Source organism: Limnobacter sp. (assembly GCF_036846585.1).
Taxonomy (GTDB): Bacteria; Pseudomonadota; Gammaproteobacteria; order Burkholderiales; family Burkholderiaceae_B; genus Limnobacter.
The window spans coordinates 56,490-105,888 of the sequence record NZ_DAIUBR010000008.1 but is presented as its reverse complement, the minus strand read 5'-3'; the positions used below and the strand labels follow the sequence as shown (position 1 = coordinate 105,888).

The window sequence follows — 49,399 nt, the reverse complement described above, 5'->3', positions numbered from 1 at the left end:
ATTTGCCGACGAAGCAGTGTTTCATCCAGCGCGGTGCACCACACCCGGCCACGGGGTCGGCAGCGGTACAGGTTTTGTTCACCCGTGGGCCCTGGCAATATTTCACACTGTAATTTCGTAACCTGGGCAAGACGCATCAAGGTGGGCACGTAATGCGGACCACCTGCTTTGGGTCCGGTTCCGGATTTGCCATGCCCGCCAAATGGCTGGCTGCCCACCACCGCGCCCACCATGTTTCTGTTCACATACACATTGCCGGCTTCGATGGTGTGGCAGGCCAAATCGATGGTGGATTGAATGCGGCTGTGAATGCCAAACGTCAGGGCGTAACCGGTGGCATTCAATTCATGAAGCAAGGCAGGCAAGTGGTTGGCATTGAAACGCAACACGTGAAGCACCGGACCAAACACTTCGTGTTGCAATTCATTTAACTGCCGCAGTTCGATCAGCGTTGGCGCAATGAAGTGTCCCTGTGTGGAGGGGTCAACACGTTCAGCCTGAAACACCGGCAAACCGTTCGCTTTCATGCCTTCAATGTGGGCGTGCACAGCCTGCCATGCGTCTTGATCAATCAATGGGCCCAGGTCGGTCGAAAAACTTGCCGGGTCACCCACTTGAAGTTCTTGCATGGCGACTTTCAGCAAGGCGAGTAGCCTGTCTGCTATGTCGTCCTGCACGCACAACACGCGCAGGGCAGAGCAACGCTGCCCTGCACTGCCAAAAGCCGATTCAAGTGCGTCGCCCACCACCTGCTCCAGCAATGCGGATGAATCAACCACCATGGCGTTTTGTCCACCTGTTTCTGCAATCAGCAAGGCAGGCATTTGTGCGTTGCCACGGTTGAGCAAACTGGTTTGAATGTGTTTTGCAGCGGCGTTGGAACCGGTGAACAACACGGTGTCGACCGCCGGGAAACGGGTCAACCAGGAACCCACTTCCCCGTCGCCATACACCAGCTGCAGCACGGCAGCAGGCACACCTGCTTCATGCAACAGCCGCGTTGCATAAGATGCGATTTGCGGCGTTTGTTCGGCGGGCTTGGCCACCACGCCATGCCCGCTGACCAAAGCCCCCACAACCTGACCCATGAAAATGGCCAGCGGAAAATTCCAGGGACTGATGCACACCGCCAGGCGAGTTGTTGATTGTAGTTGTTGCGGTGGCGATGTGGAAACCTGGGCCGAATAGTAGCGGCAAAAATCAATCGCCTCGCGCACTTCCATGTGCGCATCTGGAATGGTTTTCCTGGCCTCGTGCACCAGCAAGCCAATCAACTGAAGTTGATGTGCCTCAAGCAGTTCCGCTGCCTGTAACAGGCAAAAGGCCCTGTGTTCCGGCCCTTTTGCAAACCAGTCGCAACCACTGGCTTGCAGTTGCACAACTGCAGTCAATGCATCGTGCACATGTATTTGTGTACTGTAAGGCAAGGGGGTCGAAGCAGACAAGGGGCTGCTATCCACGGCCTGTTGCAACTGCTGTACAGTGCGTTTGCAGTACAGATCGAGGCCCTTTGAATTCAGGCGTTGTGCGCCAAACAAACATGGCGCGGGTACACAGGCCGGGTTGGCTTGAATGCCGCGCTTGCGCAAGGTGACAACCGGGTGTTCTACCAAATCATTGAGATCCACATTCGGATCCACGATCTGGTTGACGAACGAGGTGTTCGCACCATTTTCCAGCAAACGGCGCACCAGGTAAGGAAGCAGTGTTTGATGGGTCCCCACGGGAGCATAAATTCTGCATTGCGGGTAAAGGCCTTCGCCCATGCCATGCAAGCACTGCATTTCGAAACTGTGCACATTCAGTTGCGTAGCCATGTGTTGAACGGCTGCATAGGTGTGGGCATTGTGGGTGGCAAACTGGGGGTAAATGTAGCTGCTGTTGCGCAACATCAATTCCGCACAACACAGGTAAGAAAGATCGGTGTGCGCCTTCTGTGTAAACACCGGGAAGTGCGCCAAACCCTGTATTTGGCAACGCTTGATTTCACTGTCCCAATACGCACCTTTTACCAATCGAACCTGAATGACGCGTTCACTGGCGCGTGCCAGTGCGGCAACAAATTCGACCACTGCCGTGGCGCGGGTTTGGTAAGCCTGTACCGCCAAACCCAGGCCATGCCAGCGCTTCAATTCGGGCTCATAAGCCAGCCGCGTGAACAGGTCAAGCGACAAATCCAGGCGCTCGCTCTCTTCGGCATCCACATTGAAAGCCATGTTGTACTGTTTGGCAGATAGCGCCAGCCTGTAAAGCCGTGGATACAGTTCAGCATGCACGCGCTTTTCTTGCCACAGCATGTAGCGCGGGTGCAGGGCCGACAGTTTCACCGAAATACCATGGCCTTCAGTGACACCCTTGGCGTTGTTTTGCCCTATCACGTCAATCGCGTGGGCATAGCTGTTGAAGTAGGCTTGCGCATCGGCTTGACACACTGCGGCCTCGCCCAGCATGTCAAATGAAAATGTATGGCCCTGTGCTGCGGTTGCGCGGCTGTTGCGCAAGGCCTCCTCGATGGTTTGGGCAGCAACAAACTGTTGCCCCATGAATTTCACAGCCAGCTCAACCGCGGCGCGAACAAGGCCTTCGCTGCTGCGCGCAATCAAACGCTGCAGACTGGAATACAGGCTGTCGTCGCCCGGCATTTGAACCCAGTGCCCGGCGATGAACAAACCCCATGTGCTGGCATTCACGAACAGTGACGAACTGTGACCCAGGTGCACTGCCCAATTGGCATGGCTTAATTTGTCGCGAATCAATTCATCGCGGGTTTGGGAATCCGGAATTCGCAGCAAGGCCTCAGCGAGACACATCAGCGCCACGCCTTCCTGGGTGGACAGGCGATATTCCCCCATCAACTGGTTAATGCCTGCGCTGTGCTTTTGAACTTTGCGCAAACGCTCCACATGCCCGCGTGCGGCATGTTTTACGGCATCAAGCCCGGTTTCAAGCCAGGTGCCTTGTTCAAGTAGAACACGCACTCTTTGCGTTTCGTCCACCCGTGTCAGTGAATCAATTTCTGCGCGCAAACGGTCCAGCTCAGCCTGCATGTTCAGCCCAATCAAATGGGCGCTGAACATGCCTTTCCCAATCCGGATTCAAAAGCACGGTCAACAATTCCACAGCACGTTCAGCGCTTTCACCCGTGGGGTCGGCCAAAGGATTCAACTCAACCAGGTCCACGGAAGCAACACAACCGGTTTGCGCAATCCGAGCCATGCAGTAACGCAAGGCATCCAGCTGCAAGCCACCTTCTTCCGGTGTGCTTACGCCGGGCAGCACCAACGGATCAATACAGTCCACGTCGAAACTGACATGCACATGCATACCCGGATCTATGTCGCTCAATGCTGCATTCATGACCGGCACAATTCCGCGCCCATGAATATGCCGCATGGTCACCATGGGCAAGGCCGCACGGCGCAACGCCCGCTGCTCTTCGGGGTCAACGGCACGCACGCCCAACAAGCGAATTTGAGAAGATTGCAAGGCCGGGGAAAACCCACCGAGTTGTGTCAATTCAGGCGGCCCCTGCCCGCACAGCGCGGTCAACGGCATGCCGTGCATATTGCCTGTGATTGACGTACTGGCGGTGTTGAAATCGGCATGTGCATCAAGCCACACCACGCGCAACGCCTTGTGTTCCCGACGGCAGTGCGCCGACACCGCGCTGATCGAGCCCATGGCCAGGGAATGATCGCCCCCCAGCAACACGGGAACATTCCCTTCTTTCAAGGCGTTGGCCACTGCCGAATGCACTGCGCGATTCCATGCCAGCACTTCATGAAAATTCCGATACCCTTGCACCGAGACATCCTGTTGAGGTGCCGCAATTTGAAGATCGCCCAAGTCCGCTACTTTGCAGCCCAGCTTCTGCAAACCGTACTGAATACCCGCACGCCTTAATGCATCAGGACCCAATGCGGATCCTGCCGTGTTCGCACCGGCATCGCATGGCGCACCGATCAGCACGATCATGCAGCCTCCAGTTGCGTGAGCAGACCATACAGGTTTTTTGGATCAGGCAACTCGGGAATCAAGGACAGGTATTCAAGCTCCCCGTGATCTTGCGCCAATTGATGCATGTAGCGCAAAGCTGAAAAATCTTCCAGTGCGAAACCCACGGAATCGAATACCGTAATTTGATCCGCATCGGTGCGCCCCAGCGCAAAACCTGTGAGCACTTCCCACAGCTGGATCACCGGAAAATCAGAGGGCATTTGCTGAATTTCGCCTTCAATGCGCGTTTGCGGTTCGTATTCAACGCACACACGGGCATTGCGCAACACGTCGGGATGAAGTTCTGTTTTGCCGGGGCAGTCACCACCAATCGCATTGATGTGAACACCGGGCCTCAGCATGTCCATGGTCAACACGTTGGCGCGTGTTTTTGATGCAGTGCCCGTGGTAATGACATCTGCCCGTGCAACCGCTTGGGCAACGCTTTTGCACCGTGTGACATGAAACCCGAGTTCATTCAAATGACGGGTCAATCTTTCAGTGGCAGAAAGATCGGTGTCATACAGGTAAAACCTGTCAATGCCCAAGGCCTCGTGAAAAGCCACTGCCTGAAATTCACTTTGCGCACCGTTGCCAATCAGGGCCATGCTGCGCGATCCAGGCTTGACAAGGTGGCTGGCCGCCAGCACGGAGGTGGCCGCTGTGCGCAAAGCCGTAACCAGTGTCAGCTCGCTGATGAACACCGGCAAACCCGTTTTTACATCCGCCAGTACGCCAAACGCCATCACGGTGGGCAATTCATGGCGGTGATTGTTCGGGTGACCATTCACATACTTGAAGCCGTAGGTTTGCCGGTCGCTGATGGGCATGATCTCGATCACACCCTGCGCGGAATGGGACGCCAGGCGGGCCGATTTTTCAAACTGCTCCCAGCGTTTGAAATCATGCGCAATTGCATGGCGCATGCCACGCAGGCAATGACCCAGGCCCTGCTGTGAAATCAACGCGGCTGCGCTGTGTGCGCTTAGAAATGGTGTATTCATCTTGGCCCCTCCCGTGAAAGGTCATTGCCAGATGAACCCATTGTGCACTCTCTTGCGCTTAAACAAAAGAGCGGGTCTGTTTACAAATCAGGGCCTTGCCACACCAAACTGCATGGCTTGCACGCTTCGCTCCTGTTGCAGGCAGGCCGCCAGCGCCAAGGCCAACACCTGCCGGGTATCGCGGGGATCGATCACGCCGTCGTCAAGCAGCAGCCCGCTGGTGTACAAGGCACTGGTCTGCGATTCAAATGTGTCAACAATCTGCTTTTTCATGTTGTCCAGCATGAATTCCGGCACTTCCATGCCCTTGCGTGCCGCGCTGGCCTGCATCACGGTGGCCATGGTGCCAGCGGCTTGCTCGGCGCCCATCACTGCCGTTTTACTATTGGGCCAGGCAAACACAAAACGGGGTCCAAAAGACCTGCCGCACATGCCGTAATTGCCTGCACCAAAACTGGCACCACACAACACGGTAATTTGCGGCACGGTGGCGTTGCTCACGGCCTGAATCATTTTCGATCCGTGCTTGATGATTCCACCTTGTTCTGCTTCTTTGCCCACCATGTAGCCAGTGGTGTTTTGCAGGTAGATGATGGGGGTTTTGGTTTGGCAGCAACTTTGAATGAAGTGCGTGGCTTTGGTTGCGCCTGCCGTGTCGATCGGCCCAAGGTTGCTGATGATGCCAATGCTGAGGCCCATCAGCTTGGCGTAGCCACACAGGGTGGCTGAACCATAATTGGATTTGAACTCCAGAAAATCGGAATCGTCCACAATGCGCGCAATGACCTCGCGCATGTCCACCGGGGTTTTGATGTCGGCTGGCATCACACCCATCAATTCGTCTACTGAATACCTGGGTGCGGGCGCATCCGCATTCAATGCAGGCAAGGTGTTTCGGTTGCTGGCATTCCAGTCGGTTTTGCCCATCACGTCGCGAGCCAGCGCAATGGCGTGGCGGTCGTCGTCGGCAATGTAATCGCCCAAGCCTGAAATGGAACAGTGCATGTCTGCGCCGCCCAGTTCTTCGTCACTGGCAATCTCGCCAGTGGCTGCTTTCAACAGGGGCGGCCCGGCCAGAAATGCACGCGCGCGCTCACGCACCATGATCACCACGTCACTTAATCCGGGAATGTATGCACCACCTGCGGTGGATGAACCATGCAACACATTCACCACGGGCAAACCAGCTGCGCTCAACTTGGCAAGTCGATAGAAATTGCCGCCACCCAAGATGAAATGCTCCACTTTGTACTTCAATAAATTGGCGCCAGCCGATTCACCCAGGTTGATGAATGGCAGTTTGTTTTCCAATGCAATGTCTTGGGCGCGCTGCATTTTTTCGATTCCCATGGCTTGCAAGGCACCTGCTTCAATGCCTGAATCGCTGGCCACAACCATGCACAAGGTATTGGACACATAACCCAGGCCCGCGATAATGCCGCCACCCGGTATGCTTTTTTCCGCTTTCTGGCCGTCTTGCATGTAACCGGCCAAGGTGCTCAATTCGAGAAAAGGAGAACCGGGATCAAGCAACAACGCCACGCGGTCACGCGGCAGCAACTGCCCACGCCGGGCAAACGATGGTGCCGCCTTGGCCGATGCCTCGCGCGTGCGTTGTTCCAACGCGCGAAGCGCAAGCAACGCGGCATTCATCATGGCGCTGTTTTCGGCAAAAACGGGTGTGCCTGGGGACACAGAGGATTCAAGAATTGGCATGCGGGCACTCAAATTAATCAATCGAACGTTTGATTGATTTTGATATTCGACAGGTACAGTGTCAAGGTTTAATCACTTTGCCGCCTTTTTGGCGTCGCGATCGGCATCGCGACGCCGAATAACCTCGGGCAAGCCACCCAGATGAAAACTGTTGAATGCCGGGTTCTGCTGACCATTGCCCACCATCGGCCACACCCGTTTTGCATTCGGTGCCGCGCCATCAATTCGAATACAACTGCCGGAAATAAATGAGGCGGCAGGGCTGCACAGGAAAGTCAGCACGCCGGACACCTCTGCTTCCAGACCCAGGCGCTGTAAGGGGATTGTTTTGTCCAGCTGCATGATGGTTTGCTTCATGGGCTCGGGATACGTGTCCATTCCGCTGGAGGCAATAAAACCGGGAGCAACTGCATTCACACGTACAGGTGCCCATTCCAGTGAAGCCGTTTCAGAAAAATTCAGCATGCCCGCACGCGCCGCCCCGGAATGCCCCATCCCCGGCATGCCATTCCACATGTCGGCAATGATGTTGGTGATTGACATGTCGGTTTTGCCCAAGTTGCTGGCCATGTGCTGGTTGTAGACCTCCCGGGCCATCAGAAAACCACCGGTCAGGTTGTTGCGCACCACGGTTTCCCAACCCTTGGCATTGATGGTGCACAAGGGTGCCGGAAACTGTCCACCTGCATTGTTGATCAAATGATCGATCTTGCCATGTTCTTTCAAGATGTCTGCCACGGTGGCGGCCACCTTGTCTTCTTCCCGAATGTCGCAACTGTGAATGCTCACCTTCACGGCACAGGTTTTCAGGATTTCATCGCGCACCGTTTCCAGCTTTTCCAGTTTTCGCCCCACCAGGGCAAGGTCGGCCCCCAAACTTGCCAGCTCGTGCGCGGTGCAACGGCCAATGCCTGAACCACCGCCGGTGATCACAATCGCCTTGCCTTTGAATAAATCTGCCTTGAATACGGACTGGAATGAGTTCAACACGGTACCCTTTCTGAAATAAACGCCCAAACCAAGCGAACGTTTGATTGATCAATTGCTGTCGATTGTCACGAAGTCACCTGGCACTGTCAACGATTTGTACCGCTTTAGATTCAATATTCAAACGATCGTTTGAATAAATACCTGTTTTTTGTTTATGCTTGGGGTTAAATGACATTTTGCAGGCACCCACCATGATCTCAACACCCGGCACAAACACAGCAATCATCAGGATCGGCGGCGCCTGCGGCTTTTGGGGCGACAGCAGCCTGGGCACGGAACAATTGCTGCAAGTGCCGGGCATGCGGTACATCACCTACGATTACCTGGCCGAACTGACGCTGGCCATCATGGCCGGCATGCGCATGAAAAACCCGGAACACGGGTATGCCCTTGATTTTATTGACCTGATGAAAAAGGCACTGCCCGTGGCAAAGGCCAAAGGCATCAGGATTGTGGCCAACGCGGGTGGCCTGAACCCGGCGGGTTGTGCCGCAGCATTGCAAAAAGCCATGGATGAATTGGGCCACACCGTGCGCATTGGCGTGGTCAGCGGCGACGACGCCACACACACCTTGATGCAATTGCGCAAAGACGGCGTTGAATTGGCAGATCAACATTCGCACCAGTCAGCCCCGCCCTTTTTCCTGACAGCCAACGCCTATCTTGGGGCGTTTCCCATTGCAGCGGCGCTGGACGCAGGGGCCGACATTGTGATCACGGGGCGGGTTGTGGACAGCGCCATGGTACTGGGCGCACTGGTGCATGAATTCAAATGGCGAACCACCGACCTGAACCAGCTTGCGCAAGGCAGCCTGGCCGGACACATTGTGGAATGCGGCGCGCAGGCCACAGGTGGTTTGTTCACCGATTGGCAAAACGTACCGGATTGGGCCAACATTGGTTACCCGATTGTGGACGTTGCAGCCAATGGCAGTTTCGAGCTGAGCAAACCGGAAGGCACCGGTGGCCTGATCAACAAGGCCGTGGCGACCGAGCAACTGTTGTATGAAATTCACGACCCTGCCCACTACGCCCTGCCCGATGTGGTGTGCAACTTCACCACCGTGCACATTGAGGAAACCGGCGTGAACCGGGTACGAATTCAAGGTGCCACAGGCAAGGCACCCAGCAACCTGTACAAGGTGTGCGCCACCTACCCCGAGGGGTTTCGTTGTATCGGTATGTTGTCCATTGTTGGCTTTGATGCGCACGCCAAGGCACTGCGCACAGGCGAAGCAATTCTTGAACGCACCCGCGCCATGTTCAAGCGCCAAGGCCTGTCTGATTACAGCCGCACATCCATTGAAATCATTGGCAGCGAGACCGGCCTGTGCCAGGAAGCGATGGTGCGAATTGCAATTACCCATGCGGACAAAAAAGCAGCGTCCATATTTTCCCGTGAAATAGCACCTGCGGGCACCAGCTACGCACCGGGCACCAGTGGCAACTTTGGCATGGGGCGCCCCAACGTAACGCCCTTGGTCAAACTGTTCAGCTGCTTCGTGCCCAAACAGTTGCAAACGGCCAAAGTTCAGTTAGGTGCTGAACAACTGGCGTACAAAGAACCAGAACACCCCAAGACAGGTACCCCAGAACCAGCCAATGCCGCACCCGTCCATTCACCGGTGGTCATTCCCGCAGAACTGAAAGGCAAGCGATTGATAGACATTGCACACGGTCGCAGTGGCGACAAAGGCGACACAAGCAATGTAGGCATTGTGGCCAGAAAACCAGAGTACTGGCCGGTTTTGCGGCAATTGCTGCAACCGGAAAAAGTACGCGCCCATCTTTCCCACTTGGTGAAAGGAGGGGTTCACACTTTCGAGTTACCTCAAGTTCACGCATTCAACATCGTTATACAAGAAGCACTGGACGGAGGCGGGATGACCTCCATGCGCAATGACCCCCTTGGCAAAGGGATGGCTCAGGTGCTGTTGAGCATGAAAATAAACGAATAATCTTCACCTGTTTGAAGGGGTACACCACGATGGGCGTACCCCCTAGCTAGTTATCTTTTTCCTACAAGGTGTCTCCGTTAGGGAAGGTGTGGGGCGATTCAAAGTACGCCTACTACATCCAACATTCAGGAGAAACACCATGCAAGTCAAACAAATCGCTATCGTTGCTGCCATTGCTTCCTCATTCGCAATGCCCTTGACCGCCCAGGCTTCCGACATCGCCACTTTGAACGGCTGGGGTGCCTTGTTTGCTGCAGCCCATTCTGGTCAACAAGCATCCGCAGAAGGCCAGGCGCAAGCTGAAGTTCAGGTAAGCCTGTTCCGGGCACCCAGCCAGCAGCCACCCGCAGCGCAGCCTGCACCTGAACCAACCCCAGTGGCAGAACCTGCCCCCACCCCCGAAGCTGGCAGCGGCGAGATGGCCGATGCGCCTGCAATGGATGCGCCTGAATCAGGCGAGCAAACCGCAGCGGCCGACAACACGGCGGGTGAGTCTGCAGAAGCTGGCCAGGACGGCATGGGCAAAGCCACAGCAAGTGCAAATGCCAGCGTCAGTGCGACGGTTGAAATGGGTGACAGTCAAAGCGCACAAATGACGAACCAGGCCGATGCCGCCTACCAAACTGCAGGCACTGTGGTTGAAGGTGTCAGCAAAGGTGCATTGGACACAGCACAAAACGTGGCCAACAAAACTTCTGGTGCCAACATGAGCGCAGATGCCGCCCAGAGCGGTTCGATGAATGTGGCGGGCCTGGCAACAGCCAATGCCGCAGGCAGCATGAGCGCCACCGCCAGCATGATGAATGCCGGCCAGTTGAGCGCCATCACTGCAATGACATCGACACTGGTGCAAAGCGTGATTGCTGCCCGCCCGGCTTCGCTGACAGGTTTGCTGCGTTAATTGACAGCACACCGCAGAAAAGCCCTCGCTTTGCGCGAGGGTTTTTTTTGTTCAAGCCTGCTGCGACAGAAAAAACGCCAGCACCTTGTCGGCCAGCACATCCAGATTCTCACCTCGGCGTGGCTTGTACCAAGTCACCATGAAGTTCATGGCACCCAGCACCATCAAACGCGCGAACTTGGTGTCACCACCCAGAAAACCTGCGTGGTGCAAACCATTGACGGCTTCTTGCCAAATGGCATCGTATTCGTCTTTGGTTGCAATCAACCTGCGCTGGTGTACATCGTCCAGGCAGCGCCAGTTGTACAGCATCACTGGAATGAAATCATTGCCGTCTTCCAGAATAATGCTGAGGTGCACCTTCACCAAGGCACGGAATTGCGCATCGGCGGCCAGGTTGGGTTTCACCACTGCGCGGGTTTTCTCCAGGCCCTGGCGCAAGCCTTCTTCCACCACAGCCACCAGAATGTCCTGCTTGCTGGCGAAATGGTAAAACGGGCTGCCACACTGCATGCCCACAGCATTGGCAATGGCGCGCATGCTGGCCCCGTCGTAACCCTTGTCGCGAAATAATTTTGCAGCCGCGCGAACAATGTCGCCACGCCGCCCATCGTCATGCTTTTGTTCTTTCTGTACTCTTGCCACAACCCAGTCCTTTCTTATGTTGTCAGGTTCAGTGCCATCCACTGGTGGGGTATTCCCACTTCGCTGTGGGCATCGCCCTGCGGCACGAAACCATGTCGACTGTAAAATTCAATCGCCTGTTGTTGCGCACTAAGGCGCACCACGGACATTTTTTGTTCTCGCGCCACCGCCAGCAATGCCAGCAGCATGGCACTTCCAACTCCCCGGCTTCTGAATTCGGGGAGCACAGCCATTCGGCCTATTTTTCCTTCGGGCAACAACCTTGCTGTGCCCACGGCTTGATCGCCAAACCAGGCCACCACATGGGTTGAATTCGGGTCGTGCTTGTCCCACTCCTCGGATTCATCAATGCCCTGCTCTTCAATAAAAACAGAACGGCGAATGGAACTGGCCCATTCGCCGTTGACCAACCAACTTGAACAGTCGATTCGAATCAATAGTGCAATCAGCCCAGGGCTGACAATTCAGCGTCCACGGCTTCCAGCATTTCCTGGGTGATCAAGCCACCCGAGAAATTGGCCACCACGGCCAATGGGAAACCTTTGCCCATGCCGATTTGTGGGTGTGTGGAAATGCCAGGCATGTGTTTTTCGAGAATCGCTGCTGTCTGCTCGTTGTCCAGCAAATCGCCCAGTTTGGATTGGGTAGAGAAAGCCATGTAAATCGTCTCCTAGAATTTGAAATGGATCCACAATTCAAACAAACGCTTGAATTATTGCCCCATTCTAGACCAAGAATTGATCAGCTGTAACGCTTTTTCAGCGCGGCAACTGCACTGGTGTAAATCTGGTCAATTTCATGCCGGTTTGAAATCGAGATTTGCAGGTTGCGCACCAGGCCATCTTTCAGGCTGTACAACCAGCCGTGCACGGTCAGGCTTTGCCCGCGCTCCCAAGCGTCCTCAATCAGGGTGCTTTCACACAGGTGCTTGACCTGCTCGATCACATTGAGTTCGCACAGCTGGTCCAGGCATTTCTGCTCTTTGTCAGCGTCTGACGTAAGCAGACTGTGCCGGCGTGCAAGCTGGTGAATGGGGCGTACCCACGCGTCGGCCAAACCCACGCGGTCGCCACGCATGGCCATTCGAACCCCTGAACAACCATAATGGCCGCACACAATGATGTGTTTTACCTTCAGGATTTCCACCGCAAACTGGGTGGCCGACTGGCCGTTCAAGTCACCATGAAACACCTGATTGGCCACATTGCGGTGTACGAACACCTCGCCGGGCTGCAGGTTCACGATGGTGTTGGCGGGTACACGGCTGTCGGAGCAACCAATCCAGAAGTATTCCGGTGATTGCTGGTTTTCCAGTCGTTTGAAAAAATCGGGGTCTTTGTCGACCTGGGCACTGGCCCAGGTGCGATTGGCATCAAGCAGGTGAGAAAGGTCTTTGGACACGGTGTTGGCCTTTTGAAATCAAGACGCACATTTTACCGCGGCGCACCATGCAGTGCCACTGGGGTGAGCCCGAGGTGACACACACGATGCCACCCAGGGCTTTGCCATGAATTCAAGACCGTTTACTCAACTTGTGACACATAGCTCAATGAAAACACATCGTCCGGGCTGGCTGTGCTTCGGCCTTTGGTGTAACCAAACTGCAGGGCCGATGTTTGATCCAGTGCGTACACAGCGGAAATGGCGCGTTCCTTGCGCTTTCCAGTACCTGCCAGCAATTCATCGCGCTGCGATGTGTTCAGGTTGATGAACAAGGCTTCGCCCAAGGGAAAATTCACACCCAGGGTTGTGTAATTGCCGTTGAGCAAGGGCAGTTCAGGCGTGTCGCCATAGTATTGGCGACCCACAATGGCAGTCAGCCCGAAGCCATTGTTGAAACGATAGGCCAGATCCGCCTGCAAGCCATAATCTGTTTTGCCGGTACCCAGGCCTTTGTCCTCATTGCCACTGGCAATTTTGACCAAACCGGTTGCTGACATGGCAAACCCTTTGGATTGGATGCCGCCCACGATGTCTTGCGTGTAGGTGGCCACAATATCGCCAAGCCCTTGCTGACTTCGACGCGTATCACCAGAACCACCTGTCACGGTACCCGCCACCAAGGTGCCAGGGCCTTCCAGTGAAATGTAGGGCACAAACACCGAGGCCCGGTAATCTTCACCAACCAGCGTGGCACCCAGGGTGAACGACTTTGCCCTGGTTTCCTGAGCCTGGCCAAACTTGCCCGACAAGCTGTCAAAGCTGTAGGTCATCAACAAACCGGGAGGTGCTGCAAAAACTGAAGTGCTGGCTGCTGTCAAAGTGCAAACCAGAAACGCGCGAACAAAAGAATGCCCCATTAACTGTCTCCTTTTTTTGAAACAGTATAGGGGCAAAAGCGCTGCTGCTGGGATACTTCAAAAGGTGGCCGGGAAAGTACTTACAAATAACCGGTATTACAAGGCATTGGTCGTGTTGCCGGATTTCTCGTGATGACGGTCTTTCATTTTTTCCTTCCACTGCGCCCGAATTACTTTGGCCTTCTCGCGTTGCTCGGGCGTCAGCACTTTGTAAACTTCATGCTGGGCACGCAACATGCCCAATTTCATAGCGCGCTCTTTGTCCTGTTGCTGTGCAATCAATCGCTCGGCTCTGGCTGCGTCGAAAGTGTCATTTTCCACCAGCGACTTCATTTCTTCACGGTGTGCGCGGCGATCGCTCATGGCAGATTTCATCTCGGTCCTTTGCTTTTGCATGATCTGGTTAACCTGCGCCTGCTGCGCCTCAGTCAAATCAAGTTGCTTCAACATGCCCATGCCACCATGCTTGTGTTGGTGACGCATTTCCGAGTGCTGTTTCTTGTCGCCCGCCTCATGATGACCTGCATATGCACTCATCGGGATCGCCATCGCCATGGCGGTAACAGTAATCATTTTCTGGATGGTCAGTTTTGATACATTCATATTCCTTCTCCTTGTGTAATCACAACTGCATTGTGCAAAACTGCCCTGTAAACATGTATGCGGGCCGTGTAAAGAAGGGTAAAGCGGTTACAAACAAATGCACGAAAACCAAGGTCGCCTAGTAATATTGAGCCATGACAAAAATCCTGCACATCGACGACGACATTGAACTGGGCGACATGCTGTGCGAATACCTGCGCGGCGAAGGTTTTGAAGCCGAGCATTGCGCCAACCCGATTGAAGGCTTGAAAAAACTGGCCGACGGAAAATTTCAGCTGGTGATACTGGACGTGATGATGCCGCAGCAAAGCGGCCTTGAAACCCTGAAGCAGATTCGCCTGAGGTACAACACACCAGTGTTGATGCTGACCGCCCGTGGCGACAACATTGACCGCATCGTGGGGCTTGAACTGGGCGCCGACGACTACGTGCCCAAACCATGCCTGCCACGTGAAATCGTGGCCCGTGTTCGTGCCATTTTGCGCCGGGCCAGCGATTCAAACAATGCGCCAAAACAAGCACTTCAACTTGGCCCCCTGGAAGTACAGCCAGCCAAACGCAAGGTGCTGCTCAACGGACAGGAAATTGAGTTGACCAGCGCAGAATTCAATTTGCTGGAGGTACTGACCACCCATGCCGGGCAAGTGGTCAGCAAAGCGGCGTTGAGCGAACAGGGATTGGGCCGACCGCTGGAGCGTTTCGACCGCAGCATTGATGTGCACTTGAGCAGCCTGCGCAACAAACTGAATTTGAACGATGCCCAACTGCCACTGACCCTGCACACCATTCGTGGGCAGGGTTATCAGCTCAGCCTGGACTAACCTGGAATTCAAGCCATGGGCAAACTGTTCTGGAAATTTTTCTTCGGCTTTTGGTTGTGCCTGATTGCAGCCGCCGTGGCCACGGGCACCGCCTTGTATTTGATGCGTGAAAAACCTGCGAGCAGCGACATCGCCGAAGGCCCGCGCGCGCAGTTCATGCTGGAAACCATTCAGGAAGTGCTGGAAGGCAAGGGGCCCGATGCCTTGCGCGACCTGCTGGACCGCAACCGGAAACGCACTGGCCACGCCATCCCGGTGTTTGCCGTGTCCAAGGAAGGCGACGAAATTTTAAACCGTGAAATACCGGAGAACATTCAACAACGCATCGCCGCCCTGTTTGGCGGGTTGGAGCAGCCCGAGCAGGGTATCTTGATGGTAACGGCACCAAACAACTCGCAATGGATTCTGTTCATTCCGCGCAACCGCCGCCCGCCCAATGGGGAAATTGGCGCGTCAAGCGCCCCCCCGAAACCGGATGAAAAACACAGGCATCGCGAAGCACTGGAACCCCCTTTGCCCCCCCTGTCAGGTCCGGGCCTTTTTGCCGCGCTGCTGGCAAGCCTGTTGTTCGCGGGCGTACTGGCCTACACCTTCAGCCGACCCCTGAATACGTTGAAGAATGCGTTTCGTGAAGCGGGCAAAGGCCGCTTGGGTGTTCGCATTTCCGGCACCAAGCAAACCCGCAAAAAACGCAGCGATGAAATTGGCGAATTGCTCAGCGGCTTTGACCACATGGCAGAAGAAATTGAAACCCGCATTGAACAACAAAAAGCCCTGCTGCACGATGTGTCGCATGAACTACGATCCCCTTTGGCACGCCTGAACCTGGCTGTGGGCCTGGCACGCCAGAACCCGGCACACCTGGACGCCAGCTTAAGTCGCATTGAAACCGAAGCGGAGCGGCTTGACAACCTGATCGGCCAGCTACTGAATTTGTCGCGACTGGATACTAACCAGAATGCGGAAGTTCTTCGGGAACACAATGTGATTGAATTGCTGTTGGCTGTGGTGGAAGACGCCCAGTTTGAAGCGGCCCAACAGAACAGGTACGTTGAATTCACTGGCGATGTGAAACAGTGGAATTTGCGATGCCACGCTGAAAGCCTGCAAGGTGCATTCGACAACATCATTCGAAATGCGATCAAACACACACCGGAAAACACGGCAGTGAAAATTGATTGCTCCCTTCAGGGGAGAGCACTGCGCATACAAATCGACGATCAAGGGCCGGGGGTTCCACCCGCGCTGTTGCCCAAACTGTTCACGCCGTTTTTCAAGCACGGCGAACACGCTGGCCACGGCCTGGGTTTGGCCATTGCCAAAAAATCAATTCAGCGTGCAAACGGATCCTTGACTGCACGAAATGGCGTGCCGCGCGGCCTGGTCATCGCCATTGAATTGCCAAGCGTATAACCCTTCTACTTACGCCAATGGTGGCACCCCCGCAATCCACCCTTCCACCGGGTCGATCAATTTGGGCAAGCCAAAATTGGAATCCGCCCGCTTGGCCGCCCAGGCAGCCACAAGGCAACACAACACCGCATCCAGGTGGTCGGCCTTTACATCATCAAGCAAACGCGCGCGCAGGTACGGACGCACCTGCACCTTGATGCCGAACAACATGCCCTCTTCCAAAGCACACAACAATTCTGAACGTGCCATGCGACGATCGGCTGTGTCTTTCTTGGAATCGTCGCTTTTGTAGCTTGCCCGGTTCAACACCTTGCGGGCCAAGTAGCCTGGGTAAGCCTCCAGGGCCACGCGGGTTTTGTCACCACGCTGCATGCCAGGTATGTGCACACCCGTTTTCATCAGCAAGCGGGCACCCGCATGCAGCATGTAGGCCACAGGCGGGTTGACCCATTTCATGGAAGGCGAGGAACCGGCAGGGCCATCGCATTCGCGGTGTGCAAACTTGTGGCCAGTGGGGCGTGCATCGCACCACGCTTTGAAGGTGGCGCGAATTTGCTCACGGCTCAAGGCGCTGTAGTAATTGATCAAATTTTCCCAAGCCTTGAAGTCGGTGCGTCCGGCGCCTGGCCACTTCAAGCCTTCCACCAATTTGCGCGACAAACCAAAGGGCATGTCAATGGCGGCAACGAACCCCAATTGCTCCAAAGGCCCGGCTGCACGCTCGAATTTTCCAAATGCCTGCGGACCCTCTTTCAACAAGGTTTCGAACTCACCCAGCGTGGTTAGCGACATCAATTCATCGACCGCCAACACCGCACCCTGCCACTGGCCCACAGCCACAGCAATCGGTTTTTTCTTGCTGGGGCTGCTGGAAAAATCAATACCCAGAAGGCGACTGTTTTCGGGATTCAAACTACATTCTCCGGGGGCAACAAAGCCTCGAGCACCGCAAGGTGATCGGCTTCATGCAAGGGTTTGTCATGGCGAATGCGAAGCATACGTGGAAAACGAACTGCCACGCCACTTTTGTGGCGAGTGGAGCGGGAAATTGCTTCAAATCCGAGTTCGAAAACCAGCACCGGCACCACAGTGCGAACGGGACCAAACTTGTCCACTGTGTGCTTTCGAATCACGCGATCCACTTCCTTGAATTCTTCATCGGTCAGGCCGGAATACGCTTTGGCGAATGGCACCAGACGCGGCAAACCACGGGCCACGGTGTTTTCCACTTTTTCACCGTTCGCAATAGCCTGCGCCACTTCTTGCGCTTGCGCCGCGGTGGCCGGTGGCGTTTCCCATACGGCAAAGGTGTAATCGGTGTACAGGCTGGCACGGCGGCCATGTCCGCGCTGGGCGTACACCAACACACAGTCCACGGTCATGGGGTCAATTTTCCATTTCCACCACAGGCCATCGGCCTTGGTGCGCCCCACGCCATATCGCGAATTGTGATGCTTCAGCATAAAGCCTTCCACACCCCTTGCGCGGCTTTCTTCGCGCAACAATTTCAGTTCATTCCAGGTGGCGGCCTGCACCACTTGCGACAACAACAAACGCGGCATGAAATTCACGGTACTTTCTTCGCCATGCCTTGCAAAAAATTCCTCCAGTGCAACCCTGCGTTCCCGCTGGGGACGGTTCACGATGTTGTTGCCATGGATACGGAGCAGGTCATAGGCCAGAAACACAACCGGTGCATCTGCCATCAATTTTTTGCTGACCACTTTGCGATTCAAGCGCCCTTGCAAGGCATTGAACCCGGCGGGCAAATCGCCTTGCCACACCAAAATCTCACCATCGAGAATGCAGCCCTCGGGCCAGTGGGCAAACGCGGCCTGCAACTCGGGAAACTGCTCGCTGACCAGTTCTTCGCCGCGCGACCACACCCACACCTGCCCGCCTTCTTTCACCACCTGGGCGCGAATGCCATCGTATTTCCATTCCACCAACCAGTCCGCAACAGCACCCAGACTTTCAACTTCTTCCTGTAGTGGGTGTGCCAGAAAAAATGGCACGGGTTGGCCCAAGCGGCTTGAATCATGGCCCGTGCTGCTGTCACCGGGTGGTGCCAGCAAGGCCATGAACTGTTCGGCCGTGGGCTGGTTACTGCCATCGGCAAACCCCATCATGCGTGTGGCCACCAGCTTGGCGTCCAACCCAGCCAATTCGGCCAGTGCCCGGGTTACCAACAACCTGGACACACCCACCCGAAAACCACCGCCCACCAGTTTTACGAACAAGAAACGCTCCGTCGCAGCCAATTCATTCCAGCAGGCTTGCACGGCGGCAATTCGGTCGTCATCGGGCATGTTGCGCAGGGGCAAAATGCGATGCTGCATCCACCAGGCCAGGCCATGTGTGTAGTCGGTCAGACTCGTTGCAATTGGCAACACATGGGCAATGGTTTCGGCCAAATCACCCACAGCCTGGTAGCTTTCCTCGAACAGCCAGCCGGGCAAACCACTGACCTGCAAGGCCACTTCACGCAGGGTGCGTGTGGGCACGGTGCGTTTGGGCTTGCCGCCCGACAAAAAATACACGACCCACGCAGCGTCACCTGAAGATGCCTTCTCGAAGTACGCACGCAAGGCCTGCACTTTGTGCAAGGTTGAAGTCGAGCCATCCAGCTCGGCAAACAATTCCGCAAACTGTTTCATGCCGCGGGCTCCTGTTCGGCAAGCGGCTGGTCTCCTTCGCCCTCACCACCGTATTCGGTCACAAAGGCGCGTGCATTCAATCCCTGTTCCTGCAACCAGCGCACCATCACCTGCACATAACCGTGGGTCACAATCACGTGCTCTGCACCTGTGGCCCCAATGGCACACATCAGGCCGGGCCAGTCGGCGTGGTCCGACATCACAAAACCCCGATCCACATTGCTTCGCCTGCGCCCGCCACGCAACTGCATCCAGCCCGACGCAAACGCATCGGAATACGCACTGCCAAATCGCTTCATCCACGCTGCACCTTGGGCAGCGGGTGGTGCAATGGCAAGGCAGGTCTTGTAAACAGATTTGTCGAGCACCTCGCTCACGATGAAGGTATCGGGCAGCTTCACACCCGCATCGCGATAGGCTTTGTTCAAACCCTCGCACGCGCTGTGGCACACAATGGGGCCAATACTTGAATCAACCCCGGCCAGTATTCGCTGCGCCTTGCCAAATGAATAGCCGTACAACACACTGGCCTTGCCCTGTGCTGCGTTGGCCGCCCACCAGGCGTTCATTTCTGCGTAAATTTCAGCGTCGCTGCGCCAGCGGTAAATGGGCAAACCAAACGTGGATTCGGTAATGAAGGTGTGGCACTTCACGGGCTCAAATGCTTCACAGGTCAGGTCCGGCACCACCTTGTAATCGCCACTGGCCACCCACACTTCGCCGTGGTATTGAAGGCGAATTTGGCACGAGCCCAACACATGGCCTGCCGGGTGCAGTGAAATTTTTACGCCGTTGTGAATAGTGCTTGCGCCGTAGGGCAGTGTGTCCAAGGCAATGTTGCCCAAGCGCGTGCGCAAAACGCCCTCACCCGGCGCAGCACACAGGTAATGATTGTGCCCAGCACGGGCATGGTCAGCGTGTGCATGGGTAATGATTGCGCGGTCTACCTTGCGCCACGGGTCGATGTAAAAATCGCCCGGTGGACAATACAAGCCTTCGGGGCGACTGACCACCAAATCCATGCTGCACAACCTTCAAAAAACAACGCTTAATACCGGCTGCCAAAAGCACCCAAAAAAACCGCCAGCAACATCAATTTATAGCACACCCAACTCAGCGCCCGCGCCTTGAAAGGCCGTCGGGCATGATCATGTGGCAGCACCTGGCGCCCGCCCTGTTCAATGGCCTGCTTCAATTCTTTTTTCAACTGGCACGCGAATTCCCGGTTGCGAACAATCACATTGGCCTCGCGCGCAAACAGGCTGCTCAAGGGGTCCAGGTTCGACGAACCGACGGTGGCCCAATTTGAATCAATGACCGCAACTTTGGCATGCAAAAAACCGGGCAAGTATTCATACACTTCCACACCCACTTCAAGCAAGCTTGAATACAGGTACTGCGTTGCATAATGCTGAAAACGGTATTCAACCCGCCCCTGCAACAGCAGCTTCACTACCACGCCGCGCTTGCGTGCAGCAACAATGGCATTGCGCATTTTACGGCCAGGCAGAAAATAGGCATTGGCCAGAATCACCGTGCTTTGTGCACGCCCAAAGGCCTGCAAATACGCGCGTTCAATGCGCCGGGGCAAGCGAAAATTGTCGCGCACAGCAAGCTGTACTTTCACCTTGCCTGCAACCGGCGGCATAGCCTGTGCGCGGTGCTGTGCAAGCGTGTCGCGGTATTGTGCAATGCGCTTTTTCCACCAGTCGGAATTGAAGGTGTCAGTTACCTTGCCACCTGGACCAATTTGTAACCACAACCATTCCATGCTGTGCCAAATGTCGTGCACCACGGGGCCTTGCAATGCCACCGAGAAATCATATCGCGGACCAAGATCCTGATCCAGAAGGTCAATGTTCACTTGCAAATCCCGTGCGCTCAAGGCACCCGATTTACCAAATGAAAAGTGCACGGGTTTTTCCACCCGCGCGTTGGCCCGCATCAATTCTTCGCGTTCATTTTCGTGATTCATGTCATCAATCAGATTGATGCCACCCACAAAAGCTGTTTTCCCGTCGACTGCAATCATCTTGCGGTGCATGCGCCTCAGTCGCTTTGGGCTGGGTTTGAACACAAAGCCCTCCGGGCGAAACACCCGCACTTTTACACCGTGTTGTTTCAGGCGGGGCACCCAGATTTGAATCCCCTCGGTGCCGCCAAAACCGTCCAGCACCAAACGCACTGTGACACCACGTGCCACCGCATTGCACATGGCTTCACAAAAAGCCTCGCCAACCGAATCATCGGCGAAAATGTACGTTTCAATGCGCACTTCCTGTTTGGCCTGTTCAATGGCTTGCAAGGCCAGGGGAAACAGGTCCACACCGCCCACCAGCAACTGGGCTGAATTGCCATCGCGTTCAGGTGCCGCGGGGGGCAGCATGCTCAAGGCCATGCGTACTCCAGGTCCACCACAAAAGGCGCATGATCAGACAACTTGGCCCACGCGCCGCCGTGCAACACCGATGCTTCATGCACCTTGAAGCCACGGGTGAACACCCGGTCAAGACCCAGAAACGGGAAACGGCTGGGAAAGCTTCCCACGCGCGCAAGGCGATTGCTTTTGTCCAGCGGCATCACTTCGACCGCATTCAAACCTTGCCGCAAAATCGGGCCCAACCTGCGTTGCCAGTCATTGAAATCGCCCGCCACCACCAAAGGCGTACCAGGGGGCACGTGGCTGGCCACATGTTCAATCAACTTCGAAGTTTGGCGAATGCGGCTGCGATACAGCAAACCGAAATGCGCCACCATGGCATGCACGGGGCCGGCCGGCGTTTTCAAACAACAGTGCAACAGACCGCGCTGTTCCAGCCGGTGATCAGACACATCCTGATTCAGCATCCATTCAATTTCGTAACGCGACAACAAAGCATTGCCGTGGTGCCCGTGCGAATACACGGCATTCATGCCGTAAGCGGTAAAGTATTGTTGACTGGCGTGGCCCAACAGGTTGTCAAGCGCAGAAGGGGTTTGGGCCAGAAACTCATGCTGCCCACCCTCGGGCCAGTGTTCGAATTTGCTGGCGTGTTTGTCGTGGCGGCCCTGCACTTCCTGCAGGAACACCAAATCAGCATTCAAGGCATGAATTTGATCGCGCAAGGCATGGATGGTCAACGCCGGTTTGCGCAGGCCCATGACCCCCTTGTGAATGTTGTAGGTTGCGATTCGCAGTCGCATTACATGCAATACATAGAAAATTTACCGGTAAATTACCAAGTCAATTCAAAACCTGTCACAAGGACAGGGTATTGAAGCCGAATCAGGGTTACCCCTAAACTGGCGTTGTATATATTCAAAACCACCTACGCAGTTTAAAACCGTTTCTGGCAGCAACTACACACCGTATATGAAAAAAGGGGCCCAAGTGGCCCCTTTGTATTTTTCAGGCAAGCATGTTTGCCAACGCCAGTATGGCCTGCGCATTGTTGGGTGAAAAACACCTTGCAGCAGCCTGCTGTGCACCCAGCCAGGCATAAGCCACATGTTCATTGGCTGCAAGCCGGGGTTTGAAATCAGTCGGCACACACACCATGAACCAGTGTTCGGTGTTGTGGGTCACGCCTTTCGGATAGCGGTGGCGCCAATGCTCAAAAATTTCATACTGCAAACTGTGTGGCCAAGGGCGCAACAGGCCGGGTTGCAACAATTCGCCGGGTGCTGCATCAATTACTGTGGGGCAATCAACGGGCGAGGCCTTGAAACCGGTTTCTTCTTGCAGTTCCCGCACTGCCGCCTGCAGGGGCGATTCTTCCGGGAAATCAAGACTGCCCGTTACAGATTGCCAATAGCCGGCTTTGTCGGCCCGCTCGATCAATAAAAAATCCCCGCTCGGGCTGACCATCACGACCAGCACCGACACGGGGATTTTGTTGCCGCTCAAAACGCTTATTAAGCCACGTTTTTGGGCTCGGCCTGACGCACACGAATATGCAGTTCACGCAACTGCTTTTCGTCCACGGGGCTTGGCGCCTGGGTCAGCAAGCACTGCGCGCGCTGGGTTTTCGGGAAGGCGATTACATCGCGAATACTTTCGGCACCGCTCATCATGGTCACAATACGATCCAGGCCAAAGGCCAAACCACCGTGAGGTGGCGCACCATATTGCAGCGCGTCCAGCAGAAAACCAAACTTGGCCGCGGCTTCTTCTTCCGAAATGTTCAAGGCGCGGAACACTTTGCTTTGAACCTTTTCCTTGTGAATGCGCACCGAACCACCGCCCAGTTCCCAACCGTTCAACACCATGTCATAGGCTTTGGCGATGCACTTGCCGGGGTCCGTGGTCAGGTAGTCTTCGTGGCCGTCTTTCGGGCTGGTGAAGGGGTGGTGGCAGGCCACCCAGCGGCCGGCTTCCTCGTCCAGTTCAAACATCGGGAAGTCGATCACCCACAGGGGTTCCCACTGACCTTGTACCAAACCGGCCTTCTGGCCAAATTCGCTGTGACCAATCTTCAGGCGCAAAGCACCGATTGCGTCGTTGACAACCTTGGCTTTGTCGGCACCGAAGAACAGAATGTCGCCATCGGCAGCACCGCTGCGCTTGAGCAACTCGGTCAGCGCTGCGTCGTGAATGTTTTTCACGATCGGTGACTGCAGGCCCTCGCGGCCCTTGGCCAGTTCATTGACCTTGATCCAGGCCAAACCTTTCGCGCCATAAATGCCAACAAACTTGGTGTAGTTGTCAATTTCCGAACGTGGAATTTCAGCGCCACCCGGTACACGCAAAGCCACCACGCGGCCATTGTCCATGTTGGCCGGACCAGAGAACACCTTGAAATCAACATCTTTCATGATGTCGGTCAATTCGGTGAATTCCATTTTCACACGCAGATCGGGCTTGTCTGAACCAAAACGGGCCATGGCCTCGCTGTAAGGCATCACGGGGAACGGGTTCTGCAATTCCGCATCCATGGTCTGCTTGAACACCTTGCGGATCATGTCTTCGAACAGGTCACGAATTTCCTGCTCGCCCAGGAACGAGGTTTCAATGTCGACCTGGGTGAACTCAGGTTGACGATCAGCACGCAGGTCTTCGTCACGGAAGCATTTGGTGATTTGGTAGTAACGGTCGTAACCCGCCACCATCAGCATTTGCTTGAACAACTGGGGCGATTGCGGCAGGGCGAAAAACTCGCCGGAATGCACACGTGATGGCACCAGGTAATCGCGCGCACCTTCGGGTGTGCTTTTGGTCAACATGGGGGTTTCAATGTCGACAAAACCTTGCGCGTCCAGGTGCGTGCGAATGGCCATGGCCACTTTGTAGCGCAACATCAGGTTTTTCTGCATTTGCGGGCGGCGCAAATCGAGCACACGGTGGGTCAGGCGCGTGGTTTCAGACAAATTCTCATCGTCCAGCTGGAACGGGGGCGTAACAGACGCATTGAGTATTTCCAGCCCCTTGCACAACACTTCCACTGCACCACTTTTCAGGTTGCTGTTTTCTGTGCCCGCAGGGCGCGCGCGCACCAAGCCTTCCACGCGCACACAGAATTCGTTGCGCAGGGTTTCAGCGGTGGCAAACACATCGGCCAGATCGGGATCGCACACCACCTGCACCAAACCTTCACGGTCGCGCAGATCAATAAAGATAACCCCGCCGTGGTCGCGGCGACGCTGTACCCAGCCGCACAGGGCAATGGTTTGGCCCAAATAAGCCTGTGACACATTGCCGCAATAATCAGTACGCATTTTCATGAATTTGGTCTTGTTTAATTAAGTTGAGTCGACACGTCTTCAGAGGGTGCAACCACCCCCAAAGACACAATGTACTTCAGCGCCTCGTCCACAGACAAACCGGACGGACGCAGTAATTTTTCGGGCACCATGATCACGTAACCTGACGCGGGGCTTGGTGATGTGGGTACGTAAACCGACACCAATACACCCTCATCTTGCAGATTGTCCAGCAACACCAGAGGTGGTGTTCCTGTCACAAAACCCAAGGCCCACACGCCGGGGTGCGGATACGGCACCAAAACAGAACGTGTAAACGCTTTACCGGAAGAACTTAGCAATGTGTCCGACACCTGCTTCACACTGTTGTACACAATCTTGAACAACGGGATTCTGGACAATACCCAGTCGCCTGCCTTGAAAAGCGAGGCACCAAAGTAATTCGCCGCCAACACGCCCGTTCCAAACAACACAGCCAAAGTAAGAATAATACCCAGGCCCGGAATGTGAATGCCCAACAAAACCCGTGGATGCAGGGAATCGGGCAGCAACATGAGTGTTTGGTCCATCAAACCAACGACCAAAACCAGCACCCAAAGCGTAATGGCCAAGGGCACCCAGATCAACAGACCCGTAAGCAGGTATTTTTTGACAAGTGTGGCGTTCAACAATGATCCTTTAAGTGGCATCGGTACTGGGGGCCGGCGCTGCGGGAGCCGGAGCCGCCGTTGCCGGTGTTGGCTCGGTACCTGAATTGCCGCTGGCCGCAGCCGTGCCGCTACTGCCACTGTTGCCGCCACGGAAATCCGTGACATACCAGCCCGAACCTTTCAACTGAAAACCAGCGGCTGTCACCTGTTTGGCAAAACTGGCCTGCCCGCAGGCGGGACAATGGGTCAAGGGTGTGTCACTGAGTTTTTGCAATACATCTTTCTCGAAACCACACGCTTCACAGCGATACGCATAAATTGGCATTTCCGCTTCACTCACATATACAAACGAAAAACCCCCCATTATAAGATGGAAGGCTGCAGAACTCCAACACCCTGAATTTCAAAGACAAAAAAAGAGCGCATTCCTTTCGAAAAGCGCTCTTTGTGTCGGTGACACTGTACTACACCGCCCCCTCTAGCAAAAAGGGCGGTTGGGGATCAACAAGCTCTTAAGCGGCTTGGTATCCAGCCTCCTCACGCCTTTGTTCTTTCGCTTCCCAGCGGTTGGCCCGCTTGAATGTGCCTAGGTCATTGAACCGCACGCCGTTGGCCCGCATTACCTCGTGGCCCTTCCTGGCTGTCATTTGGCGAATGTAGAACGGATCGCGCACTACAAAGTGGTGAATGCCGTGCGTGGAGCCAAAATTGAAGCAAAACAGGTGCGGAATGATGAACCACTTGCTGTTCAACACCTGGCACTGTTGTACGAAGTTACCGTCTTCAATGTCGCCAAAATAATGCATGTTCGAGCTGATGAAGTTGATCGAGAACGAACGCAGCAGGTTGGGGGCAAAGATCAGCACCGCCACTGTGTTGGCCGTGGCCACCAGTTCAGGCGTTACAAATGCGGGCCAGGGCACGCTATAGCCCACCGCCCACGCTGCGGCCTCAACGGCCCAGAAGGCCACATAAGCATGCCAGCCGGCGTAAAACACCGTGGCCAGGGGGAAATTGCCAATCGCACCGCGCATCAGGGCTTTCAGGCGCAGGTGCTTGGGCACTTTCATGATACGCAGCACCACTGACAGCTCCAGGTCCAGCATCATCAACAGGCGCAAGGGGGTAAAACGCTCGCCGTTGGTAATGGCACGTTCTTCCAGGTCGGTTTCCGTGCCGGAATGCTTGTGGTGGTGCAGGTGCAGGTGGCGGCGCAACCAGGGGTTGATGGTGCTGGGGCGGCAAAACCACACCAGTGTCATCATCAGGTTGTGCATGACCTTGTTTTTGCGGAAATACATGTAATGGATCAGGTCGTGTTCCAGTTCATGTGTGAAGCTGAGAAACACGGCAATCACCGGAATGGTGACGTACCATGCCAGCATGCCTTCCAGATAGGCCCAGCCTGTCAACACCGCACCAGCGATCGAGAACAGCAAGATAGCCATGCCGATGAAGTCCTGGTGTTTAAGAATGGGGTATTTGGCGCGAATGCGGTCGCCTTCAGCGAGCACTGCGGTTTTAATGGTGGCAATGCGCTTTTGATCCAGTGCATTGATGTTGTTCTGCTTGATTCGGGAACCGCCTTCGGCTTTGGCTGGCTGGCTCATCAGCTTTTCACTCAAACTTGACATACTGTTGCCTCTTTCTACTTTGGCTTTTGGTGATTGAAGTATGCTTGGGGTTCTTCGGTAAAGCTTGTTTTAACACGACAATGTCATGACCTTCGGCGCCAAAATAAAGAATCCATGAACAACAAAGCGTCCAATTCGACCACGAGCACCCCAACAGCCTTGGCCAGTTGGATGCGTGGCCTTGCCCGCGAGCTGGAACTGCAAGGTTGTGACGCGCCTTCCTTGTTTGCCCGGGTGGGGCTGGATTTTTCCTTACTGAGTTCACCTGAGGCCCGTTACCCGGTGCACCAAACCACCCTGCTGTGGCAAGAAGCCGTTCACGCCACAGGCGATGAAACACTGGGCCTGAAAGCCATACGGCACATTACCCCTGCCACATTTCATGCCGTGGGCTTAAGTGTGATGGCCAGCGAAACACTTGAGCAAGCCTTTGGCCGCATGCGCCGCTTTGCCGACCTTGTGACCGACGCCAGTGAGATTGATTTGCTGAGCAGCGATTCGGAATTCGTGGTTGAACTGAAACTGAAGGAAGGCGCACAACCCGCCCACCAGTCCACCGACGGCTTTTTGTGCCTGCTGGCCAATGCAGGAAAGGGCTTGGGCGAACCGGGGCTGATGCCCCTGCGGGTTGAACTGAGTCGGCCTGAACCCGAGCCACAACACAAAGACTACTTTGAGCGCAGTTTCGACGCCCCCCTGCTGTTTGGCTGCAAGGCCATGCGCCTTGTATTTGCCCTTGCCACCGTGCAAACCCGGCTGAAAGGCGCAAACCCCCTGATTGCCGAACACCTGGACCAAGCCAGCCTTGCTGCCATTGAAAGGCTTAAGCCCGCCAACAGCGCAAGCCGATTGTTGCGCACCTGGGTGGTTACGCAACTGGACAAGGGTGCGCCCAGCATTGAACTGGCGGCCGCGCACATGAACATGAGTGCACGAAACCTGCAACGCAAACTGGCCGAGGAAGGCAGCAGCCTGGCCGCGATTGTGGACGATATTCGACAAAGCGAAGCGCAACGCCGCCTGAAGCACACCCAGGAGTCCCTGACCACAATTGCGCTCGACCTGGGCTTTTCCGATGCCTCGGCCTTCAGCCGGGCCTGCAAACGCTGGTTTGGAAAAAGCCCCAGCGATATTCGGGGCACAAACTGAATTGATTTGCGGCAGGCCTTACCGACAAACTGATCGATTGATTGACCCGAAGATCAGACATGTACCTAATCACAAAACTTGGAACAGTCTGCGACAGACAGGAAACTCCTGCACGACTGTTTTTTTCTATCTATTACAAAGTGCAAGACCGCGCTTTCGCTCTCGCCTCAAGCTCCTGGCTTACTGAAACAAAAAAATGCAATCGATTTAATGCCCGAAAAGACACATGCATCCAAACAAACCGAAGGCAACGATGGGCTTGAGTTTCTGCCAGATTCCGAACAAAACGGAACGTTGCAATTCGGGGAAATTTCCAGACTAGAACAACTTGGCTGGGCCAGGAACGCGGCACTTATCCTTTCGGGATGCAATACGGGCTTGATTTTGGGAAGAGGATGCTCGCCCGCTCAAGCATTGGCCACCCAACAAAAAGTAAAAACCTTGGGTCAAAACGGTCTGTTAGGCGGTGGAAAAAGAATTTCAGGGCAGATTTTCAGACCATGAAGGCGAAACCAATGTATCGAAATATCATTTTCTGGTTGGTTCATGCGGTTGGGTTGCTGATATGGCTGGGAATAAGTTATCGCCTGCTGGATCAGCCACAGAACTATTGGGGTTTCAACATCATGTGGACTCAAGCAGTTTTCTTCGTCAACATAATAATTGTCTTGCTATCAAAACCGGATTCCCGCGGCGCAATCTGCTTCAACGTGGCATCCATCTTGTTAATCAACTTTCTTTTTTATTTCAACGTTTTGGTGCCCTATGAGGTTTGGCTGGATCGCTCCATGCCAACACGCTTTCAGTTCAGTTCACCTTTTTAATTCACAGCATCATAATGGGCAAATGAACTGACTTCACCCTGCTTGCTCACCAGCAACACGTCGTACTCGGCGCGTTTGCCGGGGTAATCGGGGTGTTCCATGCCGGGCGACCCCATGGGCATCGCAGGCACCGACAAGCCCACCACACCCTCCGGCTTTTCAGTCAGCAGTTTTTTGATGTCTGCCGCAGGCACATGTCCTTCCACTGCATAGCCACCCACGCACGCGCTGTGGCAACTGCCGTAACTTTGTGGCATACCCAAGGCAGCGCGGAATGAATCGGTGTTGTTCACATTGTTCACCTTCACGGTGAACCCATTTTCTTCAAGATGTGTAACCCAGTCAGCGCAACAGCCACAAGTGGGTGTTTTCCACACCTCAACAAAGTTATCGGACTGCTGGGCCGCTGGCATTGATGCAACACCTGCGGTGTTTTCCGCGTCACTGCACGCCACCAAAAACAAAGCAAAACCAACCGCCAAAAACTTCTTCAACGCTGCCATGATCAACCTCTTTAATTATCACTAAATTGACTTTACCTGATTTGAACATTTTGATTCTTCGATCGGAAGTATAACCAATGAGTGACTCGATACGTTATTCAGTGCAAACGCTGCTTGCGCAGGCGTGAACAATAAACCCCGGTTATCAGAACTGCATTGGAAAGACCCACGCCATGAATCAGCCCTCAAGCCACCCCACATGGAACTCACTCGATGGTGCGCGCGCCCTCAGCATTGTGTGCGTGATGGCATGCCACCTGCTGCCGCTTGGTCCCAAAACAGTTTTTGATTTGAACATTGCTGCGGGTCAATTTGGCATGGCCATTTTTTTCTCGCTGTCTGGTTTTCTGATTGCTCACAAACTGATTACAGAACGATCACTGTTTGAGTTCGCAGTAAGCCGCTTCATGCGAATTTTTCCATTGTTGTGGCTGTTCCTGTTGATCGACTTTGCAGTGCGGCTGCCCGAGATCAACATTCAAACAATGGCCGCTCATTTTCTGTTGGTCGTCAACAACTTTTCCGATCACTATTTCAGGGAAACAGAACACCTCTGGAGTCTGTGCACAGAAGTTCATTTCTATGCGCTGGCTGCGCTGTGCGTTTTAATGTTCAAGCGCGCAGGGCTGACGTTGCTGGTGATCACTGGTTGCATGTTGAGCATTTATCGCTTTCATGAGCAGGCCTTGTTCAATACCTCCACGTTGTTCCGGCTCGATGAATTGCTCATCAGCCTAAGCCTTGGTTTGATCTGGCACTCTGATTCACCCGCTTCCCGGCACTGCAAGAAACTGCTCGCCACGGTCAATCCATTTTACGCAATGGTAGGCCTGGCTGTTGCCAGCCTGGCACCACCAAGCCCTGTACTTTTCATTTTGCGACCCTACATTGCAGCCTTGTTCGTCGGTTCACTGATCTTCAATACCCAGGCAACAACCAGCCAGATCATGGCCAGCCCGACATTGACGTGGCTTTCACACCATGCATACGCCTTGTACATCATCCATCCGTTCCTGCTTCTGACCTGGCTGGGATCAGGCGACAAAATTACCATGTACCTTAAACGTCCACTGCTTTTCGTCGCTCTGTTTGCTTTGGCATACCTGTCAACGCGCTACTACGAACAATTTTTCGTTCGGCTGGGAAAACAGTGGATCACGCACAGAAGAAAAGCCAAAACAGCCATGTCCACCCGTCCCGCAGTCAGCAACTAGCAGCAGGGAATTTCTGTGTACAGGCTATTTTCAGTTCAGCTTTGAAGCCATTTTGCTCAACGGGTTTGCCACAAACTCTTCTTCTGGATAGACAAGAGCCCTTGCTCTGCCTTCCTTTCCATCACCGGCCGTTTTTCGAACCGTGATAACAGTTCGGGTGTGTTCGCCAGGCCAGGTGAATTTCACAGAATCACCATTGTTCAGCCAATGTGAATTGAATAGCATCCGTTTGCCCTTGGTGCCAAAAATCTTCAGCTCCATCTGAATGCCTTCGCTTGCCTTGAACTGCAATGCATAACTTTTTCCAGCTTTCATTCGAGCCCAGTCCACAGCACTGAAACTTCGGTTGTTGCGGTGCTGGAATTCCGATCCTGCAGATGCATCGTCAGTGATCACCATGGATTGCGTCCAGGTGTCGTAGCGTGCCTCGCCTGATCCTTCGGTTTTCACCCACGGTCCGCGCATGGAAATCAAGTTCAAATTTTCAACTGCATCAAATTCCTTTCCATGCCCGTCAACCCAACCCTGAACAGCCACAACCTGACGCAAGGCTTTCTGAATTCGCTTCAGGTCTTTTGTTACGGAGGCGTCCCATTTGGGCTTTTGGAATTCAAACTTTGAACCATTCTCGACATAGATATAAAAAGGCGTGCCGTGATTGCGATCAACCACGTAAGCACCGTACACTTTCAGTGTTTCAGCTATTTTGCGCAAGCCCGGATCGTTGATCAAATTCGTATCAAACTCCTCGGGAAGCATGAGCAACGCACCTTCAGGAATACCACCAGTGTTTTCTTTCCACGTTCGGTCTGCCGATGTAGCAGGAAATACATAACCCGTTTCGCTCGACAAACCATTGTAAGTTAGCGACATGGCCAGGGCATGGCGGTAAAGGGGCTGACCGTCATTGACCTCGTGCCTGCGGACAAGGCCCGCCATGGGCGGCACAGCGGCTGCGCGCGCACCTTGATAGTAGTGGGATGGGTCGCCCCAACCACGCCCATCCAGCCGCGTCCATGCATACATGGAGGCTGTCCAGCGACCTTCCTGGTCTTTTTTCAGATTCAGAAATGAATGAATCACACCGTCTATGGGATCCACAATATCTGCGTGCCCGTCGCTACCTCGGGCTGGAATGGTTTCGCTTGGCCAACGCGGAATGGTGACATTCGGAATGAACTGTTCGCCATCCAGTTCCCACAAACCTGGCTTGCCCGCAATACCAAACACTTGCTGGGGTGAATCATTTTCATCAGCCAGAAATGCGGTGGTTGAGTACGGACCCTCGCCAACCAAAGGGCGATAAGTTGAATCGGGAATTTGGAAATCCCCAAGCTCGACGCCAGTGGGTCGAGAGTTCCAATACGACTGCGCGGAAAACGGACGCTCGAATGTACCAAAACCAGCAGCCGCAGAACCTCCAGTTTCTGGCTGTTCTGCCTGGGTTTTGCAAGCCACGGACAAGACCGCAGAAAAAAACAGGCACAAGACGAGGCTCGGTCTTTTTGGTGTCGATCTGATCAGATGGTGTTGCACAGTCTACTGGCCTCGCAACATGGCCATGGGCGTTTTTGCCACCAAGGCAAGGTCCCTTACAAATGAGGCCTGTTCAACATACATTGCATCGTACCTGGCTCGACACGCGAAGGTGGTGTCGTGTCGTGCATAGACCTGCCAGAACCCGGTCAAGCCTGGTTTGACAGACAGGTATTTTGCGAGCGCCGCATTGGTGTACAGACGAATCTGCTCCCGTGCAAAGGGTCGTGGGCCTACAACGCTCATCGTGCCATTCAACACATTGATGAACTGGGGTAGCTCATCCACACTGGTGCGTCGCAACCACTTGCCCACCCAGGTAACTCTCGGGTCTGACTGCAATTTCTGAGTCGTCTTCCATTCATGTGCAATTTTTGGATCGGTCGCAATGAGGTGTTCAAGCACCTCTTCGGCATTGACGACCATGGTCCTGAATTTCCAGCAATCAAATGATTTACCTTTCAAACCAACCCTCCTCTGGCTGTAGAAAACCGGGCCTCCGTCAAGAGACACCAACAACATGGCAATCAACAAAACCGGTGAAAAAAACATCAACACCAGCAAGGAGAAAACCACGTCGAATATCCGCTTGAGTGAAGACCGAAGGTATGGGACAACTACGAACGCAGAAATGTGCGCGTAGTTCAGATTGTTTAGTTTCATTTCACAAGCCTCAAATAATGAACAACAAAAATCGCACCCTTTACAAAATTAAAAAGGTAAAAAGTACGGTGATGATTGTTTCCTCGCGCCTGCTTGATGGAGCTACATCAATACAAGAAATTTCTTTTAGTTTTTATTTCCCTGTTGCTAACGAGTGACTTTGAGATTTGGAAAACAAAACGATCGAAATCCATGTAAATTTCTTCAAAACACTCTGAATATTTGGTCAAAAATTCAGAATGATTTGTGTTTGAAATGCCTTCGAAGTTGCTTATCGTGGTTCGCAGAAAAACGCGATCAGGAATTGATACGCAAGATTTTTTGTATCGCGGGACTCAGGTCTGTATCGGGTCCAAAGCTCCACGAACCCTTTACAAAATAATTCGAATGAAGATAGGTTATGAAGCGGTCAATCGCAGGGGCATCGACTGGCCAGTTGCCACGTTTAAGTTGCTGAAGAAAGTCAGTCGTTTGACCTGTTGTACGAACTACTCCACAAATTTCATCGCGTGAATAAAAACTTTCACCAAATACTAGCGTGGGTTTGTGCGCAGCAATCGACTGAAGCCCAACTGAAGAATTTACAACCATGACAAAGTCGCAACGCTCGAGCAAAGGCTGCACCGGCTCAGCACCAACCCAGTGAACACCCTGCATTTCCGCGGCCACATCGGCATAACAAATTCGCCGCATGTCCACTGGATGAAGTTTCACCACAATGTTGTAATCAGGACCAAATACAGCGCGAATGCGCTGATAGCAGTGAAGCAAAAAATCTTTGGGACTATTGAACAGTTTTGAATTCAGCAGGATTTGTGTGTCGTCGTGTACTTGCAGCACCACCAGTGCAAACGGTTTTTTTTGCGCAATAATTTCGTCGCTTGTCGAAAGAGGCAATGTCATTTTCACGGCCTTGCGAACCTGCTGATCACGCAACTCCGGGTATTGATCATAAAATTTTAAATTTGCCAAAACCTTGATTTTCAAAATCAGGCGCTGAAAAAAATGAAGGTGAACAATATTTGTTGGCGTGGTTTTCTCAACTTTTTTTTCTGTCATCACACGCGGTGAGTCAACATTCCATTGGCTGGATGTTACATCGCAAAGACTGGACTCGGCATTGACACCCTTCGGGTCAATTTGCAGAGTATTGGGGAAATATCCATTTTCAATATACACAGTTTTCAGTTGGTGCCTGTCTGCCACAAGTTGACAGATCTTTCCCAGACAATCGCTTCCGTTCCACATGACAATGCAAGTGATTTTGCGTTCAAGCACCAACGATTCAAGTTGTCGATAAATCAGGTTCACCCTTCGACGCCACACGGCATCTGTCCCGCCGTACTTGGCTTTCATGAAGCCGTAAACCGAGTAATACTGCGCATCCGACTCAAACACATCCGCACATGGACTTGCCTCTTCGGCCAGAAGTGTAACCAATGAGCCACTCGATACGTTATTGCTTGCAAACTCGGCTTCAGCAGGCGTGACCGCAAGATAGGTTGGCGTGTATGCGTGCTGGGCCTGAAGGGCCCGTGCCAGTACAATCAAGAACGGACACAAGCCCAAGTAAGTGAGTGGGTACAAAACATTGTGCATGGTGCAGACCTTTAAGTTAATGATGAGTAAATTCGGACGTTGAACTGGCGCATGCCACAATGTAGCGACAATTGCCAATCAACACTTTTTTCGAACCCTTGATTCAAATAACGACGATGTCAAATTTACGGTTACTCGTGGTAGGTGGTGCGGGCTACATTGGCTCTCACATGGTCAAGCAGCTCGCCTTGGCAGGCTGCAACGTTACAACACTCGACAACCTGGTCAGCGGTCACCGGGATGCGGTGCTGCATGGTGATTTTGTGCATGCCGACCTGGCCGACAAAAATTCGCTGACCCAGCTTTTCAAACACCAGCAGTTTGATGCTGTGCTGCATTTTGCGTCCTTCATCCAGGTGGGCGAGTCGGTTCAAAAACCAGCCCTGTACTACGAAAACAACGTCACCAACACACTCAATTTACTGAACGCCATGAACAATGCTGGCGTCAGGCGTTTCATTTTTTCTTCAACGGCAGCCACTTTCGGCGAACCGCAATACACACCCATCGATGAACAGCATCCACAGATGCCGATCAATCCCTACGGGCGAAGCAAGTTGATGATTGAGCAAATTCTCAACGACTACGACCATGCTTACGGACTGAAATCGGTGTGTCTGCGTTACTTCAACGCAGCAGGTGCCGATCCCGATGGACAACTCGGTGAAAGACACGATCCGGAAACCCACCTGATTCCGCTGGTGCTTCAGGCTGCATCGGGTCGCAAGCCTTTCATTTCGGTGTTCGGGCGCGACTATGACACACCCGATGGCACCTGCATCCGGGATTACATTCACATCAACGACCTGTGCGAGGCCCACTGGCTTTCCTTGCAAACCCTGCTTGACGGTGCCAACAGTCAACATTACAACCTGGGCAATGGCCAGGGTTTTTCAGTACAGGAAGTGATTGATTCCGCGCAACGTGTCACCGGCAAACACATCGAAGTTGTGGATGCACCCCGGCGTGACGGCGACCCTGCGAGACTTGTGGCAGACGCCAAATCTGCCCGTTTGAACCTGGGTTGGTCGCCGCAGTTTGCAGAACTGGATGTGATGGTGAAGCACGCCTGGAACTGGGAACAGAATCAGCACGGAGCGAAAATTTCATGACGGTAATTCGAAAAACCCTGTTTGAAATAGAGTTCTCTGCGGTCACGCAAACAGAGGCGGCTCAAACCATCCTGCAGTGGGCAGAAGACGTGCAAGACGCCCCCAGAAGAGTTGTAACACCCAATGTCAACTTGACGGTATTGCAATCGCGCAATCCTGAATTTCGCCGGGTGCTGAACGAATCGGACCTTTGCCTGGTGGACGGGAAACCCATTCTTTGGGCCTCCCGGCTGTTCAAGGTTCACCTGCCCGAGGTGGTGACCGGCAGCGATTTGGTGCCCGCCGTATTTGCTGCGCATCAAGCCCGTGCAAACGGCAAACCTTTGAGAGTTTTTCTCTTGGGTGCTGCGAACGGTGTGGCGGAAAATGCCGCAATGAAAATCATTGCCCGGTATCCGTCTGTACAGGTGTGTGGTGTGTACAGCCCCCCCTTCGGTTTTGAAAGGGATGCGGCAGAATGCGGGAAAATTTGTGAGCGAATCCGCACGGCCCAAGCCAGCATTCTGGTGATTGGACTTGGCGCGCCGAAACAAGAATTTTGGGCGGCCGAGCACCTTGGAAAAACCGGTGTGAACGTAGCGATTTGTGCAGGCGCAACCATCGACTTCCTGGCTGGCGAAAAATTGCGGGCGCCCGTCTGGATGAGGCGCTACGGCCTGGAGTGGCTGTTCAGAACGCTGACAGAACCCAGGCGACTCGCGAAACGATATCTGCGGGACGGCCTGGCCTTGCCTGGTTTGCTGTGGTCGGAATACCAACGCCAGAAAAAGCTGACATCGCGCATTTTATAAATCGCTGTGCGCTGGCCGTTTTACAATTCGGGCCGGATTGCCCACCACTGTGCAACCACTAGGTACATCGGATAGAACCACTGCCAGCGCACCAATTTTAACGTGATCGCCAATGCGAACCGGACCAAGCACATGGGCGCCTGAACCGAATTCAACATGATCGCCCACAATAGGCGCACCACTTCCGTTGCCTTTGTCACCCAATACAACGCCCTGCCGAAGGGTGCAATTGCTACCAATCACCACCTCGGGGTGAATGAAAATTCCACCAAAATGCCAGATCCGAAGCCCCGGGCCGATGCGCGAAGACTTTGGCAAACCAATTCCGGTCATTGTTTCCACCAGGCGCTGCAAAAACCAGTACCAGCGCAGCATCCATTTTTTGCGCAAACCATTAGGGCGCTGATCAATTCGACGACCAAAACGATAAACCCAAATGGCCCAAAGAGACTGTTCCCGCAGCAATTCGCGTTGGCTGCCGCCAACCCGCTTCAAATCAAACAACCAATCTTGATCCATATCGGCACAGTACCTGGAAAAATAATTCCCCAACTCTACACCACACAAACCTGCACGCACGATCGGGTCGACCTGAACCAAAAGCAATTTCAAATTGCTTGTTAGCCAATTCGGACACTCGAGCGTTAACTATGCTGTTCTAAAAAATCAGGTATTCCATAAAAATCATGGCGCACTACCTTTTAGCGATGCATACCGCGTGGCGATATGGCAGCAAACCACTTTTGACGCTGCTGTGTTATACCTCGGCTACCTTGGCCGCCAACCCTGTTTATGGTGCTTCGTCAGAAGACGATCCGGGGTTTGCGCCGTTTGCCAGAGTGGACTACACCTATGATTCAAATCTGCTGAACAGAAGTGATGAAGGTGATGGGCCCGAACCGCAGTCCGACCAGGTCAAACGCCTTGCACTGGGCACACTTTTTAATGCTCAATTGAGCCGCCAAAAGTTCTCGGGGCTTATGTCCCTTAGTGACACACGCCACCAGCGATTTACCGAACGCAACACCGATGGATATGCCTATCGCTTGCGCTGGGACTCCGAGATTGGAAAGACAATTCTCGCCGCTGTAGAAAAAGGGGCCGTGTCCGATCAAGCTCCTATTCAAACGGGGCTGGTGTCAGCAACTGTTCGAAAACAAGACACCGAACTGGCGTCGCTCACCTGGAATTTTCATGCCAACTACGCGGTACTGAGCGAGTACAAACGCACAGAAACCCGTTTCGAAGGTGCAAGTGACAACAACGACGCCCTATTGAACGGCTTGAATCGAGACGATCAGTCTGGCTACATTGGTCTGGCCTACCAACCGTCCTCTGGCAGTTCGTCGGCGATTCTGCTCAAACAATCCAGCGGCTTCTTTCCATCGCGGCAAATCATCGGACCTGGGCAAACCGTGTCCAACAACTTTGATCAATCCGAAGTTGAATGGCTGACCCGCTGGAATTATTCAAAAATAACAATGCTCACGCTCTCGCTTTCTTCGGTGGACAGGCAACATGACGAACTTCCACAAAGAGATTTTTCAGGCACCAACTACCGGGTGGCCATGCGTTACGAACCAACAGTGAAAACGAGTTTTGACCTGATGGTGGGCAAGCAGCTCGTGGGCGTGTCCGATGCCACCAACTCGGATGCATTGGCCAGGCAAGTGGGGTTGGGCATGCAAATGGAATTGACCAGCAAGCTTTTTCTTCAACTGGGCTACATGCCACAGAACCTGGAGTTCAACGGTACAGACGGATTCAGTACCGTGCCCCGCACGGAACGCCTGAAAGAGAGCCGAATCGGGCTGGAGTTTCAGATGGACCCAAGGTTGAAGCTGGGGGCAAATCTGCGCCAGAGGGACAGAGACAGCTCCCTGCCAAACCTGGACTACACAGCACACTCGATGAACGTATTCGTCAAGTATGAGCATTGACAAACCATGGCCTCACACCCAATAAGGAGGAACCCAACAATGAACCGGATCTTATTTTTAATCATACTTCTTGTCACACTAACCCCCGTCCATGCAAACGAGCAAGGCGAGGATTACCGCCTCGGTGGCGGCGACCTGATCAGGGTCAGCGTTTTTCAAAACCCTGATTTTGACGGGGAACGGCGCGTGTCCGAGAACGGGGAGATCACCTTCCCGCTGGTTGGTGCCGTGTCAGTGGGTGACCTCACGGTTCGGCAAGCCGAGATGGCCATTGCAAAACGCCTGAGCGACGGCAAATTTGTTGTAAGCCCCCAAGTCTCGATTTTGCCCCTTGAAATGCGCAGCTCCCAAATTGCAGTGCTTGGCTTTGTGACAAAGCCTGGCCGTTACGCACTGGACTCGCGAAACACAAGGCTAACAGATGCACTAAGCCTGGCAGGTGGCATCATCCAGTCTGCCCCGGCTGTCAGCCTCAACGGTGGCGACATCGTTGTAATCAAAGGCAAGCGCGACGGCAAACCGTTTCAGAAAACTGTTGATCTGCGGGAAGTGTTTCTGCAAGGCGATGATTCGCTGGACGTGTATGTGCGCGGTGGCGACACGATCTACGTGGACAAGGCACCCCAGTACTACGTATACGGAGAAGTGCTGCGGCCCGGCGTGTACAAGATCGAAGCAAACATGACTGTCCGGCAGGCACTGGCGCAGGCTGGTGGGTTGACGCCGCGTGGCTCCCAGCAGGGCATTCGGATTTACAGGAAAGACAAGACGGGCAAGGAAGTCGTGATCGCGCCCGATCTTGATCAGCCCCTGCTGGACAATGACACCTTGTTTTTCAAACAAAGCTTTTTCTAATCCAGACAGACAGGACAATACCCATGAACCTTGAGCAACTACTTTTGATTTTCAAGGCCCGCATTCGAGTCATACTGCTTACCTTTTGCATTGTGGTAACAGGTGCGCTGGTGACTAGTTTTCTGCTGCCAGATGAGTACAAAGCGGACGCCACGCTGGTGGTGGATGTGAGATCACCCGATGCTGGACTGGCCAACGCAGGACTTCCATTCACATCGCCCGCCTTCATGAACACCCAGGCGGAATTGGCCGCATCCGGGCGGGTGATCGAACAAACAATCTCGCTGCTTGATCTTCAAAACAACGAGACTTTGCGGGCTGAATGGGAAATAATCGGCGAGAACCGGCCCGACTTCGGGCTGTGGCTGGCTGCGCACGTCAAAAACAGCGTAAAGGTTTCTCCGGGCAAAGAAAGTAATTCCCTGAACATTACGGCGCTAAGCAACGAGCCACAGCTTGCCGCAGACCTGGCCAATGGCATCGCCCAGGCTTACATCAACACCTCCAGCGACATGAGCACCGCGCCAGCCAAGGCCTACACAAAGATGTATGAAGAGCAGCTTCAGGAAGCGCGTGAAGAACTGATTGAGGCACAAACGAAATTGTCCGAATTTCAGAAAGAACGTGCAATCGTCATTGCGACCGACGATCAAATTGATGTGGAAAATGCAAGGCTGGCTGAACTATCAAGCGCCCTGACGCAAGCACAAAACAAGCGTGCCGAACAGGCTGGAAGGGCAAGCAGCTCAGGCGAACAGGGTTTGCTGCAAGACCTTGGCAGCAACACAGTGCTCAACACAATGCGAACGCAACTCCAACAAAAACAATCCACGCTGGCTGAAGCGTCTTCGAGGATTGGCAGCAACCACCCGGAATACATTCGCCTGAAAGCCGAAGTAGACGCACTGCAAAGCAGTGTTGACACCGAAATCCGTCGAAGCAATGCCACGCTGCAGGCCAGTGCACGAGCGTCAGCCGCCCAGGAAGCATCCATTCGGAATGCGCTGGAAACACAACGAGCAACCATTCTGAAACTTGCTGAAAACCGCGATTTGGCAGCGACATTACAACGCGACCTTGAAGCAGCGAAAAAGCAGTTCGAACTACTGGCTTCCCGAACCAGCATGTCGGAAATTTCCAGCAAACAAACCGCCGCCAATACCTTTCTGGTCAGTGAGGCCAGTGTGCCAACCCGGCCACGCGCCCCGGGAATGTTGATCATCGGAATCAGCGCCTCACTGTTTGGGCTATTGCTTGGCTTGGCTCTTGCCTTCGCCATGGAATTTCTTGATCACCGCGTGCGGTCTGCTTCCGATCTACGCTCGATGGGTATTCCTGCACTTGCCAAGATTTCTACAAGCCGTGCAAACCGTGGAATGCGTCAACTGAACTACACCCAAAGGTGAACCACACCATGAAAGTCAGAAACAATCTGGAAACCCCACAGATTACCCACGTGGAAGGCGATACCTCGCAGTCTATTGGACACATTCTGGTAAGGTCTGGACGGCTTAGCCCAGAGGCTGCCGAGGAAATACACCGCAGGCAAAAAGACAACGGTCTTTTGTTTGGTGAAACGGGCATTGCGATGGGCCTGCTCAGCCGGGAAGACGTGGAGTTTGCAATCGCCTCGCAATTTGACTATTCAGTTCTCAAAAGAGGCAGCAGCAAGATTTCCGAAGACCTTGTGACAGCCTATGACCCCTTCGGGCCGGGAGCAGAATCATTCCGCGAATTGCGCACCGAATTGTTGCTGGGCTGGTATGAAGCGGATGAGAATGCAAAAATTCTGTCTGTCGTCAGTCCACGGCGTGGCGAGGGCCGCAGTTACGTTGCGGCCAATCTGGCAGTTTCATTTTCGCAACTTGGCCACAAAACCCTGCTGATCGACACCGATTTTCGCAATACCAGGCTTCATGCATACTTTGGCGTGCCCAACCGGCGTGGGCTGTCCTCCCTGCTTCAAGACAAAAGTTCTTTCAACTTTTTTCTGCCCGTCAATGGCATAAACAATCTTTTTATTCTGCCTTCGGGCCCCTTGCCGCCCAACCCGCAGGAACTGCTTTCGCAAGGTGCCTTTGCGAACCTGCTGACCGAATTCACCAACTATTTCGACATCCTTATTCTGGACACCCCTGCTGCGCTGATTTACGCCGATGCAACTGCGATCTCCATGCGATCCCATGCATCCATCATGGTGACCCGACAAAACCACACCAAAGTCGCTGAACTGACACACCTGAGCGACAACTTGCAGCGACACGGGGGGAAAGTTCTGGGGTCTGTTTTGCTGGACTTTTAGATGCAACAGATGAATTTCGCAACACATTCAAACCAGTTTTTATATGGGCTGGGGCTAATCGCCGGAGTTGCAGCCTTGTTGCTGTTTGGGGCGGCGGTAGGTTTGTACGCGAACAGATTTGGCGAACACATGGTATTGATGCTCGGAACGCCCTTGCTGATTCCGCTTGGCCTGTTGCTGTTTGTGAATCCGCGTTTGTTGTTTTATGTGCTGATCGGCACACGCTGTGCACTTGACCCGGTTCTGGAATCGGCGCGCTTTTCATCCAGTTTCGGATTGGGTGCATTGCTCAACATGCTGCTGGTTGCCTGTGCAGTGATGATATCCATTCAGGGTGACAAGGTCAGACTGAAGCAAAGCATCTTGTTGTGGGCACTTCCGCTTCTGGTGATGGTTTTCGGCGTGACCTATGCACCCGATACCCTTGCGGCACTGAAACGCCTGATTGGCTTCATCAGCTATTTTTCGGTCTTCACCATTGGCATGATTCTGTTCGAGGAAAAAAAGCTGCGCACCCTGCTTCGGGTTGTCGTGATGTCCTCGGCCTTGCCCATTGCCGTGGGCCTGTACCAGTTTGCCACCGGATCGCTGGCGGCTGAAGGTCGCCTGGCCGCCACATTCACCCACCCCAACATTTTCGCCTTTTATTGTTTGCTGGTTTTGATTGCGCTGGTCTACCTGCGACGAACATCCGCAGGCCCAGGCGAGAGCGAACCGGGGTGGCTGGAGTCAGCAACACACTCCGTGCTGTTTGTATTGCTGTTGGTATCGATCGTGCTGACCCAAACACGCAGTGCCTGGGTGGCGCTGACGTTAATTGCACTAACCTACGGCGTGGTGTTTTCCAGAAAAACCTTGTTGTGGCTGTTCCTTGGCCTTTTGCTTGCAGCACTGACCCCAGAGGTTCAGGAACGCATTGTTGACTTGTTCAGTGGCAATGAGGTGGCAAACTACGGCAAGCTCAACTCGTTTGCATGGCGACAATACATCTGGGAAAGCGGCCTGAACTGGATGGATACTTCGCGCTATTTGCTGGGGTACGGGATCGGTGGTTTTTATCATTACTCCCCCGAATTTTTCCCGCTTTCTGGTGGCACCCACTATGGTGCCCACAATGTATTTGTTGAACGCTTTTTCGACGGCGGGGTACTGGCGGTCAGTGTCTTCTCGGTCTTCTTTCTGGTCCAGATACAAAAGGCATTCGCTTTGATCCGGCACGACCGCTTCACCGCACTGGTCTACCTGGGAATGATTCTGTCTTACCTTACCTTGAACGCTTCGGACAACGTGGTCGACTACCTGGCCTACAACTGGTACTACTGGGCAGTGGCGGGTGCTTTCTATGCTGCGGCGTGCCAGGCCACATCAAGCAGACTTCGCCCATGAACGCAAAATCACTTCGCGGTGCCTACCTGATGGTGGCTGGCAAAGGATTGTCTGCACTGATCGGATTGGCCAGCATGCTGATCCTGGCCCGCTTGCTGGAGCCTGAAGATTATGGTCTGGTGGTGCTGGTCGAGGCTGCGCTCACCCTGCTGGCTGCCGTCACTGAACTTCAGATGATTTCTGTGCTCATTCATCTTCCCAGGGTGGACGACGAACACTTCAGCACCACGTGGACCCTGAACCTGATACGCGCTTTTGTGCTGTGTTCACTGGTGGTTCTGATCGCACCGGGCATTGCCGAATTCTATGACGACCCACGTCTTGTGGATATCGCATACGTATCCAGTCTTTCACTGTTTCTCGGGGCCATGCTCAACCCGAAAATGGCCCTGCTTGTCCGCGACCTTGATTTCAAGAAAGAGTTTTTACTCGGGCTGAGCCAGAAGATTGCCGGCTTTGTGGTCACCGTGATCGTTGCTTACCAGCTACGGAACTACTGGGCCTTGGTGTTGGGCACCCTGGCCACGCAAATTTGCGGGCTGGTGGTTTCGTACTGGTGTTACCCGTTCAAACCGGCACTGACCTTGAGCAAGGTGCGCGAACTCTGGGGATTTTCCATGTGGCTTTCTCTGGCCAATTTTGTGAAAACACTGAACATCAAGCTGGATCAATTTGTGGTTGGTAAAATGTTCAACCCCAGTGTCACGGGTGTGTATTCACTGGCCACGCGTCTGTCCACCGTGTTGTTTACCGACACGCTTGGCGCAGCGCTTCGCGTTGTGTCGCCCAGCCTTCGCGCACACTCGCACAACCCCCTTGAATTGAACAAGGCCTACCTGAAAACACAAAGCCTGGTCACCCTGATTTTTTTACCCGTGGCCAGCATCACCAGCGCACTGGCTTCACCGTTGATTGATTTGGCCCTGGGGCCAAAATGGATTGACGTCATTGATGTGTTCCGTGTTCTGGTGCTTGCTTTGTGTCTGGAAGCCATCGGCGGCGTGGGCCTGTCGGTTGCAATGGCCACACTGAACACACGGCTCGCATTTTATAGAAACCTGGTCTCCATTGCAGGTCGCGCCGCTTTCATGACCATCGGGCTTTACGCCGGTGGCTTTTATGGTTTGCTGCTTGGGCGGGGCGCCTCGGCCCTGCTCGATCTGCTGTTGTATTTCGCAATTGCGGGAAAAGTCACCGGCCTGTCCATTCGAAAGCAGTTGTGGCTGAACTGGCGCACCGTGCTGTCGTGTGCACTTGTTTACCCTGTGCTGTATGCCTTGCAAACACCACCCTGGCAATCGATTGGCAACTCCAGCCTGTTACAAGCCTTCTGGTTGCTCGCAATGATTGGCGCGGGGCTGCTTATGCAAATGGGTGTGCAGGGCTTGCTTTGGATTCTAAGCAACAGGCCCGACAGCATTGAACCGATTTTTCTTGCCTACCTGAAAAGCAAATTTATTCACAGGGGAATGCGAAGCGCATGAACACGAACAAGGTTGCCTACCTGATCAATCAGTATCCCAAAGTAAGTCACACCTTCATTCGGCGCGAGATTCTTGCGCTCGAATCGTTGGGGCTTCACATTGGTCGGCTGTCCGTGCGGGGTTGGAACAACCCGGTCGCGGACCCCGTCGATGAAACCGAGCGGCAGAAAACCTTTTACCTGCTTCAGAACGGTTTGTTCGGTCTTGTCGGCGCCAGTGTTGCCGTGTTCATTGAGCGACCCCGCCTTTTTTTTAAGGCCTTGCGAACCGCTTTTTCCATGGGCATTCGAGCCGACCGCCCTTTGCCTTTTCACCTGATGTACCTGCTGGAAGCCTGCAAGGCATTGCAATGGTTGCGCAAAGAAAACATTGGGCATGTGCATGCACACTTTGGCGCCAATTCCACCGAGGTGGCCATGATGATTCGCCTGCTCGGCGGCCCCACCTACAGCTTCACCGTGCATGGCCCCGAAGAATTTGACAAGCCCGAATTCATTGGACTGGGCACAAAAGTTGAGCATTGCGCCTTTGTTGTGGCCATCACCTCCTATTGCCGCAGCCAGATTTACCGCTGGATTCCCCAGACCAACTGGAACAAGGTCAAGGTAGTCCGCTGTGGCATCGAAGCGGACTTTCACCGCAATTTGCCCAATGCATTTCCCAGCGAACCGCGACTTGTCTGTGTGGGGCGTTTGTGTGAACAGAAAGGGCAGCTGATTTTGCTGGCAGCGGCTGCGAAGTTGAAAGAACAGGGCATGGACTTTCAACTGGTGCTGGCCGGTGACGGAGAAATGCGCCCAGAAATTGAGCGGCGAATCGACCAACTGGACCTTCGCAACAACGTGCAGATCACCGGCTGGATCAGCAGCGAGCAAGTGCGGCAAGAGATATTGAAATCACGGGCGATGGTGTTGCCCAGTTTTGCAGAAGGCTTGCCGGTTGTGGTGATGGAAGCCATGGCATTGAAACGCCCTGTCATCAGCACTTACATTGCCGGCATGCCCGAACTGGTGATTCCCGGTGTAAACGGATTCTTGTGCCCGGCAGGCGATGTGAATGAATTGGCAATGCTGATGGAAACTTGCCTGAAGGCAGACGAAGGCACGCTGCGCGAACTTGGAGACAATGCGCAGCGTGCTGTGCTGGAACAGCACCACATCCTGACCGAAGCAGGCAAACTGGCCACGCTGTTTACAACACCGCAGGGTCAGGAACATGCAACAGGGGGCGAAACACTGTGATGTGGATCCTGAACATGCTGGTTGCCCTGCCCGCCATCTTGCTGACCCTGCTCGCGCTGTGGTTCGGCATGCAGGTTGTGGCCGCCTGTTGGCCGGGAAAGGCGCAACCTCGCCAAAGAACAGCTGCACGCAGGCGGCTTGCTGTTCTTGTTCCGGCCCACAATGAATCAACAAACATGATTCCCACATTGCGCGCTATTCACTCACAAAGCCTTGCGGGATTGCGTGTTCTTGTGGTGGCTGACAACTGCAGTGACGACACGGCACAGGTGGCGAAAGCCGAGGGGGCCGAGGTGATCGAGCGAAGCGACCCGACACGGCGCGGCAAGGGCTATGCCCTTGATTTTGGAATTCAGCATTTGAAAGCGAGCCCACCCGACACGGTCATCATCCTGGATGCCGACTGCATCCCGGAGCCCGGTGCAATCGCTCGCATGGCCGAACTGTCCACACAAACACAACGCCCGGCCCAGGCGCTTTATCTGATGAAAAGCCCAAGCCCGCAATCAGTTAAATCGAGAATTGCCGAATTCGCGTGGCTGGTCAAAAACCATGTTCGCGCGCGCGGGCTTCATTGGTTCGGGCTGCCCTGCCAACTGACCGGATCTGGTATGGCCTTTCCATGGCGCGTATTGCAACAGGCGCCTTTGGCCACTGGCGAAATTGTGGAAGACATGAAACTGGGAATCGCATTGGCAGCACGCGGATACGCACCCGTGTTTTGCGAACAGGCGGTGGTCAGCAGCACCTTCCCGGCCAATGAGGAGGGCGTGCGTTCGCAGCGCGAGCGCTGGGAACACGGTCACCTGGCAATTATCAGGAACGAAGGTTTGCCCAATTTGGGCAGGGCATTGCTGAACCGAGACTTGAACCTGTTTTTCTTGGCCCTGGATCTTTGCATTCCACCCTTGGCTTTGTTGGTCATGCTGAACATGGCCTGGCTGATGGTGGCCGGTGTTTATTGGGCTTGGCTTGGCAGCGCATGGGCACTGGCAATCAGCGTGATTGGCATGTTGATCACGGTCGCATCGGTTGCTTTGGCCTGGTACAAATTTGGCCGGTCTGTGGTGTCTGGCAGTGACCTGTTGCGGGTACCGGTTTACATGCTGTCCAAACTGTCGGTGTATGCTGGTTTTCTGTTTCGCAGACAAACCACCTGGGTTCGCTCCAAACGGGACAACGAACCCAAATAGCCCCCTGACTCAACACAGGGAGTGCCAAATTATTCGGGCACTTCGTTCAAGATCGCACGAATCACGGTTTTTTCGCCAATGCCACTGACCACACCCAGAATGGACGCGCCGTCCACCGTGGGCCAGCGGAAACGGTAGGTTTCACCATTGCTTAAGGCCCGGGAATGGAACTGTTGAACGCCCCCGCCCCAATACCGCAGGTAGGCGCGGCCGCCATTGCTTGCCTCAACCCGGAACTCATAGAGCCTGCCCTTGACAGGCTTGGCCCACTTGACCCGGGAAATGGCCCGGTCTGACGAACTTTCCGCCGTGTAGGCTTTGTTTGTTGGACCAAACACCACACTTTGCAACGCCGATTCGAAAACAGGAAACGTTTCTCCCTGCACTATCGGGCGCCATGGACCGCGCATCGACGCCATGTTCAGCGGGGCCAGCGAAGCCACTGCTTCGCCCTGGCTGTTCACCCAGTCCCTGGCATAGGTCACCTGCCGCAAGGCCGCCCGAATGCGTTGCAAATCGTTGGCCACAGCAGAATTCCAGCCCCCCTTATGAAGGTTGAAGTCTGAACCATTTTCAACATAAATGTAAAAAGGAGTGCCCACGTTTCTGTCCACCACGTAAGCACCGTAAGTTTTCAGTGTGTTGACCACCTTTCGCAAATCAAGGTTGCTGATTTTTGTGGCGTCAAATGTGGGCGGCAACATCATCAGGGCGCCGGTTGGAATTCGCCCCGTGTTGTCCTTCCAGGTGCGGTCACCCGAAGTGGCCGGAAATACATACTGCTCGTACTCTGACATGCCATTGTAAGTTAGCGACATGGACAGCGCATGGTTGTACTGGCTTGCCCCATCGTTGATTTCGTGCTTTCTGATCAGCCCTGCCATGGGCGGAATTCCCGCAGCCCGCGCACCCTGAAAATAATGCACGCCATCGCCCCATCCGCGCCCGTCAAGACGGGACCAGGCGTACTGAACCGCAGTCCAGCGTCCATCGGTGTTTCTTAACTGCCAGAAAGAATGGATGATCCCGCTTTCAACATCAACAATGTCTGCGTGCCCGTCTGTTCCGCTGGCAGGAACTGTCTCGGCTGGCCAATGGGGAATTGTCACCGAGGCACGGTTCATCTCCGCGTCCGGATCCCAAACACCCATGGAGCCCGCGGGTGGATAAACGGTAACAGACGCATCATTTGGACTGGCCAGAAACGCTCTGCTGGAGTACTTGCCAGTACCGACCATTGGGTAATACGTGGATTCCGGAATGACGACATTGCCAAATGCAACCTGTCGAGGACGAATATTCCACAGCGAATTCACAGAGAAAGGTCGCTCAAAGGTAGAAAAATCGCTGGCCTGATAAACAGATGGTTCTGGAACCTGTGGCACCAGCAAGCCGGTGGAAGGACTTTCTTTCTTGCAAAATCCGCTTGAAATGCTGACCTGACAAATTGGTTCAAACACTTGGGCTTGAGAAACTTTTGCTTGAACAGTGAATGCGGTGATCAATAAAAAGGTGGTGTGGAAAATGAACTTGGGGGGTACGGCTAGATTACTCATGATGTGACTTTCGCTCAATGCAATGTGGCTTACAAACTGCCTGCGGCAACAACACGCGGGCAACCTGCCGACACAAACCCTTGATAAAAAAGGATTTTTTAATCGGCAATCTGCACTTTATAGAGGAAAAAAAATGCCTGATACATCAAGAAGCAAACCAATTTGGCGCGTGATTAATGATTCAAAGAAAAAAGTGTTAAGTATTATGCTTATGCTTCAGGATAATTTTCACAAAACATAAATCATAATTTACAAACCAATTGCCATATTTCAAACATATGGTTGTTAATCAATGAATTCAACTCACCAAGAATTCAGTATCAATCCAGTTCGGCAGTAACAAGCGCACGGCATCTTGACTATTCAGTGCCCCAACGCCTTCCGGCGTTCCGGTGAAAATCAAATCGCCCTCCTGCAAGGTAAATACCTCGCTTAAATAATGCACGATGAAAGGGATGGAAAACAGCATTTTACGTGTGTCGCCATGTTGACGAGGTTGCCCGTTCAGGTGCATCTGGAATTCAATGTGATGGACTTGTTCAATGTACTCGGCCGGAACAAACTGCGTCACCGTGGCTGCACAGTCAAAGCCCTTGGCCACCGCCCAAGGCAAACCACCTTGCTTGGCTTTGGTTTGTAAATCACGTGCGGTCAGGTCCAGGCCCAGCCCATAACCTGCAATGTGGCTCAATGCCTTGTCTTCAGGAATATTCTTGCCACCCTGCCCCACCAGCAATACCAGTTCGGCTTCGTAATGCACATCGCGTGAATGCGCGGGCAGCACAATGGGCGTGCCCGGCGGGTGCAAGGCCGAGGTGGGTTTGATAAACACCACGGGGTCTTCTTCCGGGCGGTTGCCAAGTTCGGCAATGTGGGCCGCATAATTTCGGCCAATACAAAAAATATTGCGAACCTGAACTGCTTTTGCTTGCTGGGCCAGCAAGGTGACATGGGGCATGGGTTTAAATTCCTTCTTCTTTCAAAAATGGACCAAAGCAGGTATCCAGTTCAGCCTTCTGGCACATCATGAATTTCGCGCCCGACACATGCATCACGATGTAGTTGGTGGCCACATTGCCGTTGG

Annotated in this window: 47 protein-coding genes (1 of these 47 running past the window's edge); 18 read left to right on the top strand and 29 right to left on the bottom strand. The window is 53.9% G+C overall.

Annotated features, from left to right (window positions below):
- From putA to V7028_RS05985, 5 genes are all read right to left on the bottom strand, one after another.
- The coding region (gene putA / locus V7028_RS06005; RefSeq protein ID WP_334119188.1) for a bifunctional proline dehydrogenase/L-glutamate gamma-semialdehyde dehydrogenase PutA at nucleotides 1-3,077 on the bottom strand (3,077 nt) is incomplete at its 3' end.
- A complete protein-coding gene (gene rocF, locus V7028_RS06000) occupies nucleotides 3,037-3,975 on the bottom strand; it encodes an arginase (RefSeq protein ID WP_334119187.1) in 939 nt (312 codons plus the stop codon). The genes putA and rocF, both read right to left, overlap by 41 nt.
- Complete coding sequence (locus tag V7028_RS05995; RefSeq protein WP_334119186.1) at nucleotides 3,972-5,000, bottom strand: ornithine cyclodeaminase; 1,029 nt, start codon at nucleotides 4,998-5,000, stop codon at nucleotides 3,972-3,974. Before V7028_RS05995 ends, rocF begins: the two co-directional genes overlap by 4 nt.
- An 87-nt stretch (nucleotides 5,001-5,087) precedes the next feature.
- The gene (locus V7028_RS05990) at nucleotides 5,088-6,716 is read right to left on the bottom strand and encodes an acyl-CoA carboxylase subunit beta (protein ID WP_442918693.1); all 1,629 of its coding nucleotides are present in this window, start codon (nucleotides 6,714-6,716) and stop codon (nucleotides 5,088-5,090) included.
- Nucleotides 6,717-6,788: 72 nt separating this feature from the next.
- Entirely contained in the window at nucleotides 6,789-7,706 is a 918-nt protein-coding gene (locus V7028_RS05985) for an SDR family oxidoreductase (RefSeq protein ID WP_442918692.1), read from the bottom strand.
- Nucleotides 7,707-7,897: 191 nt separating this feature from the next.
- Between V7028_RS05985 and V7028_RS05980 the strand changes: the two genes are divergently transcribed.
- Together V7028_RS05980 and V7028_RS05975 are read left to right on the top strand one after the other, a co-directional pair.
- On the top strand, nucleotides 7,898-9,664 hold the full coding sequence (locus tag V7028_RS05980; protein ID WP_334119185.1) for an acyclic terpene utilization AtuA family protein: 1,767 nt from the start codon (nucleotides 7,898-7,900) through the stop codon (nucleotides 9,662-9,664).
- 139 nt (nucleotides 9,665-9,803) lie between these two features.
- Nucleotides 9,804-10,565, top strand: a complete 762-nt coding sequence (locus tag V7028_RS05975) for a hypothetical protein (protein ID WP_334119184.1) — start codon at nucleotides 9,804-9,806, stop codon at nucleotides 10,563-10,565.
- Nucleotides 10,566-10,616: 51 nt separating this feature from the next.
- On the opposite strand, the gene V7028_RS05970 is transcribed toward V7028_RS05975, so the two are convergent.
- From V7028_RS05970 to V7028_RS05945, 6 genes are all read right to left on the bottom strand, one after another.
- The gene (locus tag V7028_RS05970) at nucleotides 10,617-11,210 is read right to left on the bottom strand and encodes a TetR/AcrR family transcriptional regulator (RefSeq protein WP_334119183.1); all 594 of its coding nucleotides are present in this window, start codon (nucleotides 11,208-11,210) and stop codon (nucleotides 10,617-10,619) included.
- 14 nt (nucleotides 11,211-11,224) lie between these two features.
- A complete protein-coding gene (locus V7028_RS05965) occupies nucleotides 11,225-11,647 on the bottom strand; it encodes a GNAT family N-acetyltransferase (protein ID WP_334119182.1) in 423 nt (140 codons plus the stop codon).
- Nucleotides 11,648-11,655: 8 nt separating this feature from the next.
- The gene (locus tag V7028_RS05960) at nucleotides 11,656-11,868 is read right to left on the bottom strand and encodes a hypothetical protein (RefSeq protein WP_305562225.1); all 213 of its coding nucleotides are present in this window, start codon (nucleotides 11,866-11,868) and stop codon (nucleotides 11,656-11,658) included.
- Between the two features lie 83 nt (nucleotides 11,869-11,951).
- Nucleotides 11,952-12,611, bottom strand: a complete 660-nt coding sequence (gene can / locus V7028_RS05955; RefSeq protein ID WP_334119181.1) for a carbonate dehydratase — start codon at nucleotides 12,609-12,611, stop codon at nucleotides 11,952-11,954.
- Between the two features lie 122 nt (nucleotides 12,612-12,733).
- A complete protein-coding gene (locus tag V7028_RS05950) occupies nucleotides 12,734-13,510 on the bottom strand; it encodes a hypothetical protein (RefSeq protein WP_334119180.1) in 777 nt (258 codons plus the stop codon).
- Between the two features lie 96 nt (nucleotides 13,511-13,606).
- A complete protein-coding gene (locus tag V7028_RS05945; protein WP_334119179.1) occupies nucleotides 13,607-14,113 on the bottom strand; it encodes a Spy/CpxP family protein refolding chaperone in 507 nt (168 codons plus the stop codon).
- Nucleotides 14,114-14,247: 134 nt separating this feature from the next.
- Between V7028_RS05945 and V7028_RS05940 the strand changes: the two genes are divergently transcribed.
- Together V7028_RS05940 and V7028_RS05935 are read left to right on the top strand one after the other, a co-directional pair.
- Nucleotides 14,248-14,934 (top strand): response regulator transcription factor, encoded by a 687-nt coding sequence (locus tag V7028_RS05940; RefSeq protein WP_334119178.1) that lies wholly within the window; start codon nucleotides 14,248-14,250, stop codon nucleotides 14,932-14,934.
- Nucleotides 14,935-14,949: 15 nt separating this feature from the next.
- On the top strand, nucleotides 14,950-16,347 hold the full coding sequence (locus V7028_RS05935; RefSeq protein ID WP_334119177.1) for an ATP-binding protein: 1,398 nt from the start codon (nucleotides 14,950-14,952) through the stop codon (nucleotides 16,345-16,347).
- 9 nt (nucleotides 16,348-16,356) lie between these two features.
- Here V7028_RS05935 and V7028_RS05930 read toward each other — a convergent pair whose 3' ends face one another.
- From V7028_RS05930 to V7028_RS05885, 10 genes are all read right to left on the bottom strand, one after another.
- A complete protein-coding gene (locus tag V7028_RS05930) occupies nucleotides 16,357-17,259 on the bottom strand; it encodes a DUF429 domain-containing protein (protein WP_334119176.1) in 903 nt (300 codons plus the stop codon).
- A complete protein-coding gene (locus V7028_RS05925) occupies nucleotides 17,256-19,004 on the bottom strand; it encodes a cisplatin damage response ATP-dependent DNA ligase (RefSeq protein ID WP_334119175.1) in 1,749 nt (582 codons plus the stop codon). The genes V7028_RS05930 and V7028_RS05925 overlap by 4 nt, the downstream gene beginning before the upstream one ends.
- On the bottom strand, nucleotides 19,001-20,026 hold the full coding sequence (locus V7028_RS05920) for a ligase-associated DNA damage response exonuclease (RefSeq protein WP_334119174.1): 1,026 nt from the start codon (nucleotides 20,024-20,026) through the stop codon (nucleotides 19,001-19,003). The genes V7028_RS05925 and V7028_RS05920 overlap by 4 nt, the downstream gene beginning before the upstream one ends.
- A 26-nt stretch (nucleotides 20,027-20,052) precedes the next feature.
- Entirely contained in the window at nucleotides 20,053-21,402 is a 1,350-nt protein-coding gene (locus V7028_RS05915) for a phospholipase D-like domain-containing protein (protein WP_334119173.1), read from the bottom strand.
- Entirely contained in the window at nucleotides 21,393-22,187 is a 795-nt protein-coding gene (locus V7028_RS05910) for an endonuclease/exonuclease/phosphatase family protein (RefSeq protein WP_334119172.1), read from the bottom strand. Before V7028_RS05910 ends, V7028_RS05915 begins: the two co-directional genes overlap by 10 nt.
- Before the next feature lie 205 nt (nucleotides 22,188-22,392).
- On the bottom strand, nucleotides 22,393-22,890 hold the full coding sequence (gene nudB, locus V7028_RS05905) for a dihydroneopterin triphosphate diphosphatase (protein WP_334119171.1): 498 nt from the start codon (nucleotides 22,888-22,890) through the stop codon (nucleotides 22,393-22,395).
- An 8-nt stretch (nucleotides 22,891-22,898) separates the two neighbouring features.
- Nucleotides 22,899-24,704: an aspartate--tRNA ligase gene (gene aspS, locus V7028_RS05900; RefSeq protein WP_334119170.1), complete on the bottom strand. Its 1,806-nt coding sequence runs from the start codon at nucleotides 24,702-24,704 to the stop codon at nucleotides 22,899-22,901.
- Between the two features lie 14 nt (nucleotides 24,705-24,718).
- Complete coding sequence (locus V7028_RS05895; protein ID WP_442918690.1) at nucleotides 24,719-25,354, bottom strand: DUF502 domain-containing protein; 636 nt, start codon at nucleotides 25,352-25,354, stop codon at nucleotides 24,719-24,721.
- Nucleotides 25,355-25,361: 7 nt separating this feature from the next.
- On the bottom strand, nucleotides 25,362-25,658 hold the full coding sequence (locus V7028_RS05890) for an FmdB family zinc ribbon protein (RefSeq protein ID WP_334119168.1): 297 nt from the start codon (nucleotides 25,656-25,658) through the stop codon (nucleotides 25,362-25,364).
- Nucleotides 25,659-25,845: 187 nt separating this feature from the next.
- Nucleotides 25,846-26,967 (bottom strand): fatty acid desaturase, encoded by a 1,122-nt coding sequence (locus tag V7028_RS05885; protein WP_334119167.1) that lies wholly within the window; start codon nucleotides 26,965-26,967, stop codon nucleotides 25,846-25,848.
- A 114-nt stretch (nucleotides 26,968-27,081) separates the two neighbouring features.
- Between V7028_RS05885 and V7028_RS05880 the strand changes: the two genes are divergently transcribed.
- The 3 genes from V7028_RS05880 to V7028_RS05870 all read left to right on the top strand — a co-directional run bounded on the left by V7028_RS05880 (nucleotide 27,082) and on the right by V7028_RS05870 (nucleotide 28,940).
- Nucleotides 27,082-28,116, top strand: coding sequence for an AraC family transcriptional regulator (locus V7028_RS05880; protein WP_334119166.1), 1,035 nt, complete (start codon nucleotides 27,082-27,084; stop codon nucleotides 28,114-28,116).
- A 78-nt stretch (nucleotides 28,117-28,194) separates the two neighbouring features.
- The gene (locus V7028_RS05875) at nucleotides 28,195-28,620 is read left to right on the top strand and encodes a hypothetical protein (protein WP_334119165.1); all 426 of its coding nucleotides are present in this window, start codon (nucleotides 28,195-28,197) and stop codon (nucleotides 28,618-28,620) included.
- Nucleotides 28,617-28,940, top strand: coding sequence for a hypothetical protein (locus V7028_RS05870; protein ID WP_334119164.1), 324 nt, complete (start codon nucleotides 28,617-28,619; stop codon nucleotides 28,938-28,940). The genes V7028_RS05875 and V7028_RS05870 overlap by 4 nt, the downstream gene beginning before the upstream one ends.
- Here the strand turns inward: V7028_RS05870 and V7028_RS05865 are convergent.
- On the bottom strand, nucleotides 28,937-29,353 hold the full coding sequence (locus V7028_RS05865) for a DUF411 domain-containing protein (RefSeq protein ID WP_442918694.1): 417 nt from the start codon (nucleotides 29,351-29,353) through the stop codon (nucleotides 28,937-28,939). The two genes, V7028_RS05870 and V7028_RS05865, sit on opposite strands and share 4 nt — an antisense overlap.
- A 263-nt stretch (nucleotides 29,354-29,616) precedes the next feature.
- On the opposite strand from V7028_RS05865, the gene V7028_RS05860 reads away from it, so the two are divergent.
- The gene (locus V7028_RS05860; RefSeq protein WP_334119162.1) at nucleotides 29,617-30,657 is read left to right on the top strand and encodes an acyltransferase family protein; all 1,041 of its coding nucleotides are present in this window, start codon (nucleotides 29,617-29,619) and stop codon (nucleotides 30,655-30,657) included.
- A gap of 30 nt (nucleotides 30,658-30,687) precedes the next feature.
- On the opposite strand, the gene V7028_RS05855 is transcribed toward V7028_RS05860, so the two are convergent.
- The 3 genes from V7028_RS05855 to V7028_RS05845 all read right to left on the bottom strand — a co-directional run bounded on the left by V7028_RS05855 (nucleotide 30,688) and on the right by V7028_RS05845 (nucleotide 34,455).
- Nucleotides 30,688-32,115 carry an Atrophin-1 multi-domain protein gene (locus V7028_RS05855; protein WP_334119161.1) on the bottom strand — a complete coding sequence of 476 codons (1,428 nt, stop codon included), beginning with the start codon at nucleotides 32,113-32,115 and terminating at the stop codon, nucleotides 30,688-30,690.
- A gap of 81 nt (nucleotides 32,116-32,196) precedes the next feature.
- Nucleotides 32,197-32,856 carry a sugar transferase gene (locus V7028_RS05850; RefSeq protein WP_334119160.1) on the bottom strand — a complete coding sequence of 220 codons (660 nt, stop codon included), beginning with the start codon at nucleotides 32,854-32,856 and terminating at the stop codon, nucleotides 32,197-32,199.
- A gap of 297 nt (nucleotides 32,857-33,153) precedes the next feature.
- Complete coding sequence (locus V7028_RS05845; protein ID WP_334119159.1) at nucleotides 33,154-34,455, bottom strand: capsular polysaccharide export protein, LipB/KpsS family; 1,302 nt, start codon at nucleotides 34,453-34,455, stop codon at nucleotides 33,154-33,156.
- 116 nt (nucleotides 34,456-34,571) lie between these two features.
- On the opposite strand from V7028_RS05845, the gene galE reads away from it, so the two are divergent.
- Both galE and V7028_RS05835 read left to right on the top strand, forming a co-directional pair.
- Entirely contained in the window at nucleotides 34,572-35,567 is a 996-nt protein-coding gene (gene galE / locus V7028_RS05840; protein WP_334119158.1) for a UDP-glucose 4-epimerase GalE, read from the top strand.
- A complete protein-coding gene (locus V7028_RS05835; protein WP_334119157.1) occupies nucleotides 35,564-36,358 on the top strand; it encodes a WecB/TagA/CpsF family glycosyltransferase in 795 nt (264 codons plus the stop codon). Before galE ends, V7028_RS05835 begins: the two co-directional genes overlap by 4 nt.
- Here the strand turns inward: V7028_RS05835 and V7028_RS05830 are convergent.
- A complete protein-coding gene (locus V7028_RS05830) occupies nucleotides 36,353-36,877 on the bottom strand; it encodes a serine O-acetyltransferase (RefSeq protein WP_334119156.1) in 525 nt (174 codons plus the stop codon). The two genes, V7028_RS05835 and V7028_RS05830, sit on opposite strands and share 6 nt — an antisense overlap.
- Nucleotides 36,878-37,101: 224 nt before the next feature.
- On the opposite strand from V7028_RS05830, the gene V7028_RS05825 reads away from it, so the two are divergent.
- The 8 genes from V7028_RS05825 to V7028_RS05790 are packed head-to-tail and all read left to right on the top strand — an operon-like array spanning nucleotide 37,102 to nucleotide 46,759.
- Entirely contained in the window at nucleotides 37,102-38,298 is a 1,197-nt protein-coding gene (locus tag V7028_RS05825) for an outer membrane beta-barrel protein (protein WP_334119155.1), read from the top strand.
- Nucleotides 38,299-38,337: 39 nt separating this feature from the next.
- Nucleotides 38,338-39,153 carry a polysaccharide export protein EpsE gene (epsE, locus tag V7028_RS05820; RefSeq protein ID WP_334119154.1) on the top strand — a complete coding sequence of 272 codons (816 nt, stop codon included), beginning with the start codon at nucleotides 38,338-38,340 and terminating at the stop codon, nucleotides 39,151-39,153.
- A 23-nt stretch (nucleotides 39,154-39,176) separates the two neighbouring features.
- Entirely contained in the window at nucleotides 39,177-40,559 is a 1,383-nt protein-coding gene (locus V7028_RS05815) for a GumC family protein (RefSeq protein WP_334119153.1), read from the top strand.
- Nucleotides 40,560-40,567: 8 nt separating this feature from the next.
- Complete coding sequence (locus V7028_RS05810) at nucleotides 40,568-41,455, top strand: polysaccharide biosynthesis tyrosine autokinase (protein WP_334119152.1); 888 nt, start codon at nucleotides 40,568-40,570, stop codon at nucleotides 41,453-41,455.
- Nucleotides 41,456-42,841, top strand: a complete 1,386-nt coding sequence (locus V7028_RS05805) for an O-antigen ligase family protein (RefSeq protein ID WP_334119151.1) — start codon at nucleotides 41,456-41,458, stop codon at nucleotides 42,839-42,841.
- On the top strand, nucleotides 42,838-44,325 hold the full coding sequence (locus tag V7028_RS05800; protein ID WP_334119150.1) for a lipopolysaccharide biosynthesis protein: 1,488 nt from the start codon (nucleotides 42,838-42,840) through the stop codon (nucleotides 44,323-44,325). Before V7028_RS05805 ends, V7028_RS05800 begins: the two co-directional genes overlap by 4 nt.
- On the top strand, nucleotides 44,322-45,566 hold the full coding sequence (locus V7028_RS05795) for a glycosyltransferase (protein ID WP_334119149.1): 1,245 nt from the start codon (nucleotides 44,322-44,324) through the stop codon (nucleotides 45,564-45,566). The genes V7028_RS05800 and V7028_RS05795 overlap by 4 nt, the downstream gene beginning before the upstream one ends.
- Complete coding sequence (locus V7028_RS05790) at nucleotides 45,566-46,759, top strand: glycosyltransferase family 2 protein (RefSeq protein ID WP_334119148.1); 1,194 nt, start codon at nucleotides 45,566-45,568, stop codon at nucleotides 46,757-46,759. Before V7028_RS05795 ends, V7028_RS05790 begins: the two co-directional genes overlap by 1 nt.
- A 29-nt stretch (nucleotides 46,760-46,788) precedes the next feature.
- On the opposite strand, the gene V7028_RS05785 is transcribed toward V7028_RS05790, so the two are convergent.
- The 3 genes from V7028_RS05785 to V7028_RS05775 form a co-directional block, all read right to left on the bottom strand.
- Nucleotides 46,789-48,315, bottom strand: a complete 1,527-nt coding sequence (locus V7028_RS05785) for an Atrophin-1 multi-domain protein (protein WP_334119147.1) — start codon at nucleotides 48,313-48,315, stop codon at nucleotides 46,789-46,791.
- Between the two features lie 298 nt (nucleotides 48,316-48,613).
- Nucleotides 48,614-49,273, bottom strand: a complete 660-nt coding sequence (locus V7028_RS05780) for a fumarylacetoacetate hydrolase family protein (RefSeq protein WP_334119146.1) — start codon at nucleotides 49,271-49,273, stop codon at nucleotides 48,614-48,616.
- Nucleotides 49,274-49,277: 4 nt separating this feature from the next.
- A protein-coding gene (locus V7028_RS05775) for a hypothetical protein (RefSeq protein ID WP_334119145.1) crosses the window boundary here: on the bottom strand, nucleotides 49,278-49,399 show its end. The gene runs 307 nt beyond the window's last position; only the last 122 of its 429 coding nucleotides appear in the window; the start codon falls outside the window, past its right edge; it ends in the stop codon at nucleotides 49,278-49,280.

Coding starts and splice junctions, on each gene's coding strand:
- V7028_RS05945 (WP_334119179.1), bottom strand. CDS start 14,113: ATGAATGTATCAAAACTGACCATCCAGAAAATGATTACTGTTACCGCC.
- V7028_RS05920 (WP_334119174.1), bottom strand. CDS start 20,026: ATGGATTTGGTGGTCAGTCGCCCCGAAGGCTTGTATTGTCCACCGGGC.
- galE (WP_334119158.1), top strand. CDS start 34,572: ATGTCAAATTTACGGTTACTCGTGGTAGGTGGTGCGGGCTACATTGGC.
- V7028_RS05990 (WP_442918693.1), bottom strand. CDS start 6,716: ATGCCAATTCTTGAATCCTCTGTGTCCCCAGGCACACCCGTTTTTGCC.
- V7028_RS05940 (WP_334119178.1), top strand. CDS start 14,248: ATGACAAAAATCCTGCACATCGACGACGACATTGAACTGGGCGACATG.
- V7028_RS05795 (WP_334119149.1), top strand. CDS start 44,322: ATGAACACGAACAAGGTTGCCTACCTGATCAATCAGTATCCCAAAGTA.
- V7028_RS05805 (WP_334119151.1), top strand. CDS start 41,456: ATGCAACAGATGAATTTCGCAACACATTCAAACCAGTTTTTATATGGG.
- V7028_RS05835 (WP_334119157.1), top strand. CDS start 35,564: ATGACGGTAATTCGAAAAACCCTGTTTGAAATAGAGTTCTCTGCGGTC.
- V7028_RS05845 (WP_334119159.1), bottom strand. CDS start 34,455: ATGCACAATGTTTTGTACCCACTCACTTACTTGGGCTTGTGTCCGTTC.
- V7028_RS05785 (WP_334119147.1), bottom strand. CDS start 48,315: ATGAGTAATCTAGCCGTACCCCCCAAGTTCATTTTCCACACCACCTTT.
- V7028_RS05830 (WP_334119156.1), bottom strand. CDS start 36,877: ATGGATCAAGATTGGTTGTTTGATTTGAAGCGGGTTGGCGGCAGCCAA.
- V7028_RS05800 (WP_334119150.1), top strand. CDS start 42,838: ATGAACGCAAAATCACTTCGCGGTGCCTACCTGATGGTGGCTGGCAAA.
- V7028_RS05865 (WP_442918694.1), bottom strand. CDS start 29,353: ATGCCAGCGGCCCAGCAGTCCGATAACTTTGTTGAGGTGTGGAAAACA.
- V7028_RS05980 (WP_334119185.1), top strand. CDS start 7,898: ATGATCTCAACACCCGGCACAAACACAGCAATCATCAGGATCGGCGGC.
- V7028_RS05925 (WP_334119175.1), bottom strand. CDS start 19,004: ATGAAACAGTTTGCGGAATTGTTTGCCGAGCTGGATGGCTCGACTTCA.
- V7028_RS05870 (WP_334119164.1), top strand. CDS start 28,617: ATGAAGGCGAAACCAATGTATCGAAATATCATTTTCTGGTTGGTTCAT.
- V7028_RS05815 (WP_334119153.1), top strand. CDS start 39,177: ATGAACCTTGAGCAACTACTTTTGATTTTCAAGGCCCGCATTCGAGTC.
- V7028_RS05880 (WP_334119166.1), top strand. CDS start 27,082: ATGAACAACAAAGCGTCCAATTCGACCACGAGCACCCCAACAGCCTTG.
- V7028_RS05850 (WP_334119160.1), bottom strand. CDS start 32,856: ATGAAACTAAACAATCTGAACTACGCGCACATTTCTGCGTTCGTAGTT.
- V7028_RS05995 (WP_334119186.1), bottom strand. CDS start 5,000: ATGAATACACCATTTCTAAGCGCACACAGCGCAGCCGCGTTGATTTCA.
- rocF (WP_334119187.1), bottom strand. CDS start 3,975: ATGATCGTGCTGATCGGTGCGCCATGCGATGCCGGTGCGAACACGGCA.
- V7028_RS05860 (WP_334119162.1), top strand. CDS start 29,617: ATGAATCAGCCCTCAAGCCACCCCACATGGAACTCACTCGATGGTGCG.
- V7028_RS05790 (WP_334119148.1), top strand. CDS start 45,566: ATGTGGATCCTGAACATGCTGGTTGCCCTGCCCGCCATCTTGCTGACC.
- V7028_RS05915 (WP_334119173.1), bottom strand. CDS start 21,402: ATGGCCTTGAGCATGCTGCCCCCCGCGGCACCTGAACGCGATGGCAAT.
- V7028_RS05910 (WP_334119172.1), bottom strand. CDS start 22,187: ATGCGACTGCGAATCGCAACCTACAACATTCACAAGGGGGTCATGGGC.
- V7028_RS05960 (WP_305562225.1), bottom strand. CDS start 11,868: ATGGCTTTCTCTACCCAATCCAAACTGGGCGATTTGCTGGACAACGAG.
- V7028_RS05950 (WP_334119180.1), bottom strand. CDS start 13,510: ATGGGGCATTCTTTTGTTCGCGCGTTTCTGGTTTGCACTTTGACAGCA.
- aspS (WP_334119170.1), bottom strand. CDS start 24,704: ATGAAAATGCGTACTGATTATTGCGGCAATGTGTCACAGGCTTATTTG.
- V7028_RS05975 (WP_334119184.1), top strand. CDS start 9,804: ATGCAAGTCAAACAAATCGCTATCGTTGCTGCCATTGCTTCCTCATTC.
- V7028_RS05890 (WP_334119168.1), bottom strand. CDS start 25,658: ATGCCAATTTATGCGTATCGCTGTGAAGCGTGTGGTTTCGAGAAAGAT.
- V7028_RS05810 (WP_334119152.1), top strand. CDS start 40,568: ATGAAAGTCAGAAACAATCTGGAAACCCCACAGATTACCCACGTGGAA.
- epsE (WP_334119154.1), top strand. CDS start 38,338: ATGAACCGGATCTTATTTTTAATCATACTTCTTGTCACACTAACCCCC.
- V7028_RS05780 (WP_334119146.1), bottom strand. CDS start 49,273: ATGCCCCATGTCACCTTGCTGGCCCAGCAAGCAAAAGCAGTTCAGGTT.
- V7028_RS05885 (WP_334119167.1), bottom strand. CDS start 26,967: ATGTCAAGTTTGAGTGAAAAGCTGATGAGCCAGCCAGCCAAAGCCGAA.
- V7028_RS05935 (WP_334119177.1), top strand. CDS start 14,950: ATGGGCAAACTGTTCTGGAAATTTTTCTTCGGCTTTTGGTTGTGCCTG.